Annotated in this window: 50 protein-coding genes, 2 tRNA genes and 1 riboswitch (1 of these 53 only partly in view); of the genes, 22 read left to right on the forward strand and 30 right to left on the reverse strand. The window is 32.9% G+C overall.

Translation table 11 applies throughout. The annotated features are described in order from the left end of the window. Nucleotides 1-510: 510 nt before the first annotated feature. The 6 genes from BC961_RS01560 to BC961_RS01585 form a co-directional block, all read right to left on the reverse strand. Nucleotides 511-1,374 (reverse strand): sigma-70 family RNA polymerase sigma factor, encoded by an 864-nt coding sequence (locus BC961_RS01560; RefSeq protein ID WP_007137700.1) that lies wholly within the window; start codon nucleotides 1,372-1,374, stop codon nucleotides 511-513. Between the two features lie 325 nt (nucleotides 1,375-1,699). After that, a complete protein-coding gene (locus BC961_RS01565) occupies nucleotides 1,700-2,542 on the reverse strand; it encodes a BRO-N domain-containing protein (protein ID WP_121924097.1) in 843 nt (280 codons plus the stop codon). Between the two features lie 127 nt (nucleotides 2,543-2,669). Further along, on the reverse strand, nucleotides 2,670-4,811 hold the full coding sequence (locus BC961_RS01570; RefSeq protein ID WP_121924098.1) for a polyribonucleotide nucleotidyltransferase: 2,142 nt from the start codon (nucleotides 4,809-4,811) through the stop codon (nucleotides 2,670-2,672). A 238-nt stretch (nucleotides 4,812-5,049) separates the two neighbouring features. Beyond that, nucleotides 5,050-5,316 carry a 30S ribosomal protein S15 gene (gene rpsO / locus BC961_RS01575; protein WP_121924099.1) on the reverse strand — a complete coding sequence of 89 codons (267 nt, stop codon included), beginning with the start codon at nucleotides 5,314-5,316 and terminating at the stop codon, nucleotides 5,050-5,052. A gap of 115 nt (nucleotides 5,317-5,431) precedes the next feature. Beyond that, nucleotides 5,432-6,391 (reverse strand): energy transducer TonB, encoded by a 960-nt coding sequence (locus BC961_RS01580; RefSeq protein WP_121924100.1) that lies wholly within the window; start codon nucleotides 6,389-6,391, stop codon nucleotides 5,432-5,434. Between the two features lie 28 nt (nucleotides 6,392-6,419). Continuing rightward, nucleotides 6,420-6,875 (reverse strand): GAF domain-containing protein, encoded by a 456-nt coding sequence (locus tag BC961_RS01585; RefSeq protein ID WP_121924101.1) that lies wholly within the window; start codon nucleotides 6,873-6,875, stop codon nucleotides 6,420-6,422. 74 nt (nucleotides 6,876-6,949) lie between these two features. Between BC961_RS01585 and xrtF the strand changes: the two genes are divergently transcribed. The 8 genes from xrtF (at nucleotide 6,950) to BC961_RS01625 (ending at nucleotide 14,110) form a co-directional block, all read left to right on the forward strand. Then, nucleotides 6,950-7,498, forward strand: a complete 549-nt coding sequence (gene xrtF, locus BC961_RS01590) for an exosortase family protein XrtF (RefSeq protein ID WP_121924102.1) — start codon at nucleotides 6,950-6,952, stop codon at nucleotides 7,496-7,498. Then, entirely contained in the window at nucleotides 7,476-7,916 is a 441-nt protein-coding gene (locus tag BC961_RS01595) for an exosortase F system-associated membrane protein (RefSeq protein ID WP_121924103.1), read from the forward strand. Before xrtF ends, BC961_RS01595 begins: the two co-directional genes overlap by 23 nt. Before the next feature lie 60 nt (nucleotides 7,917-7,976). Then, nucleotides 7,977-8,807, forward strand: coding sequence for an ATP cone domain-containing protein (locus tag BC961_RS01600; RefSeq protein ID WP_121924104.1), 831 nt, complete (start codon nucleotides 7,977-7,979; stop codon nucleotides 8,805-8,807). A gap of 40 nt (nucleotides 8,808-8,847) precedes the next feature. Further along, nucleotides 8,848-10,203, forward strand: a complete 1,356-nt coding sequence (locus tag BC961_RS01605) for an MBL fold metallo-hydrolase RNA specificity domain-containing protein (protein WP_211331299.1) — start codon at nucleotides 8,848-8,850, stop codon at nucleotides 10,201-10,203. A gap of 53 nt (nucleotides 10,204-10,256) precedes the next feature. Continuing rightward, the gene (locus BC961_RS01610) at nucleotides 10,257-10,658 is read left to right on the forward strand and encodes an HYC_CC_PP family protein (RefSeq protein ID WP_121924106.1); all 402 of its coding nucleotides are present in this window, start codon (nucleotides 10,257-10,259) and stop codon (nucleotides 10,656-10,658) included. A 74-nt stretch (nucleotides 10,659-10,732) separates the two neighbouring features. Beyond that, nucleotides 10,733-12,742: a TonB-dependent receptor plug domain-containing protein gene (locus BC961_RS01615; RefSeq protein ID WP_121924107.1), complete on the forward strand. Its 2,010-nt coding sequence runs from the start codon at nucleotides 10,733-10,735 to the stop codon at nucleotides 12,740-12,742. A 43-nt stretch (nucleotides 12,743-12,785) separates the two neighbouring features. Further along, nucleotides 12,786-13,127 (forward strand): heavy-metal-associated domain-containing protein, encoded by a 342-nt coding sequence (locus BC961_RS01620; protein ID WP_121924108.1) that lies wholly within the window; start codon nucleotides 12,786-12,788, stop codon nucleotides 13,125-13,127. Between the two features lie 293 nt (nucleotides 13,128-13,420). Further along, nucleotides 13,421-14,110 carry a DedA family protein gene (locus BC961_RS01625; RefSeq protein ID WP_121924109.1) on the forward strand — a complete coding sequence of 230 codons (690 nt, stop codon included), beginning with the start codon at nucleotides 13,421-13,423 and terminating at the stop codon, nucleotides 14,108-14,110. Between the two features lie 996 nt (nucleotides 14,111-15,106). On the opposite strand, the gene groL is transcribed toward BC961_RS01625, so the two are convergent. The 8 genes from groL to miaB all read right to left on the reverse strand — a co-directional run bounded on the left by groL (nucleotide 15,107) and on the right by miaB (nucleotide 22,458). Beyond that, the gene (gene groL, locus BC961_RS01635) at nucleotides 15,107-16,735 is read right to left on the reverse strand and encodes a chaperonin GroEL (RefSeq protein ID WP_121924502.1); all 1,629 of its coding nucleotides are present in this window, start codon (nucleotides 16,733-16,735) and stop codon (nucleotides 15,107-15,109) included. Between the two features lie 126 nt (nucleotides 16,736-16,861). Continuing rightward, on the reverse strand, nucleotides 16,862-17,137 hold the full coding sequence (locus BC961_RS01640) for a co-chaperone GroES (protein WP_007137725.1): 276 nt from the start codon (nucleotides 17,135-17,137) through the stop codon (nucleotides 16,862-16,864). Nucleotides 17,138-17,275: 138 nt separating this feature from the next. After that, nucleotides 17,276-17,605 carry a preprotein translocase subunit SecG gene (gene secG, locus BC961_RS01645; RefSeq protein WP_121924111.1) on the reverse strand — a complete coding sequence of 110 codons (330 nt, stop codon included), beginning with the start codon at nucleotides 17,603-17,605 and terminating at the stop codon, nucleotides 17,276-17,278. A gap of 3 nt (nucleotides 17,606-17,608) precedes the next feature. Then, on the reverse strand, nucleotides 17,609-18,460 hold the full coding sequence (locus tag BC961_RS01650; RefSeq protein ID WP_121924112.1) for a tetratricopeptide repeat protein: 852 nt from the start codon (nucleotides 18,458-18,460) through the stop codon (nucleotides 17,609-17,611). A 113-nt stretch (nucleotides 18,461-18,573) separates the two neighbouring features. Continuing rightward, nucleotides 18,574-19,077: an LptE family protein gene (locus BC961_RS01655; RefSeq protein ID WP_121924113.1), complete on the reverse strand. Its 504-nt coding sequence runs from the start codon at nucleotides 19,075-19,077 to the stop codon at nucleotides 18,574-18,576. Nucleotides 19,078-19,191: 114 nt separating this feature from the next. Continuing rightward, nucleotides 19,192-20,448 carry a sigma-54 interaction domain-containing protein gene (locus BC961_RS01660; protein WP_121924114.1) on the reverse strand — a complete coding sequence of 419 codons (1,257 nt, stop codon included), beginning with the start codon at nucleotides 20,446-20,448 and terminating at the stop codon, nucleotides 19,192-19,194. Between the two features lie 42 nt (nucleotides 20,449-20,490). Then, nucleotides 20,491-20,865, reverse strand: a complete 375-nt coding sequence (locus BC961_RS01665; RefSeq protein ID WP_121924115.1) for a GxxExxY protein — start codon at nucleotides 20,863-20,865, stop codon at nucleotides 20,491-20,493. A gap of 138 nt (nucleotides 20,866-21,003) precedes the next feature. After that, nucleotides 21,004-22,458 (reverse strand): tRNA (N6-isopentenyl adenosine(37)-C2)-methylthiotransferase MiaB, encoded by a 1,455-nt coding sequence (gene miaB / locus BC961_RS01670; protein ID WP_121924116.1) that lies wholly within the window; start codon nucleotides 22,456-22,458, stop codon nucleotides 21,004-21,006. 548 nt (nucleotides 22,459-23,006) lie between these two features. Between miaB and topA the strand changes: the two genes are divergently transcribed. The 7 genes from topA to BC961_RS01705 all read left to right on the forward strand — a co-directional run bounded on the left by topA (nucleotide 23,007) and on the right by BC961_RS01705 (nucleotide 32,662). Next, nucleotides 23,007-25,538, forward strand: coding sequence for a type I DNA topoisomerase (topA, locus tag BC961_RS01675; protein ID WP_121924117.1), 2,532 nt, complete (start codon nucleotides 23,007-23,009; stop codon nucleotides 25,536-25,538). A gap of 73 nt (nucleotides 25,539-25,611) precedes the next feature. Then, nucleotides 25,612-26,763, forward strand: a complete 1,152-nt coding sequence (locus BC961_RS01680) for a formimidoylglutamase (protein WP_121924118.1) — start codon at nucleotides 25,612-25,614, stop codon at nucleotides 26,761-26,763. 127 nt (nucleotides 26,764-26,890) lie between these two features. Next, a complete protein-coding gene (gene porK, locus BC961_RS01685) occupies nucleotides 26,891-28,291 on the forward strand; it encodes a T9SS ring complex lipoprotein PorK/GldK (RefSeq protein WP_121924119.1) in 1,401 nt (466 codons plus the stop codon). A gap of 38 nt (nucleotides 28,292-28,329) precedes the next feature. Further along, on the forward strand, nucleotides 28,330-28,977 hold the full coding sequence (porL, locus tag BC961_RS01690) for a type IX secretion system motor protein PorL/GldL (RefSeq protein ID WP_121924120.1): 648 nt from the start codon (nucleotides 28,330-28,332) through the stop codon (nucleotides 28,975-28,977). 46 nt (nucleotides 28,978-29,023) lie between these two features. Further along, complete coding sequence (gene porM / locus BC961_RS01695; protein ID WP_121924121.1) at nucleotides 29,024-30,565, forward strand: type IX secretion system motor protein PorM/GldM; 1,542 nt, start codon at nucleotides 29,024-29,026, stop codon at nucleotides 30,563-30,565. Nucleotides 30,566-30,611: 46 nt separating this feature from the next. Further along, on the forward strand, nucleotides 30,612-31,502 hold the full coding sequence (porN, locus tag BC961_RS01700) for a type IX secretion system ring subunit PorN/GldN (protein ID WP_121924503.1): 891 nt from the start codon (nucleotides 30,612-30,614) through the stop codon (nucleotides 31,500-31,502). Between the two features lie 104 nt (nucleotides 31,503-31,606). Further along, nucleotides 31,607-32,662 carry an NAD(P)/FAD-dependent oxidoreductase gene (locus BC961_RS01705; RefSeq protein ID WP_121924122.1) on the forward strand — a complete coding sequence of 352 codons (1,056 nt, stop codon included), beginning with the start codon at nucleotides 31,607-31,609 and terminating at the stop codon, nucleotides 32,660-32,662. A 2-nt stretch (nucleotides 32,663-32,664) separates the two neighbouring features. Here BC961_RS01705 and BC961_RS01710 read toward each other — a convergent pair whose 3' ends face one another. Beyond that, nucleotides 32,665-33,048 carry a DUF983 domain-containing protein gene (locus BC961_RS01710; protein WP_121924123.1) on the reverse strand — a complete coding sequence of 128 codons (384 nt, stop codon included), beginning with the start codon at nucleotides 33,046-33,048 and terminating at the stop codon, nucleotides 32,665-32,667. A gap of 72 nt (nucleotides 33,049-33,120) precedes the next feature. On the opposite strand from BC961_RS01710, the gene BC961_RS01715 reads away from it, so the two are divergent. Beyond that, complete coding sequence (locus BC961_RS01715; RefSeq protein ID WP_121924124.1) at nucleotides 33,121-35,028, forward strand: ABC-F family ATP-binding cassette domain-containing protein; 1,908 nt, start codon at nucleotides 33,121-33,123, stop codon at nucleotides 35,026-35,028. 32 nt (nucleotides 35,029-35,060) lie between these two features. Here BC961_RS01715 and BC961_RS01720 read toward each other — a convergent pair whose 3' ends face one another. After that, entirely contained in the window at nucleotides 35,061-36,029 is a 969-nt protein-coding gene (locus BC961_RS01720) for an App1 family protein (protein WP_121924125.1), read from the reverse strand. A gap of 64 nt (nucleotides 36,030-36,093) precedes the next feature. Between BC961_RS01720 and BC961_RS01725 the strand changes: the two genes are divergently transcribed. Further along, nucleotides 36,094-36,963: a diacylglycerol/lipid kinase family protein gene (locus BC961_RS01725; RefSeq protein ID WP_121924126.1), complete on the forward strand. Its 870-nt coding sequence runs from the start codon at nucleotides 36,094-36,096 to the stop codon at nucleotides 36,961-36,963. A 10-nt stretch (nucleotides 36,964-36,973) separates the two neighbouring features. Here BC961_RS01725 and BC961_RS01730 read toward each other — a convergent pair whose 3' ends face one another. Continuing rightward, nucleotides 36,974-38,122, reverse strand: a complete 1,149-nt coding sequence (locus tag BC961_RS01730; protein WP_121924504.1) for a GNAT family protein — start codon at nucleotides 38,120-38,122, stop codon at nucleotides 36,974-36,976. Nucleotides 38,123-38,218: 96 nt separating this feature from the next. Here BC961_RS01730 and BC961_RS01735 point away from each other — a divergent pair, with 96 nt between their 5' ends. After that, a complete protein-coding gene (locus tag BC961_RS01735) occupies nucleotides 38,219-38,494 on the forward strand; it encodes a 4a-hydroxytetrahydrobiopterin dehydratase (RefSeq protein WP_121924127.1) in 276 nt (91 codons plus the stop codon). A gap of 340 nt (nucleotides 38,495-38,834) precedes the next feature. Then, the gene (locus BC961_RS01740; protein WP_121924128.1) at nucleotides 38,835-39,689 is read left to right on the forward strand and encodes a leucine-rich repeat domain-containing protein; all 855 of its coding nucleotides are present in this window, start codon (nucleotides 38,835-38,837) and stop codon (nucleotides 39,687-39,689) included. A gap of 706 nt (nucleotides 39,690-40,395) precedes the next feature. On the opposite strand, the gene BC961_RS01745 is transcribed toward BC961_RS01740, so the two are convergent. The 6 genes from BC961_RS01745 to BC961_RS01770 all read right to left on the reverse strand — a co-directional run bounded on the left by BC961_RS01745 (nucleotide 40,396) and on the right by BC961_RS01770 (nucleotide 46,315). Further along, on the reverse strand, nucleotides 40,396-41,511 hold the full coding sequence (locus BC961_RS01745) for a PKD-like domain-containing protein (RefSeq protein ID WP_121924129.1): 1,116 nt from the start codon (nucleotides 41,509-41,511) through the stop codon (nucleotides 40,396-40,398). A 34-nt stretch (nucleotides 41,512-41,545) separates the two neighbouring features. Then, nucleotides 41,546-42,691: a YncE family protein gene (locus BC961_RS01750; protein ID WP_121924130.1), complete on the reverse strand. Its 1,146-nt coding sequence runs from the start codon at nucleotides 42,689-42,691 to the stop codon at nucleotides 41,546-41,548. Nucleotides 42,692-42,718: 27 nt separating this feature from the next. Beyond that, nucleotides 42,719-44,770, reverse strand: coding sequence for a TonB-dependent receptor (locus BC961_RS01755; RefSeq protein ID WP_121924131.1), 2,052 nt, complete (start codon nucleotides 44,768-44,770; stop codon nucleotides 42,719-42,721). Between the two features lie 94 nt (nucleotides 44,771-44,864). Beyond that, a riboswitch (cobalamin riboswitch) is annotated at nucleotides 44,865-45,092 on the reverse strand. Between the two features lie 184 nt (nucleotides 45,093-45,276). After that, nucleotides 45,277-45,972 carry a pseudouridine synthase gene (locus tag BC961_RS01760; protein WP_121924132.1) on the reverse strand — a complete coding sequence of 232 codons (696 nt, stop codon included), beginning with the start codon at nucleotides 45,970-45,972 and terminating at the stop codon, nucleotides 45,277-45,279. 163 nt (nucleotides 45,973-46,135) lie between these two features. Then, nucleotides 46,136-46,208: transfer RNA gene (locus tag BC961_RS01765), tRNA-Met, on the reverse strand. 34 nt (nucleotides 46,209-46,242) lie between these two features. Next, a tRNA-Met gene (locus BC961_RS01770) sits at nucleotides 46,243-46,315 on the reverse strand. 116 nt (nucleotides 46,316-46,431) lie between these two features. Between BC961_RS01770 and era the strand changes: the two genes are divergently transcribed. Next, nucleotides 46,432-47,313, forward strand: coding sequence for a GTPase Era (gene era / locus BC961_RS01775; protein WP_121924133.1), 882 nt, complete (start codon nucleotides 46,432-46,434; stop codon nucleotides 47,311-47,313). 248 nt (nucleotides 47,314-47,561) lie between these two features. Here the strand turns inward: era and BC961_RS01780 are convergent, their stop codons facing one another. Further along, nucleotides 47,562-48,059 (reverse strand): hypothetical protein, encoded by a 498-nt coding sequence (locus tag BC961_RS01780; protein WP_121924134.1) that lies wholly within the window; start codon nucleotides 48,057-48,059, stop codon nucleotides 47,562-47,564. Nucleotides 48,060-48,153: 94 nt separating this feature from the next. Here BC961_RS01780 and der point away from each other — a divergent pair, with 94 nt between their 5' ends. Together der and BC961_RS01790 are read left to right on the forward strand one after the other, a co-directional pair. Then, nucleotides 48,154-49,464, forward strand: a complete 1,311-nt coding sequence (gene der / locus BC961_RS01785; protein WP_121924135.1) for a ribosome biogenesis GTPase Der — start codon at nucleotides 48,154-48,156, stop codon at nucleotides 49,462-49,464. 90 nt (nucleotides 49,465-49,554) lie between these two features. Beyond that, nucleotides 49,555-52,341, forward strand: coding sequence for an outer membrane beta-barrel protein (locus tag BC961_RS01790; RefSeq protein WP_121924136.1), 2,787 nt, complete (start codon nucleotides 49,555-49,557; stop codon nucleotides 52,339-52,341). Between the two features lie 89 nt (nucleotides 52,342-52,430). On the opposite strand, the gene BC961_RS01795 is transcribed toward BC961_RS01790, so the two are convergent. The 6 genes from BC961_RS01795 to BC961_RS01825 all read right to left on the reverse strand — a co-directional run. Then, complete coding sequence (locus BC961_RS01795; RefSeq protein WP_121924137.1) at nucleotides 52,431-53,432, reverse strand: hypothetical protein; 1,002 nt, start codon at nucleotides 53,430-53,432, stop codon at nucleotides 52,431-52,433. A gap of 172 nt (nucleotides 53,433-53,604) precedes the next feature. Then, a complete protein-coding gene (locus tag BC961_RS01800; RefSeq protein WP_121924505.1) occupies nucleotides 53,605-54,720 on the reverse strand; it encodes a formylglycine-generating enzyme family protein in 1,116 nt (371 codons plus the stop codon). Nucleotides 54,721-55,376: 656 nt separating this feature from the next. Then, complete coding sequence (locus BC961_RS01810) at nucleotides 55,377-56,186, reverse strand: TPM domain-containing protein (RefSeq protein ID WP_121924506.1); 810 nt, start codon at nucleotides 56,184-56,186, stop codon at nucleotides 55,377-55,379. Continuing rightward, entirely contained in the window at nucleotides 56,186-56,623 is a 438-nt protein-coding gene (locus BC961_RS01815) for a TPM domain-containing protein (RefSeq protein WP_121924139.1), read from the reverse strand. The genes BC961_RS01810 and BC961_RS01815 overlap by 1 nt, the downstream gene beginning before the upstream one ends. A 94-nt stretch (nucleotides 56,624-56,717) precedes the next feature. After that, a complete protein-coding gene (locus BC961_RS01820) occupies nucleotides 56,718-57,305 on the reverse strand; it encodes a LemA family protein (RefSeq protein ID WP_121924140.1) in 588 nt (195 codons plus the stop codon). Between the two features lie 80 nt (nucleotides 57,306-57,385). After that, nucleotides 57,386-57,671 carry the 3' portion of a MerR family transcriptional regulator gene (locus BC961_RS01825; RefSeq protein WP_121924141.1) on the reverse strand. Its footprint extends 47 nt past the window's final position, so only the last 286 of its 333 coding nucleotides appear in the window; the start codon falls outside the window, past its right edge; the stop codon is at nucleotides 57,386-57,388.

A 57,671-nucleotide genomic window follows, 5' to 3' on the forward strand; every position in this document is an offset into this window, starting at 1 on the left:
TTATTAAGTTGTAGTTTCTGCAAAATTAGTTTATTTAAAACGATTGCGAAAGTTTTTTTGTAAAGACAAAAATTTCCTTTATTATAAAAGCTCAATGTTAGTAAGTAATGGCTGATAGGTGCGAAAATTGTTTGTTTTTATCCCAATCAATTAGTATTCGAGGGTTTACCCGAAAGGCCAAGAAATCGTTACAAAAGAGAGCAACAAATGAAGATTCTTCCTTCGTCAGAATGACAAAGTTGGAGAGCTATGATTGCCATAATTACATGGTTTGCGATCCATATTATATTTTCTTGAATCAACTTGATTTTAATAGCAATGTGTTCATAATTCCACCTTCGGGGGCTAGGGGGATAAAAAAGCAAAACTCCGGTAATCAGCCGGAGTTTCAATCATCAATCAAAAAACGAACAGTCAATCAAACTGTTGTTCACTGTAAAAATCATAACATTTAAAATTCCAAATCCCATTAATTAGAATTTGGAATTTAAAAATTTTGATTTTATATTTTTATCCTAAATAAGTTTTAAGAATTTTACTTCTTGAAGTATGTTTCAATCTGCGAATTGCTTTTTCTTTAATTTGACGAACACGCTCACGAGTCAGGTCAAAAGTTTCTCCAATTTCCTCTAAAGTCATTGGGTGTTGATCACCTAAACCAAAGTATAAACGAACAACATCAGCTTCTCTTGGAGTTAATGTCTCTAATGAACGCTCAATTTCAGTACGTAAAGATTCGTGGATTAATTCTCTATCTGGATTTGGAGACTCACCTGAACGTAAAACGTCATAAAGGTTAGAATCTTCTCCTTCTACAAGAGGTGCATCCATTGATAAATGACGGCCAGAGTTTTTCATTGACTCTTTTACGTCATTTACAGTCATGTCAAGTTCTTTTGCAATTTCCTCAGCAGACGGTGGACGTTCATTAGATTGCTCTAACAAAGCGTACATCTTGTTGATTTTATTGATAGAACCAATTTTGTTCAAAGGCAAACGAACGATACGAGATTGCTCAGCAAGAGCTTGTAAAATCGATTGACGAATCCACCAAACTGCATACGAAATGAATTTGAAACCACGTGTTTCATCAAAACGTTGTGCTGCTTTAATCAATCCTAAGTTTCCTTCGTTAATTAAATCAGGAAGAGTTAATCCTTGATTTTGGTATTGTTTAGCCACCGAAACAACGAAACGTAAATTAGCTTTTGTCAATTTTTCTAGGGCTTTTTGATCCCCAGCCTTAATTTTTTGAGCTAATTCTACTTCCTCGTCAGCTGTAATAAGATCAACTTTTCCAATTTCTTGTAAATATTTGTCTAATGATGCAGTTTCACGATTCGTTACCTGCTTGGTGATTTTAAGTTGTCTCATGTTTTTGTGTCCTCAATTTTTAAGTGTACAAATAGTTATACGTACAGAGTTGCAAAAAAGTTACAATAATTTGAAAAGAATTTTTTAATTTTTAATTGTAGTGAGTTTAAGTATGGGCATTACCTGCGGCCCGGGCTATGCGCACTCGCTTTATTGTTTCGCTGCGCTTCACAATAAGAGCTCAAACAATTGCTTCTATCCCTAATGCAAAATAGAGATGTGATCATGTTTTTTTTTATTCGAAGTCTTGCCGGTATTTTTTAAATCTTTTAAATGTGAGAATGCTTCTTGTTACCGACAGTTTTATTTCAAAAATACCATCTTGCTATTGTTCTTTTTCCTCAATTAAATTATGGTCTAAAAGTTTTTTTGCTGATAAAGCACTCACTACTTTTTTGCCTGTTCTAGATTCTAATTCTTTTAAAGCTACTTTAGCGACATTACCGCCTTGTTGGGCTACTTTTTTGCTTTCGCCAAAAGTTTCTGGATTTACTGCTTGGGAAATATCTTTGGTTGAAGCTTCGGCTAGCATGTTTAAGATCAATTCAGTGTTGGTCATATTATCACGAAGATTCTCTTTTTTCAAACCTTTAAGGATTTTATATTCTTTGGTTGTTTTATCTGACCAAGCTTTGGTAATAATATCAGTTAGAATGGCAAATTGAGCTCCTTCTTTTAATCCTTTACTTTTCCATTCATCAGTTAATTCTTTTCGAATTTCAATACTCTTTAAGCGTTGATTAATCCAGTTTTCAGAATAACCTAATTGTAGATAATACTCTAAAGCACGATCTATTGAAAGTTCCGGGTCTTGCATTTCGTCTAATCTTTCGCTGCCGACTTTTGCTAACCAAAGCTTAAATGGCTCTGCTTTAGGAGATGGAATGGACTGTACTAGTCTTAATAGATTTGTAGTATCAATACAATCAGTTGCATATTTTTTCCCATCTTTCGCTGCAAATTTCAGTTGTACGATATTTTCGTACAACTGACTTCCTTCTTTAGTAAGTTTCTTTTTTAAATCTGTCCAGTATCTTTTTGGGATAGTACTTTCGGTCAATATTTCTACAACATCCACAATAGAAAAATACCATTTTTCATCCTCTTCATTCCATATTGAACGTATTTGTTTCTCTTCAAATAATTTCAAGGCAGTTTCTTTTGTCATGTTGTTGCAATTTTGAATAGTAAATATAATAAATTATCATGCAGTTTTATACATAAACGAAAACCCCAATTCAATTAAATGAATTGGGGTTTTCTATAAATAAACCTTTAGTAAACTTAAGATCTGATTACTCTTTTTTCTCCTCACGTGGAGGTCTAGGCATAAGCGCTTTTCTTGACACTTTTTCTTTTCTAGTTTTTGGATCCATACCTAAGTATTTCACTTGAAACTCATCGCCCATTTTAACAACATCAGAAACGTTTTCTGTGCGTTCCCATGCAAGCTCAGATACGTGAAGTAATACTTCATTTCCTGGAGCTTCAAGGTATTCAACTACTGCACCAAAATCAAGCATCTTTATAACTTTTACGTCATAAGCTACATTCATTTGTGGTTTAAAAGTGATAGATTTAATTTTAGCTAATACTGCTTCAATTCCAGCAGGATCAGTTCCTAAGATTTCAATAACACCTTCTTCAGTAGTAGGATCTTCATTGATAACGATAGTTGTTCCAGTAGTTTTTTGTAATTCTTGAATCACTTTTCCTCCAGGTCCAATTAACGCTCCAATAAAAGCATTAGGTATTCTTCTTGTTATGATTTTTGGAGCATATGCTTTAACATCTGCTTTTGGAGCTGCTAAAGTTTCGATTAATTTTCCAAGAATATGCAAACGACCATCTCTAGCTTGAGCTAAAGCAGCTTCCATAATTTCGTATTTTAAACCGTCAATTTTAATGTCCATTTGACAAGCTGTAATTCCTTCAGAAGTTCCAGTTACTTTAAAGTCCATGTCTCCTAAGTGATCTTCATCACCAAGAATGTCAGACAATACAGCATAACGATCTCCGTCAGTTATTAATCCCATTGCAATTCCAGAAACCGGACGTATCATTTGGATACCTGCATCCATTAATGATAATGTTCCAGCACAAACAGTTGCCATTGAAGAAGAACCATTAGATTCTAATACTTCAGAAACAACACGAATTGTATAAGGACAATCAGCAGGAATCATGTTTTTTAACGCTCTTTGCGCTAAATTTCCGTGACCAACTTCTCTTCTTGAAGTTCCTCTTAGTGGGCGAGCTTCTCCTGTTGAAAATGGTGGAAAGTTATAATGCAAGTAGAATTTTTCTTCTCCTTGTTGAGATGGTGAATCAAGTTGGTTTGCTTCTCTAGAAGTTCCTAAAGTTGCTGTTGCCAATGCTTGAGTTTCTCCACGAGTAAACAAAGCTGAACCGTGAACAGATGGTAAATAATCTACTTCACACCAGATATCTCTAATCTCAGTAGTTTTTCTTCCGTCTAAACGAGTTCCTAAATCTAAAGTTACATTACGAACTGCTTCTTTGTTAGTTTTATAAAAGTATTTAGAAACTAAATCGCCATCAACTGCTAACTCTTCTTCTGTAAATAATGCTTTTACTTCTTCTTTCACTTCTGCAAATGCAGCAGTACGTTCTTGTTTAGAAGATCCTTTGCTTGCAATAGCGTAAATTTTATCGTAAGATGCTGCTTTTACTTTAGCGTAAACTGCTTCATCTTCTCTTTCTCCTTCGTAAGTACGAACTTCTTTTTTACCAAAAGCAGCTTGCAAACGCAATTGTGCTGAAATTTGGTTTTTGATGTGTTCGTGTGCAAATTTAATTGCTTCTAACATTTCAGCTTCTGAAATTTCTTTCATTTCTCCTTCTACCATTGCGATAGAATCCATAGAAGCTCCAATCATCATATCGATGTCAGATAATTCTAATTGAGCACGACTTGGATTGATGATGAATTTTCCATCAACTCTTCCAACTCTAGCTTCAGAAATTAATGTTTCAAAAGGAATGTCAGACAATGCAAGTGCTGCTGATGCTGCTAGTCCTGCTAATGCATCTGGCATAACATCGTCGTCATGAGACATTAACTGAATCATAACTTGTACTTCAGCGTGGTAATCACTTGGGAAAAGCGGACGTAAAACACGGTCAACTAATCTCATTGTTAATACTTCGCTATCGCTAGGTCTTGCTTCTCTTTTGAAAAAACCACCTGGAAAACGACCAGCTGCAGCAAATTTTTCACGATAATCTACCGTTAAAGGTAAAAAATCAATTCCTGGACTTGCTTTTCTTGAAGAAACTACTGTTCCTAGAATAACTGTTTTTCCAATTCTAATTACTACAGATCCATCAGCTTGTTTTGCTAAACGACCTGTCTCGATTGTGATGTTTCTTCCATCACCTAAATCGATACTTTCTACAAATAATTGTGGAATCATAAATTTTAATTATTAGTTAAACATGGGTTTTAGTTGTGTTGTAGTTGTTGTTTTGCGTAGTTAATGCCTAAAACCCAATGAAAAACCAAACTTTTTTTTATTTGTCACTTCTGTAAAGATAATGACTTTGCGGATGAGTCTCAAATATAATCCCTTTTGTGTCAGGACTTAAATTGCATTATTCGACTCTAAATTGTAAAATAAAAAAGAGGCACTTACGCACCTCTTTTTTTATTGATTATTTTCTGATATTCAATACTTTGATAATTTCACGATATCTGTTGATTTCAGTCTTTTTCAAGTAATCTAACAAAGATCTTCTTTTACCTACTAGCAATACTAACGAACGCTCTGTATTATAATCGTGACGATTTTTTTTCAAGTGCTCAGTTAAGTGGCTAATTCTGTAAGTAAACAAAGCTATTTGAGCTTCTGATTTTCCAGTGTTTGTTTTTTCTCCGTGTTTAGCGAAGATCTCTTCTTTAATCTCTTTAGTTAAATACATTCCAATATTTGTTTAATGATTTTTATGTATGTCATACAGCTATTGTAAGACGGATGCAAAAGTAATACAAAATTTTGAATTGACAATTACAATTAAAGAGTTTTACTTGGTCTTTCTAATATGATCCTGCAATCGTAATAGGAATGGTGTAGGAGACTCTTACTGGTAAGCCTCTCATTTTTCCTACTGTCCATCCTTCATAGTCTGTTATTACTCGTATTGCTTCTTTATCTAATTCATCATTTATTCCTCTAATTATTTTTGAGTCAGTTACGCTCCCGTCTTTTTCTATAATAAATTTTACGATGATTTTTTCGGAAATTTTATTTATTTGAAATTCTCTAGGTACAGTAAAATTTTTGCTCACAAAACTGTAAAAATGATTAAGGCCTTTGTCGGGTTTAGGCTTTTCTATTAGTGTAGTGTAATTTCGTTCTATGTTATTGGAATCGGTTGATGTTCCTGAAACAAGCTTTCCTTTAGTGTAAAATTCGATAATTTTAATACCCTGTTTTAAGCTAGATCCTGTCCATTTCCCTTCTCTTAAGCCATTCTTAATTAATCCTATTAAAAAAGTTCCCTCTAAGTCAAACCCTCGATATTCACCATTACCATCAACGACTTTTTGCTGACGTTCTTTATTCCAAAATTCAATTACTTTATAATTAACAGCAAGGTTTCCTTCGTTTTCTAGATATTCAATTTCTAAACGAAGGGCTCCATCATCAAAATAATTAAATTCTTTCCCTATTTTTTTTTTGTCCTTATAGTTTGAAATAGATTTCTTTTTTCCGTTTTCGTAATAAGTAATAAATGCACCGTCCATTTCCATATAATCTCTATTTTTAGACAGAACTTTCATTTTGATGTTTCCAGATTTGTAGTAATCATTTATTTCATAATGATCGCTGTCAGAGGAGTAGTTTCTTATAATTCTATACGAAGTATGATGATCCTCTACTGTTTCGTTTCCAGATGAATCGAGGAAGATTTTTTTACTAACAATTTTAGGTACTTGCGAGAATGCTAAACTTGTACTGAATATTAGTATAAATATATAAAGCTTTTTTTTCATATTCAGTTATCCAAAGGACTATAACAAGTTAATAAAGTTCTGCTATCTCTTGATTAACAAATTCTAAGAAACGTTCATCCTCTTCTGTAAAAGGATTAATAACATGACTATCAATATCTATTTGCCCTATATTTTCACCATTTACAAATAATGGAACCACAATTTCAGACTTTACCGTAAAACTGCACGCTATATAATTGTCTTGAGCAGCCACATCCGGCACAACAAAATTATTGTTAGAAACTGCAACTTGTCCACATATTCCTTTTCCAAAAGGTATTACAGTGTGATCTGTTTCTGCTCCTACATATGGTCCTAGATGCAATGTTTTTGTCTCGTGATTAGCAAAATAGAATCCCACCCAGTTATAATAGGAGATAGAATCACTTAATAGTTGGCAAATGTTTAAAAGCTTTTCGTCACGTGAAAGACTAGTGTTTAAAGTTATTTCGGTTACTTTTGGTTGTAATTCTTGAAATGTCATCGTTTTGTTTTTATTTTGTAAAAGTATTTAAAGTAATTTCAAATAATAAATAAATTCGTTTAAAATAACAGCCTTTGAAAAAATATTTTATTCAATATAAACCTTTTTTAATTTTTCTCTTTAGCTTTTTTTTGACTTACATCATTCTCACTGCTGTTTATCAAAAGTATCTAAATAGTTTTGACGAAAATCAAACAGATTCTATTACTAGTATTGTCGGAAAAAATACGGAGCAAGTGTTATTGCTTTTTGTAGCTGATTCGTCAGTAGAGCAAAGCATTGGAAATCCGTATATGAAGTTATTTTTTAAACAAAAGTATGTCGCTAGAATAGTAGAGGGTTGTAATGCCGTAAGTGTTATAATTTTATTTATCTCTTTTGTGATTGCTTTTTCAGGAAAAATAATTCAAACTGCGCTTTTCGTTTTTGGCGGAAGCCTTCTTATTTATATTTTGAATGTAATTCGAATAGCCGCATTAAGTGCTCTCATTTTTTATTATCCTGAACATAAATCGGTGCTGCATGAAGTGCTTTTTCCGTTGTACATTTACGGTGTAGTTTTTATTCTGTGGCTTATTTGGGTCCGTAACTTTTCTAAATATGCTTCAAAAAATAATAAATAATAAATTCAGAATTCTACAACTCCTGGCTCTGGTTTTTTTATTAGTGCTTGTTCGCGCTTTTGAAAACGAATTGTTTTACGATCCCCTTTTAAATTTTTTCAAGAAAGATTTTACAAATTTAGATTTACCACAATTTGATTTCGCCTTATTAATGGTAAACGTATTGTTTCGATATGCGCTTAACACCGTTTTCTCACTTGGTGTCATTTACATTCTATTCAAAGATATTTCGATGATAAAGTTTGCGCTCTTTCTTTATGCTTTTTTCTTTGTCATTTTTGCGATTGGTTTTTTTTACATTGTATACTTTAGTGCTGAAAACCACAATTGGATTTTGTTCTATATTCGAAGGTTTCTCATTCAGCCTATTTTTCTACTAGTGTTTATTGCAGGATTTTATTATCAAAAACAGAGATAAGCAGCTTTTAAATTGTATCTTTATTCCGAATAATTTGCTTATTATCAAATTTATAAAAGTATGAAGATAGTTAAACATTCAGGCCTCATTGTCGAGTTCAATCCATCAAAACTTAAAAAATCGCTATTAAAATCTGGCGCAAATTCAAAAGTAGTGGACGGTATCATGAAACAAATTGAAGGCGAGATTTATGAAGGAATTTCTACAAAGCAAATTTATAAAATGGCTTTTGCCTTGCTTAAAAAAACAGCTAATTCGCATGCAGCACGTTACAATCTTAGAGAAGCAATACGATTATTAGGTCCGGCCGGTTTTTTTTTCGAAAAGTATACAGCGCGACTTTTTGCCTCTGAAAATTATAAAACTTTGACTAACATGACTTTGTTTGGTAAATGTGTTTCGCATGAAATAGATGTCGTTGTTAAAAAAAGCGACATCATTTCTATGGTAGAATGTAAATTCCATATGGGAAGGGAAGCTGCTTCTGATGTAAAAGTTCCTATGTACATCTTATCTCGATTTAACGACTTGAAAGATAGACATCACTCGATTTTTACAGAAAGAGATATGATTTCAAAATGCTGGATTGTTACTAATAATCGATTTACTAAAGATGCTATAGATTTTGGTAAATGTTCAGGATTGAATTTATTAAGTTGGGACTATCCTCCTAATGATAATTTAAAAACTAAGAACGATTCTAATGCTCTTTATCCTATCACGTGCTTGACTACATTGACGCTCGCTGAAAAAGATAAGCTTCTTGTGTTAGACATTATTTTAGTGCGAGAAATAGTTGCTAATTCTCAATATTTGGATAAAATAGGTTTAAGCCCTAACCGAATTAAAAACGTTTTACGTGAAGCTTCAGAGTTATGTCGATACATTTAAAAAAAAGTAAATACTAATTTGTTTTAATAAAGTCAATACTATGAAAGTTACATTTATAGGTGGTGCAGGAACTGTAACCGGTTCAAAAACGTTAATAGAAAGTAAAGGAGTTCGTATTTTAATCGATTGTGGACTATTTCAAGGAATAAAACCATTGCGAGAAATGAATTGGGATCCGTTACCTATTTTACCATCTACAATAGATTTTGTCTTATTAACACATGGTCACTTAGATCATTGTGGCTGGCTGCCAAGGTTAGTCCATCAAGGTTTTAAGGGGAAAATTTATTGTACCAGTCCTACTAAAGATATAACCAAACTTATTCTTCTTGACAGTGCTAAAATTCAAGAGGAAGAGGCTGAGAAAGCTAATAAAGGAAAGTATTCTAAACACGAAATTGCTGAAGCTCTATATACCGTAGACCAAGCAGAGAAAGTATTTCCTCTTTTTAAAGTAGCGAAATTGAATGAGCCAATTCCTTTAGACGCAGAAATTGAAGCAACATTTACTACTGCAGGACATATTCTAGGTGCATGTACGATTGCTGTAACGCTCGAAAATAAAACACTAGTTTTTTCAGGAGATGTAGGTCGAGATGATGACGTTCTTATGTTTGCGCCAACTAAGCCAAAAAAAGCCGATTATGTTTTTCTCGAAAGTACGTATGGTAATAGACTTCACCCATATTCAGATACTAAATTAGAATTAGAAAAGTATATTAATAACGCAATCGATGAAGGTGGAACTGTTATTATTCCAAGTTTTGCAGTAGAGCGTGCGCAAACAATTATGTTTTTACTTTGGCAACTAAAACAAGAAAATAGAATTCCTAATGTTCCTTACATTATAGATACTCCTATGGGAATTAGTGCCTTAGAAATTTTTAGAGATAATCCAACTTGGCATAAATTATCTCCTGTCGAATGTGATAAAGTGAGTAAAATGTTTTTATTAGTTTCTGATTACAAGGAAACAAATGAAATAATTTTAGACAACCGACCAAAGGTTGTTATTGCTGCGAGCGGTATGATTACTGGAGGTAGAGTTTTAAGCTACTTAACTCATTACATCGTAATTCCAGAAACAACTATAATTATGGTTGGTTACCAAGCAGAAGGAACTCGTGGAAGAAAGTTACTAGATGGAGCAGAGGAAATCAAAATTTACGGTCAGTATTATCCTGTAAAAGCTAATATTGTAGAAATTGGAGGATTATCAGCACATGGAGATCAAAAGGATTTACTGAATTGGTTATCTGAATTAGAAAATAAGCCAACTAAAGTTTTTCTTGTTCATGGCGAAAATCAACCTGCAGATGAATTGCGTATAAAAATTCAAGAAAAATACGGTTATGTTTGTAAAATACCTTTAATAGGCCAGGAATTTGAATTGTAATTTTTAACAATGATTTTAGATTTGGAATTCACATAAATGATTAATTTTGCAAAATGACGTTTAAAAATTGCACTAGTTTATTTTTAGCTTTCTTACTATTGGTTTCCAATGTAGGACTAGCTTTTAATGTGCATTATTGTGGTGGAGAAATTGAATCTATTTCGGTAAAAACCGCCATTCTTCATAAAGCTAAAAAATCGTGCTGTGTAGAGAAAGCTATTGAAGACGAAAGTTGCTGCAAGGACAAAGTAGTAAATTTTCAAAAAAAGTCTGATAATACCATTCTAAAAGTCTTTTCATTTGACGCTCCTTTTACTATTCTATTCAAGGAATCACAGCTTGTTGGTTTTGCTTTTGTAGAAGATAGTAAAATTGCTAAAGTTACCCCTTACTTCTTTGAGGCTAATGCACCACCACTTTTTAAGTTGTATAGCCAATATATTTTTTACGCCTGATTTTAATGTTTTTAAAAGCTAAATCACCTATTGTGGTTTACATCTACTTTTTATAAACATTAAATAATTTTAAAATGAATAAAATAGCAATGCTTTTCATTGCGATTTTTGTGTCTATTCCTGCGTTCTCTCAAGAAAACTTGAAAGAGGTAAAAATCACAAAAAAGCGAAAAGGAATTCAAAAATCATTTACCGTAACAGGCAATACTACAATTATAACAAGTAAGGAATTGCTGAAAGCAGCTTGTTGTAACCTAGCTGAAAGCTTCGAAACAAATCCGTCTATTGATGTCAACTTCACAGATGCTTTGACGGGAACTAAACAAATCAAAATGCTTGGACTTACAAGTCCTTATTTGATGATAACGGAAGAAAATGTTCCCGCAGTTCGTGGAGCATCTCAGGCCTATGGATTGTCATTTACGCCCGGAACGTGGGTGGAAAGTATCCAAATAACAAAAGGTGCTGGAAGTGTGGTTAATGGTTATGAAAGTATTTCTGGCCAAATCAATACTGAATTAATTAAACCGATCAATGACATTCCTTTTTTCTTGAATGCTTACGGTTCTACTGATTCTCGTTTTGAATTAAATACTCATTTCAATACTAAAATTTCTGACAAATGGAGTAGTAGCTTATTCCTTCATGGGAATACCAGAGTTGCAAAAACAGACATGAACGATGATGGATTTTTAGATAATCCTCTAGCGAAACAAGTTAACGTTCTTAATAGATATCAATATTACGATGAGGAGAAAGGATTGGTAAGCTTTATCAATTTCAAGTATATGAATGATAAAAAACAAACCGGACAATTAGATTTCGATAAGAACAGAGATAGAGGGACAACTAATTTCTGGGGTTCTGAAATTAATACGGAACGATTTGATATTTCAACAAAGGTTGGTTATGTTTTTAAGGATCTGCCGTATCAAAGCATTGGATTTCAGAATGCATTTAATATTCATGATCAAAACTCTTACTTTGGATTAAATCAATACAATATAAAGCAAAGTAGTTATTATTCGAATTTACTTTTCAATTCGATAATTAGCAACACAATGAACAAATTTGCTACGGGTTTGAATTTCACGTATGACAAATACCAAGAATTTGTAAATGTAAATGACTACAGTAGAACAGATAATTCTTTTGGAGCTTTTTTCGAATACACCTATGATAATGATGATGATTTTAGTTTAATTCTAGGAGGGAGAATTGATAATCACAATCGTTTAGGAACATTTGTAACCCCAAGACTTCATGCGCGTTATAATCCTTGGGAGAAAGCCGTTTTACGATTTTCAGCCGGAAGAGGAAAACGTTCTGCTAATATTTTTGCTGAAAACCAACCTTTATTTGCAAGCTCTAGAGTATTTGAAATTTTAGATTCGAATGGAAAAATTTACGGGTTGAATCCTGAAATTGCGTGGAACTATGGACTGAGTTTTGCTCAAAAATTCTCACTCTTTGGAAAAAATGCAGATGTTGGTTTTGATTTTTATAGAACAGATTTTCAAAATCAAGCTGTAGTCGATTTAATGCAAAGTCCACAGCGAGCTATATTTTACAATTTGAAAGGAAAATCAATTGCTAATACGATGCAGCTTGAATTTAATTATGAATTAGCAAAACACTTTAATTTGCGTTCTGCTTATAAATTCTATGATGTGACAACTGATTATCTTTCTGGCAATTTCCAAAATCCATTGCAGGCAAAACATCGATTTTTTGGTAATTTAGAATATGAAACGCATATTGGCGATAAAGGAAAACAGTGGAAATTTGATTACACTTTCAATTGGATTGGTCAACAGCAATTGCCTAACACAATGTCAAACCCGATAAATGATCGTCTTCCAGAATTTTCGCCTTCATTTTCGTTGATGAATGCTCAAATTACTAGAACATTTTCGTCAACTTTCGAAATGTATGTTGGTGGAGAAAATATTGGAAACTACAGACAAAAAAAGTCAATTCTAGGTAGTGACAATCCTTTTGGCAACACTTTTGATGCATCAATAGTTTACGCTCCTGTTTTTGGACAAATGTACTATGCAGGATTGCGATTTAAAATAAAGTAAGAAGAAAAGTTCAATTATAAACAAGTAATAAAAGTAAATAAAGATGAAAAATTTAATAGTAGTATTGTTAGTGCTCTTAGCTGGATTTTCAGCTCAAGCACAAGAAAAGAAGAATAAAAATGCTAAATACGTTACCGAGGTAAATGGTAATTGCGAAGATTGCCAAAAACGAATTCAAAAAGCTGCTTATACAGTTCCTGGCGTAAAATCAGCATCATGGAATATTGAAACGCACGAGCTGAGTTTGATAATTAACGAACAAAAAACGACGGCTCTAGCTGTTAAAAAAGCAATTGCAAATATTGGTCATGATACTGATGAAGTTAAGGCATCCAATGAGGTTTATGAAAACCTGCATGAGTGCTGTAAGTACCTAAGAGATTAATTTTAAATCATAAAATAGTAGTAGAACCTACTTACATTTCCATTTGGTTATGAAGTAGGTTTAACTACTATTTTTCTTTGATTTTTTTTAAAAGTTAAGGAGAATTTAAAATTTATCGATTAGCACTCTTTAAATATATTTAAAAGTTCGATTGTTTAATATTTGTCTAGACAAGTATGAGTATTCTTAACTTTATAGCGTTAATTAAATTTTAAAATAGAGTATTAAATTGTTGATGAGGTAAATAATTCTTACTTTCACACGCGAATAAATTTTGCTTAAAAAACCTTAGAATGAACGATTTTGATTGGAAGAATTTAATAGACCCACTTTTTTATATTCATTTTGATGTTAATGGAATTAAATTGGGCATTTATATAGTTTTATTTATTGTATTTGCTGAAACTGGTCTTTTTGCAGGTTTCTTTCTGCCAGGAGATAGTTTGTTATTCTTAGCTGGAATTTACAGTCGTGAATTAATTGAGAATATTTTAATAATTGAAAATGATTTTCTTAATGTATTACTTCTTGCTACACTTGTAGCTTTATCTGGTATTTTAGGAAACATTGTTGGTTATTGGTTTGGTTCAAAAAGTGGTTACTATTTATACAACAAGGAAGATAGTTTTTGGTTTAAGAAAAAATACTTGGTTCAATCAAAAGATTTCTTTGAAAAATATGGTGGTAAAGCGATAATTTTCGCTCGTTTTCTTCCAATATTTAGAACTTTTGCACCTATAGTTGCAGGGATTGTTTCTATGGATAAAAACAAATTTATGTTTTACAATATATTAAGTTCTTTTATCTGGTCATTCACTTTAATTTTTGCTGGACATTATTTGTATGGCTTTTTACTTGAGAACTACGAGATTGATTTAAAAAAGCATATTGAGTTAATTGTTTTGATCTTAGTTGCCATAACAATTTTACCAGTGATTTATAAGTTTAGTAAAAAATCTAAAACGCAAGATCTAGAAAATTAAAAATTATAAAATATTGAAAAACCGTCTTAAATTTATTGAGGCGGTTTTTTTTTGTGGCTTATTTTTAATTTTCAAAGGGTGATAAAAATAACGTTTTTTTTACTTTAAGTCAGGTTAATGTTAAACGGTATAAAAGAGCTATATCTTATTATAAATGTGGCTTTTTATTATTAATCTGCTTTGATTTGTGGTCACGAATTGAAAATTCACGGAAATATGCAAGGAGATATTTCTTGTAAATCCGCGCCATAGTTAATTTTTTATTTAGCTTCTAAATATGATAAGTGATGATAATCTAAACAGACCTATCATCAAAAGTAAGTGACCAATATTTTTTCACGACCATAAAATCGCTAAATAACCGCGAAGGTATTTTAGAAAATCTAATTATTAATCCTATAGTAATCAATAGAATGGAAAAATAGAACTGACTATGTTAATACCAAATTTATATTTATTTAAAAATTAAACGAAACGCCTCTAAAAAAGTTCCTATTGCAAAAATCGCTACAATAATCGTCACACAATAAAGAGAAATTCTGTTTCCCCATATTTTCCATTTTGTATAGTCTGTATCTCCATATTTTTCTTTAAATATTTCCACATTATGAGAACTTAATATGTGAAATAAATATATAAATCCTACAAATAAAAAACCTTTAAATAATAAGAACATTATATATTTCATAATTTAGATACTTGTTAATGAGTACATTGGATAGAAAAGACTTTTGATAACATGATTATTTATATTAACCCGATCGCTCAGATATTTTCACAGTGTGGCTGATGGCAAAGAATTACCCTGGTACCTTTGGAATGTGCCCGCTCCAATTATCAACCTAAACAAATTTAATATAATTAATTTTAGTTGATACTCTAGTCTAACAACATTTCTTAGAGGACTAAAAAAATAATTTATCGTTGAAGAAAATGCATAAAAAAACCGTTCTAATATAATATTAGAACGGTTTTGTATGAAAATCAAAAATGATATTACATCATTCCTGGCATACCTCCACCCATTGGGTTTCCGCCACCATTATCTTCTTTGATGTCAATTAATGCACATTCTGTAGTCAAGATCATTCCCGCAACCGAAGCAGCGTTTTCTAAAGCTACACGAGTAACTTTTTTAGGATCAATAATTCCTGCTAAAAGCATATCTACATATTCATCAGTTTTAGCATTGTATCCAAAATCTCCAGTTCCTTCAGCTACTTTTGCAACCACAACTGAACCTTCAAGACCTGCATTTTCAACAATAGTTCGCAATGGAGACTCTACTGCGCGAGATACAATTTGTATTCCTGTAGCTTCGTCAGCATTATCAGGAGTAATGCTGCTAAGTGCGTTTTTAGCTCTTAAAAGTGCAACACCACCACCAGCAACAATTCCTTCTTCAACTGCAGCACGAGTTGCGTGAAGTGCATCATCAACTCTGTCTTTTTTCTCTTTCATTTCTACTTCAGAAGCAGCACCTACATAAAGAACAGCAACTCCACCAGCTAATTTAGCTAAACGTTCTTGCAATTTTTCTTTGTCATAATCAGAAGTTGTAGCTTCCATTTGACCTTTAATTTGGTTTACACGATTTTTGATCATGTCAGCCTCACCAGCACCGCTTACAATTGTAGTATTGTCTTTATCGATAGTTACTTTTTTAGCAGTACCTAACATTTCGATAGTTGTGTTTTCTAGAGTGTATCCTCTTTCTTCAGAAATTACAGTTCCACCAGTTAAGATCGCGATATCTTCTAACATTGCTTTTCTTCTGTCTCCAAAACCAGGTGCTTTTACAGCAGCGATTTTCAAAGCTCCACGTAATTTATTTACTACCAATGTAGATAATGCTTCACCATCAACATCTTCAGCAATAATTAATAATGGTTTTCCAGATTGAGCAACTGGCTCAAGAACTGGTAACAATTCTTTTAATGAAGATACTTTTTTGTCATATAATAGGATATACGGACTTTCAAGTTCTACTTCCATTTTTTCTGAATTAGTAACAAAGTAAGGAGAAAGATATCCTCTGTCAAATTGCATACCTTCAACAACATCAACGTAAGTGTCAGTTCCTTTAGCTTCTTCTACTGTAATTACACCTTCTTTTCCAACTTTCGCGAAAGCAGTAGCGATTAATTCACCAATTACTTCGTCATTATTAGCAGAAATAGAAGCGATTTGTTTGATTTTTTCAGAATCGCTTCCTACTACTTTAGCTTGTTTAGCTAAGTCAGAAACAATAGCCTCAACAGCTTTGTCAATTCCGCGTTTCAAATCCATTGGATTTGCTCCAGCAGCAACGTTTTTTAAACCTTCTTTTACAATTGCTTGCGCTAAAACTGTAGCAGTTGTAGTTCCATCTCCAGCTAAATCATTAGTTTTTGAAGCTACTTCTTTAACCATTTGAGCACCCATGTTTTCCAATGGATCTTTCAATTCGATTTCTTTTGCAACAGTAACACCATCTTTAGTAACATTCGGTCCACCAAAAGATTTTCCAATAATTACATTACGACCTTTTGGTCCAAGAGTTACTTTTACTGCATTTGCTAATGCGTCAACACCACGTTTTAATCCGTCACGTGCTTCAATATCAAATTTTATATCTTTTGCCATTTTAGTATTGCTTTTTTTTTCTACCATAGCTTTCTCCAAATGACGGAGGATACTCGAGGTATATATGTGTTAGTAATGTTTTATTTATTCCAATCTCATCCCCTTCGGGGAGGTAGGGAGGGGATTTTAGATTATAGCAAGAATATCATCCTCACGCATAATCAAATAATCTTTTCCTTCTAATTTCAATTCAGTTCCAGCGTATTTTCCGTAAAGCACAGAATCTCCAATTTTTACTGTCATTGTATGTTCTTTTGTACCATTTCCAACTGCAACAACAGTTCCTTTTTGTGGTTTCTCTTTAGCTGTATCTGGAATAAAAATCCCTGACGCAGTTTTTGTTTCAGCCGCAACCGGTTCGATAAGAACTCTGTCTGAAAGTGGTTTGATGTTTAAAGCCATGATTTTATGATTTATTTTATTGTTTTATAACTGTTAATGAGGTTTCAGAAATTGTGCCACCCTGCTAAAACTGACACAATTACTTAAAAAAAATGCCAGCTTTGACAAGCTGGCATTTTAAAATTTTGAATTATATTTTTATTTTGCTGCGTTTGGTACAGCAGGAGTATTTTGTACAGGAGCTACTGGTGCAGTAGAAGTTGTATTGTCAATAATTTTAGAATCATTATCACTTAACGATCCAGTAAAACTTAAAGCTGAAAAAAGGATTAGAGCAATTAAAATCGTTGCTAATGTCCAAGTACTTTTATCTAAAAAGTCAGTTGTTTTTTGTACCCCGCCCATCATTTGAGAACCACCTAATGTAGAAGATAATCCGCCACCTTTAGGGTTTTGAACCATTATAACTACGATTAATAGAAAACAAACTATAGTTATTAAAACTAAAAAAATTGAAAATGTGCTCATTGTTTAATTATTGTTATGTTGTAAAATCTTAATATCCGTTATGCGGTCTGCAAAGAAACTACTTTTTTCTGGATATTTCAAAATTAATATTTCATATGCTTGAATCGCTTTTTGATATTTTTTTTGTTCCAAATAAACGCGCGCTAATGTCTCTGTCATAAGATATGAATTGTCCTCAGCATTTAAGTCAAAATTAACTGTAGAAGGAACTCCGTGCTTTACTGGCGAAATTTTAGGGCTGGTTTCAATAAATTTATCAATCAGTTCTGATTTCTTTCTTTTGTCAGCATCTATAATAGGAGCAGGTGGAGTAAATTGTGTTTCCTTTTCTCTTTCTATAGGTTGTGCGCGCGACAATTGCAACCACTCTTGGAATGAATGTTGTTCATTTTTCGAAAAATCTAATGGTTGTCCTATTTCGAGTTTCTCTTCTACTGCTTTAGAACTTTCATCTGTATTAGATGGTGAGGCTTCTTTTATAGAAGTTAATATTGACTGTTCAAGTTTATTGATTTTTAAATCTACTTTTTGTTCTGGAATTACTATTTCGCTATCTATAACTATGATATCCATTATCTCTAGCACTTTTCTTTCATACAAACTTTTGTCGATAGAAGTAAAGGTGTCCGATGTGATGAAATCAAATAGAATAGATCGATCAGTAGTGTGAGCCGCTGTTGCCTTTAGAGCAGAATTATATTTGAAGCTACTTTGACTGTATAATCCTTTTAATTGAATAGCTCTTGCACTTTGAAAATATGGAAATTCATCCAATACCTTTTGTAAAGCATCAGTTTGCTTCTCATGAATTACGTCCGGTTTATTAATTAAATATATATAATCAGTAACATTCATTTTTTGAGTATTCAAAGTTCGATAATCTGTAATCAATATTGTACTTCAGAGAGTCCTTTAAACTATCTAATTCCTTAAAAATGAAAGGAAGCAATTGCTAACTGAAGAATAATTTACCATTTAGCTAATGATTCATTAAAAATATCTTGAGTAATTCTTTCAAAGATATCTTTTAAAGCCGAGTTTAAAGTTGCTCCTGCTAATTGCTGTTCCCCTGGATAATCATAATAGAAAGAGAATGATTTTTCAAAATCGTCTGTTTCTTTATTCTTATTGATGAAACGTACATTAATTCTTATAGTGAGTCGGTTTTGAGCAGCTCGTTGATCTGCTGTAGCTGTCATCGGGCTTATTCGGTAATCGACTATTTCTCCTTCATAAGATAAATCAGCGCCATTTTTAACTAAGTTTAGATTTGTTTGATTTTGTATTAAATCTTGAAGTTCTAGCGTGAATCGTCTATCAATTCCGGGTTCAATTAATTCCGCATTATTTTGGAAAAAACCAACTTGGAAAGTTTTTGCATCAATTTTACCTGTTCCGGTAAAGTTATAAACGGAGCAACTATTTGTCGCTAACGCAATAAAGATTAAGATTAATAAATGTATTTTTTTCATAAAGTTTGGTAAAATCTTTCATTTTAAAACTATTAGTTCTACTTATCGATTTAATTTTAAGCAGTCTAAAATTGTACTTATTTCCAAAAGTAATCTTTTTTAATATTTCTAGTTTTATAAATCGAATTGCTTAATTTTTCTATATAAAGTTCGTTCAGAAATTCCAAGCTCATCAGCAGCGGCCTTTCTTTTTCCTTTGTTTTTTTCTAATGATTTTTTAATCATCTCAATTTCTTTTTGTTCCAGTCGTAGAGTTTCTTCTTCCTCTATCGTCTCTGCAAAAAGGTAATTGTCATCATTCTCCTGATACAAATCATCATTATGCTGAGTAGTAATTAAAGCTCCTCTTGGTTCTTCTTCGAAGTCAATTTCACTATCATTTTCTTTAGAGCCATATATTTTTTTGATCAAATTCTGATTTGTTTCCTGAACTTTAGAACTTCCGTTTTGAATCAATTCCAATGTTAATTTTTTCAAATCATTCAAATCACTTTTCATATCAAAAAGTACTTTGTACAAAATCTCTCTTTCAGTACTAAAATCGCTTTCGCTCTTTTTATCTTTTATAACAGAAGGTAAATTACTTCCTTGCTCTGGTAAATAAGATTGCAATGTAGCAGCAGATATATCTCTATTGGTTTCTAATACCGAAATTTGCTCGGCTACATTTCGCAATTGACGAATATTACCTCCCCATCTAAATTTTTGCAAAAGCGGAACTGCGCTCTCGTCTAATTTTAATGGCGGCATTTTATATTTGTGTGCAAAGTCGGCTACAAATTTTCTAAACAATAAATGTATATCATCTTTTCGTTCCCTTAAAGGAGGTAATACAATGTCGACTGTGCTTAAACGATAATATAAATCCTCACGAAATTTCCCTTTTTCGATAGCATCAAACAAATTTACATTTGTCGCAGCAACGATTCGCACATTCGTTTTTTGAACTTGTGACGAACCCACTTTTATGAATTCACCATTTTCAAGAACACGAAGCAAACGCACTTGAGTTGTAAGCGGCAATTCACCGACTTCATCTAAAAAAATCGTTCCTCCATCAGCCACTTCAAAATAGCCTTCACGTGTATTAGTTGCACCTGTAAAAGCTCCTTTTTCATGTCCAAAAAGTTCACTATCAATAGTTCCTTCAGGGATGGCACCGCAGTTTACTGCAATGTACTTGCCATGCTTTCTATGCGAAAGAGAATGGATAATTCTAGGAATATTTTCTTTTCCCACACCACTTTCTCCTGCAACCAATACCGTAATATCAGTAGGAGCAACCTGAATGGCTTTTTCTATCACACGATTAAGCTTTGGGTCATTCCCAATAATCTCAAATCGTTGTTTTATGTTTTGAACTGTTTCCATAAATTTTAGCCACGAATTATTATGAATCGCACTGATTTTGTTTTACAAAATGTATCTTTTATATTGTAATGATTTTGTTTGAAAATTTATTAATAAGCCAAGTTCAGATTTAGATAACTTCATGTAATTTAAAACTTGAGCAATGTGTTCATTTGAAAATTCTTTAACTGATTTGATTTCAATAATTAAATCTTGATTAATTAAAAAATCTGCATAGAACTTGTGTTTCAGAATATTACCTTTATATTCGATTAAGAATTCTTTTTCCCTCTCAAAAGGGATTTTATTTTCTTTCAACTCTAGCTCTAAAGCGTCTTTATAAATTACTTCGAGTAGACCAGGACCGAGATTTCGATGGACTTCCATGCAGATTCCAATAATTCTATATGTTTCTTCTTCTCTATCGCGACTTTCCATAAATCGAATTATTTCACAATGGTCATTAACTTTACTTCTTTAATTTTTTTGCCACAGATTAAAAGAATTAGAAATCATTTCTTCCTAAATTTAAATTAATAATCTATGTAAATCTTTTTAATCTGTGGCGAATTTTTTCTAAATACCGTAATTCATTTCACCTAATCCAACTGCCTCTCCCTTTAAAGTTCCGCTAGTACAACTTGTAATTTTTACATTAATAAAGTCACCAATTTTATAATTCTCCTTCGGGAAAACTACCGTAATACTTTGCGAATTCCTTCCAGAAAACTCTTCGGTTGACTTTTTTGATACTTTCTCAACCAATACTTCAACCGTTTGTCCTATAAATTCTTCAGAACGGAACCAAGCGTGTTTTTGTTGTAGATCCACAATTTCTTGTAATCTACGTGCTTTCGTTTCTTCGGGCACATCGTCCTCCATTTTTCTTCCTGCCAATGTTCCAGGACGTTCCGAATACGAATACATATAACCAAAATTATATTTCACGTATTCCATCAAACTCAAAGTGTCTTGGTGATCTTGCTCCGTTTCTGTTGGAAAACCAGAAATCATATCTTGTGAAATGGAACAACTAGGAATAATGCTTCTTATTTTATCAATCAAAGTCATATATTCTTCGCGAGTGTGTAAACGATTCATTTCCTTCAAAATTCGGTTGCTTCCGGATTGAACTGGTAAGTGAATGTGTTTACAGATATTAGGATGCTTTGCGATAACATGCAAAATACTTTCGTGCATATCTTGTGGATTCGAAGTTGAAAATCGGATTCTCATTTTAGGAAAACCCACAGCAACCATTTCAAGCAATTGATCAAAATCTACTGCTGTAGCTTTTTGCATTTCAGATGCGTTTACAAAGTCCTTTTTCAATCCGCCGCCAAACCATAAATAACTATCTACGTTTTGACCTAAAAGCGTAATTTCCTTAAATCCTTTATCCCACAAATCTTGAATTTCTTTCATTATACTTTGCGGTTCGCGGCTGCGTTCACGACCACGAGTAAAAGGCACCACGCAAAATGTACACATATTATCACAACCACGTGTGATGGAAACCAAAGCTGTGATTCCGTTGCTCATCAATCGAACAGGAGAAATATCGCCGTACGTTTCGTCTTTTGACAAGATCACGTTTATTGCGTCTCTTCCTTCTTCAACTTCACTCAATAAGTTTGGTAAATCTTTGTAGGCATCAGGACCTACAACAAGATCTACTATTTTTTCTTCATCTAAGAACTTTTCTTTCAAACGCTCAGCCATGCACCCTAGAACTCCAACTTTCATTTTTGGGTTAATACGTTTTACAGCATTGTATTTTTCAAGTCTTTTACGAATAGTTTGCTCTGCTTTATCTCTTATGGAGCAGGTGTTTACTAACACTAAATCAGCTTCCTCAAGTTTTTGCGTAGTATTATAACCATTACTCGATAATATGGAAGCTACAATCTCACTGTCCGAAAAATTCATCGCACAGCCGTAACTTTCTATAAACAGTTTTTTAGTATTCTCAGGTTTATGTTCTAAGACAAGACTTTCGCCTTGTTTGCTTTCTTCAATAATCTTTTCCATCCGCTAATTTAAAGTGCAAATATAAGCGAATTCAAATAAATATGACAAGATGTCAGACTAAGAATTAACAAAACTTAAGGGAATTGATTCGGTGCCGCTGTAAAGGATCTATAATCATAAAATGCTAATCAAAAATGTAAAATTATTTGTTGCTATTTTAAGCTTTATGTTTCAATCTTGACCTTTTGCGGCTCACTAAAGATATAGGTTTCCAAAGTTGCAGATATAACTTCTTTGATTTGCTTTTCTAAAACAGCAAATTTTCACTTTTTTAGTTCTGGACTTTTCACTTCAAATGAAGTTCACTGAACTCTTATAAAAATAAAACGTAGTGAAGTAATCTGGGCTATAAAAGTTGTATCGGTATAGAATTAGAATTTCATAAGTATTTTTCGTAAACCTATAATTATAGGTTTAACTATTTCAAAAAAAACTTTGAATTTAATACATCTCAAACCATCAATTCAACGCTTATTTTGACTTTTAAAATTTTAAAAACTCAAAATTTAAAAAAATCATATACTTTTGCGGACACAAACAAACGGGATATGGCAAAGAATTTAGTAATAGTAGAGTCACCAGCAAAGGCAAAAACAATCGAGAAATTTTTAGGAAGTGATTTTCAAGTGGAGTCCAGTTATGGACATATTGCCGACTTGCCTTCAAAGGAAATTGGGGTGGATGTGGAAAATGGTTTCAAACCTAAATACGAAGTTTCTGCTGATAAAAAGGCTTTGGTTACTAAATTAAAAGGACTAGCTAAAAAAGCCGATATGGTTTGGCTAGCAAGTGATGAGGATCGCGAGGGTGAAGCTATTTCTTGGCATTTAGCCGAAGAACTAAAATTAGATAAATCAAAAACAAAACGAATTGTATTTCACGAAATTACAAAAAACGCTATTCTTAAAGCGATTGATAATCCACGTGAAATAGATTATAACTTAGTAAACGCACAGCAAGCACGAAGAGTACTTGACAGATTAGTTGGTTACGAATTGTCTCCAGTTTTATGGAGAAAAATTAAAGGCGGACTTTCTGCAGGACGTGTGCAATCCGTTTCTGTTCGCTTGATTGTAGAGCGCGAAAGAGAAATTCAGAATTTTAATGCTGTAGCAACTTATTCTGTTGTTGCTGAATTTACTAATGAAGCTGGAAAGTCATTTAAAGCAAAATTGCCAAAGAATTTTAGCACAAAAAAAGAGGCTGAAGATTTTTTAAGTAAAAATATTGGCTCTACATATAAGGTATCGGATCTAGAAACGAAACCTACTAAGAAATCTCCAACAGGACCTTTTACAACTTCGACTTTGCAACAAGAAGCAGCTCGTAAATTGTATCTTCCGGTTGGAATTACGATGCAATTAGCACAACGTTTATACGAAGCCGGACTTATTACGTATATGAGAACGGATAGTGTAAATCTTTCTAAAGATGCAATGGAAGCTGCTCAAGCTGAAATTATTAAATCTTATGGTAAGGAATTTTCTAAGCCAAGAACTTTTGTTAATAAAAGTAAAGGTGCTCAGGAAGCGCACGAGGCAATTCGTCCTACGGATATGTCACGTCATACTGTAAATATCGATAGAGATCAAGCACGTTTGTACGACTTGATTTGGAAAAGAACATTGGCTTCGCAAATGAGTGACGCACAATTAGAACGTACAAACGTCAAAATTGAAGCAAATAATCATGGCGAAATATTCTCAGCTTCTGGTGAGGTTTTACTTTTTGAAGGTTTCTTAAAGGTATATCTTGAAGGAAACGATGATGACGATGAAGAGCAAGAAGGAATGTTGCCAGCGATGAAAGTTAATGAAAAGTTGCAAAATAATTATATTACGGCTACCGAGCGTTATTCTCGTGCAGCAGCAAGATATACTGAAGCTTCTTTAGTGAAGAAGTTAGAGGAATTAGGTATTGGTCGTCCTTCTACTTATGCGCCAACAATTTCTACGATTATCAATAGAAATTATGTCGAGAAAGGAAATCTTGACGGTCAAGAACGTAATTACACCCAACTTACTTTGCAATCAGGAAAAGTAGGAGAGAAGTTGTTGAAAGAAAATACAGGTTCTGATAAAGGAAAATTAGTTCCTACAGATATTGGAACAATCGTTACTGATTTCTTGGTAAAGAATTTCGGAAATATATTAGATTACAATTTCACTGCTAAGGTCGAACAAGATTTTGATGAAATTGCTGAAGGAAATGTAGACTGGGCAGTGATGATGAAAGAGTTTTATGATCAGTTTCATCCAAATGTAAAAGATGTTGAAGCAAATGCTGAAAGAGAAAGTGGCGAAAGAATTCTTGGAACTGATCCAAAAACAGGTAAGCCTGTTTCAGTACGTTTAGGGAAGTTTGGACCTATGGCTCAAATTGGAGCAGCAGATGACGAAGAGAAAAAATTCGCTAGTTTGATGAACGACCAAAATATTGGAAACATCACTCTAGAAGAAACTTTAAATTTATTTCTGTTACCAAAGAATCTTGGAAACTATAAAGACGAAGAAGTTGAGGTTAGTAATGGTCGTTACGGTCCTTACATTCGTCATGGAGCAGCTTTTGTTTCTTTGCCTAAAGGGGAAAATCCTTTAGATGTAGATTTTGATCGAGCAAAAGAGTTAATTGATGAAAAAGCACTTGCTGACGCACCAATTGCTATCTATAAAGGAGAAGGAGTTCAAAAGGGCGTGGGTCGTTTTGGCGCGTTTATCAAATGGGACGGTTTGTTTATAAATGTAAGTAAAAAGTACGATTTTGATAATTTATCGCAGTCAGATATCGAAGCGCTGATCGAAGATAAATTGCAGAAAAATATTGACAAGGTTTTACACAACTGGGAAGAAGAAGGAATTTTAGTTGAAAAAGCACGTTGGGGACGCTCTGTAATTACTAAAGGTAAGATCAAAATTGAACTTAGCAAAGAAGTTGACGCTGCAAAATTAACACTTGAAGAAGTTCAAGAAATGATTGCTAAGAAAACACCTGCTAAAAAAGTGGCTGCTAAAAAAGCGCCAGCAAAGAAAGCAGTTGCCAAGAAGCCAGCAGCAAAGAAGGCTGTTGCAAAGAAGAAATAGTTAATCATCGCTCAAAACATCTTGTCATATTAAGCTAGTCCAAGGTTTGGTGACTGGATAAAAAAATAATTAAATGGAATTTGATTTTCTACAACCTATTGACGACGAAATCCTAGAATATATCAGTGGATTGACTTCTCAGCAATTAGGAAGCAAAATTGTTCTACACACCGATGAACAATTTCCTGATTTAAACAAAATTAAGATTGCAATTGTGGGTGTTTTCGATAATAGAGGAGATAAAAACGCAATCTCGGATATCGATTTAATTCCTATTCGAAAAGAATTGTACGGTCTGTTTCCTGGAAACTGGGACGCGTCTATCGCTGATTTAGGAGATATTTTAGCTGGTGATTCTATCCAAGATACTTATTTTGCAGTTAAAAAAGTTATTGCAAGTTTAATCAAGAAAAAAATTATTCCAATCGTAATTGGCGGTTCTCAAGATCTAACTTATGCTATTTATAGAGGTTATGATGAATTAGAACAGATGGTAAACTTAGTTTCTATTGATAATAAATTTGATTTTGGTAAAGAAAATGAAGATGTTTCTGCAACTTCTTATTTGACGCAAATAATTATTGACGAACCTAACAATCTTTTTAACTACTGTAACATCGGTTATCAAACCTATTTTAATTCGCAAGAAGAAATAGATTTAATTGAGAAGTTATATTTTGATGCTTATAGATTAGGCGAAGTTTCAAATAATATTTCCATTTCAGAGCCTGTTTTTAGGGACGCAGATGTCGTTAGCATTGATTTAAACTCCATTAAATCCTCTGATTCTGGTAATTTTGTTTCATTTCAACCTAATGGATTTAACGGTAAAGAAATATGTTCTTTAGCTCGTTATGCTGGAATTAGTGATAAAGTTTCCTCTTTTGGAATATTCAATCATAATAATTTAGCACAAGAATCAGTCATTATTGCACAGATAATTTGGTACTTTATTGAAGGATATCATTACCGCTCCAATGAATATCCTTTTGGAAGTAAAGAGAATTATTTGAAATACATTGTACCTCTAGAAGAGGAGGAACTTGTTTTTTATAAAAGCGACAAAACGGATCGCTGGTGGATAGAAATTCCATTTATTTCAAATGTTAATAATAAACTAAAAAGAAATACGTTATTACCATGTTCTTACGATGAGTATTTATTGGCGTGCAATCAAGAATTACCTGAAAGATGGTGGAAAGCACAAAGAAAAAACATCGTTTAGAGCAGTTTTTTGCTTATTTATTACTCTTTTATAAAAAATATTTTGTTTACTTCAAAAAAATTGTTTTTTTAAAAAAAAATAAATAGGTTTACAGCCTTAAAAATAATGAATAGATAACCAAATTTACATGAAGAAGTTCATAGCTTTTGCGACAATTTTAACCCTTATAATTGGCTGTGGTAAATCAAGCGATAAAGGAGAATTAGTTGGTATTAATGGAGGAAAATGGCATCCTGAGAAGCCATACGGAATGGCATTAATTCCAGGTGGTGCTTTTATAATGGGTAAATCAGATGCTGATTTAGCTAACGTAGAAGATGCTCCAACTAAAACTGTTACTGTTCGTGCATTTTACATGGATGAGACAGAAATCACTAATAGTGAGTACCGTAAATTTGTGGAATGGGTTAAAGATTCAACGATAAGAGTTCGTTTAGCGATTCTTGCTGACATGAATGGAATGACACCGGGTACAGGAAAAGGTAAAAATGCAGCCGGTATTGGTGATTTTGCTTTTGATGATTCTGATCCTACTAAAATGACTCCGTACGACAAATACATGTATGACAACTACTATAGTATTGGAACCGCAGATGATGAATACGCTGGTAGAAGGTTGAACAAAAAGATAAAATTAATCAAGGATACTAAGTTATATCCTGATGAATATTATACGGAAGTGATGGATTCTATGTATATTCCTATTGAAGAATCATACAATGGTTTGCGTACAATTGACGTAAATAAATTGAAGTTTAGATATTCTTGGATGGATATTCAAGCTGCTGCTAAAGCAAAAGTAGGAAAGAGAAAAGATTTTATTAAAACAGAAGAAGTGAAGATTTATCCTGATACAACAGTTTGGATTAAAGATTTCTCTTACTCTTATAATGAGCCAATGCACAACGATTATTTCTGGCACCAAGCATATGGTGATTATCCAGTTGTAGGTGTAAAATGGACTCAAGCAAAAGCTTTTTGTTCATGGAGAACCTTGTACAAAAACTCATATATCAAATCAAAGAAAAAAGGACGTGATTTAGTAAATAGCTTCAGACTTCCTACAGAAGCAGAATGGGAATATGCAGCTAGAGGCGGATTAGAGTCTGCGACTTATCCATGGGGTGGTCCTTATACTAAAAATGATAGAGGTTGCTTTCTTGCCAACTTCAAACCAAACAGAGGAGATTACGCAGCTGATGAGGCTTTATACACTGTAGAAGCTAAATCGTATGACCCTAATGGATACAATTTGTATAATATGGCAGGAAATGTTTCGGAGTGGACGGATTCTTCTTATGATTCAAATGCTTACGAATATGTTTCTTCAATGAATCCAAATGTTCAGGATGCTTCCAATAAGAGAAAAGTTCTTCGCGGTGGATCGTGGAAAGATGTTGCTTATTTCCTACAAGTAAGCACTAGGGATTATGAGTATGCAGATTCAGCAAGAAGTTATGTTGGTTTTAGAACAGTTCAGGATTATATGGGAGTTCAAACTACTGGAAACGGAAAAAAGAAGAAATAACAAACCAAATCTATTAAAATAAAAAAACACAAACTATTATGGCATTATTAAGCAAAAAAGCGATGAATTTCGCGTACGGTATGGGAGCGGCAGTTGTTATTATTGGAGCTTTATTCAAAATTACCCATATTGAATTTGGAGTCTTAACAGGAAACTTAATGCTTACGATAGGATTGGTTGTTGAAGCGGCAATTTTTGCTCTTTCTGCTTTCGAACCTGTTGATAAAGATTTGGATTGGACTTTAGTGTATCCTGAATTAGCAAATGGTCAAGCTAGACCAGCGGCTAAAAAAGTTGAAGCGGTTGCTGAAACTCAAGGAATGTTGTCTCAAAAATTAGACGCAATGTTAAAAGATGCTAAAATAGACGGTGAATTGATGGCTAGTTTAGGAAATAGTATTAAAAACTTTGAATCAGCTGCTAAAGGAATTGCTCCAACTGTTGACTCAATTGCTTCTACAAAAAAATACAGTGAAGAATTGACTTTGGCTGCAGCCCAAATGGAATCTTTAAATAGCTTGTACAAAATACAATTACAAAGCGCTTCAAGAAATGCTCAAATCAATGAAGAAGTTGCTGAAAATAATTTAAAATTAAAAGACCAAATGCAGTCTTTAACTTCTAACTTATCGTCTTTAAACAACGTGTATGGTGGAATGCTTTCTGCAATGAATAACAAAGGATAATTAGTTTCAAACTATAATTAAACAATAAACTAATTATTTAGAAAATATGGCAGGAGGAAAACTAACCCCTAGACAGAAGATGATAAACCTAATGTACTTGGTTTTTATCGCAATGTTAGCATTAAATATGTCCAAAGAAGTTTTGTCAGCTTTTGGATTAATGAATGAAAAATTTGAGAGTTCAAACTCTTCAGCTGAATTATCAAACACGCAAATGTTAGCTGGTTTAGATGCTAAAGCTGCTGAAGCAGGTGGAGAATTTACTGCAGCTTCAGCTACCGCACATAAAGTTGAAACAATTACTAAGGACTTTTACGATTATATCGCTAAAATAAAAGCAGATGTACTAGTTGGTACTGAAGTTGATCCTGAAACTGGTAAATTACCTTACGAGGCAATGGATAAAGGTGATAATATCGATAACTTATGGTTTAGTCCTGCGGGATATTCTGCTAAAGGGAACGAAGTTATAGCTACAATTGAAAAGTACAAAGCAGATATGAAGTCGGCTTTAGGTGATAATAAAAAATTGTCTGCAATTATTGCAGAAGTAGAAAGCAAGTTTGACCTTTCTAAAGTTAAAAATAAAGATGGTGTCGCTATTGATTATTTAGATTACCATTTTAAAGGTTTTCCAGCTGTAGCTTCATTAGCGAAATTGTCTGCTTGGCAAAATGATGTTAAGAAATCAGAGACTGATGTTTATAATACTTTATTAGGTAAAGCTGCTGTTGCTGCTGCATCTTATAGTAATTACGAAGCAATCGTGGTTCTAGATAAAAGTGCTTATTTTCAAGGGGAAAAAGTTACGGGTAAAGTAGTTTTAGGTCGTTATGATAAAAATACGAAGCCAACTTCTTTTTCAGGTCCTGGACAAATTGTAAACGGCCAAGCTGTTATTGCAATGACTGCTGGTAGCGTGGGTGAGCAAACAATAAATGGTCAATTTACTTTTATGGAAGATGGAAAAAATATTCCATTAAAATTTAAAGGAAACTATGTTGTTGTTCCTAAACCAAATTCTGCAACTATTTCTGCAGATAAAATGAATGTAGTGTATAGAGGTGTTGTTAATCCAATGACAATTTCTTTTGCTGGTGTTTCAAGTGATAAAGTTAGTGCTTCTGCTCCGGGATTAAGTTCTGCAGGTGGAGGTAAATATAGAATGAGTCCTGGTGGCGGAGATGAAGTTATTATCAATGTAAGTGCAACTCTAAACGACGGTTCTAAAGTATCGGATAGAAAAGCATTTAGAATCAAAGGTATTCCTGGTCCTACTGGAACAATTAGAGGCGAAATGGGTGTTGTAAAAGGACCTAAATCAAATCTTGAAATTGCAACTATTGGAGCTAAATTGGTTGATTTTGATTTTGAAGTTGGCTTAGATGTTGTTGGTTTTAATCTTAAAATTACTGGCCAACCTACTGTTGTTGTTCAAGGCGATAGATTGAATGCACAATGTAAAGCGGTACTGTCAAAAGCAGGAAGAGGAGACCAAGTTACTATTTCTGAAATTAAAACAAAACTTGTTGGAGCAGGTAGTTATTTACTGCCACGAACTGCACCAGTAATTTTTGAAATACAATAATTAGTAGATTTTTAAATCTACTTAACTATCTTATAAAGATAAAATGATGAACGTAAGAAACTTTTTTATTGCTATTATCTCCATTACGGGAAGTTTAGCTTCATTTGGGCAATCAAATTTGCTTAATGCAAAAACTCCGAGCGAAATAGGGATTAAATCTGCTGCACAACTTGATGCTGATAATGATAAGCCATTAGCTTATGGTTATGTGGAAGATCGAGATGTGTTGATGGGTAAAACAGTTTGGGAGATTATTGACTTAAGTGAAAGAATAAATTTTGCTTTATATTTTCCAATCGATGCTGCAAATATTGGTCCTGATAGAAGGTCGTTGTATGACGTTTTAACTAAAGCAATGAAGAACGGTGAAATTACTGAAGTTTATACTGATAGTTACTTTAACACTAAAAAATCATTACAAGATATCGAAGGTTCTCTATCACGTATCGATACTACTGATGCAGGAAGAGAGCAAATTAATGCAGGGAAAAGAGTTTCTGAAGAGTACGTTTTAAGACAAGATTTGACTGCTGCAGATGTTACTCAGTACAAGATAAAAGGATATTGGTATTTTGACAAACGTCAAAGTGAATTAAAATATAGATTATTAGGTATTTGTCCTGTGACTCCAGACGTTTATTCTATGAATAGTGAGGAGAAAGATTATATCGAATTGTTCTGGGTATTTTTCCCAGCCGCAAGAGATGTTTTACATACTGCAAAAGCATTTAATGATAAGAACTCTGCGATGCCAATTTCATTTGACCAAATCCTTAATTCTAGACGTTTTAACAGTGTTATTTACAAAGAAGAAAATGTATACGGAGATAGAAGTATTGATGAATACATGAAAGACAATGCTCAAAATCAGCTATTAGAATCTGAAAGAGTAAAAGATAAAATTAGAAACTTTGAATCTGATATGTGGAATTACTAATGTAGTTTCAGAAATTATAAATTAAAGCTCTTACTGTTGCAGTAAGAGCTTTTTTATTTTAATAAACTTACCTTTGTCTCTCTCTCTAAAATATAGTGGTAAAAATGATTGATTATTTAATTGTTGGTTGCGGTTTAGCAGGAATTTCTTTTGCAGAGATGGCTTTAGAAAATGGAAAATCAATTTTGGTTTTTGATAATGACTCGCAAAATTCTTCAAAAATAGCAGGTGGATTATATAATCCAGTCATCTTAAAACGGTTTAGTGAGGTTTGGAAAGCGCAGGAGCAATTAGTCCTAATGAATGATTTTTATCCTCGGATAGAGAAAAAAATTAATTGCACAGTTGATTTTAAAACTCCAATCCTTAGAAAGTTTTTCTCAGTGGAAGAACAAAATAATTGGTTTGCTGCTTCTGATAAAATTGCTTTAGCACCTTTTTTATCTACCGATATAATCACAAAAAAGTATAAAGGTATTGATTCTCCTTTTGGATATGGAGAAGTGCTACAAACCGGATATGTGGATACTGCATTACTTTTAAAAAAGTATAAAGAATACTTGAAGGAAAACAATTGGTTACAGCAAGAAAGTTTTAATTACGATTTATTACATTTTGAAGAAGGTTGCGCTTCTTATAAAGACATCAAAGCTAAACATATTATTTTCGCAGAAGGTTTTGGTATGCATTCAAATCCATATTTTAATGAATTGCCTCTAGATGGTACTAAGGGCGAACTTTTCATTATAAAAGCGCCACAGCTATCTTTAGATATCATTGTCAACACTAGCGTGTTTATTCTCCCTTTAGGCAATGATTTGTTTAAAGTTGGAGCTACTTATAATTGGCAAGACAAAACTGACTTACCCACAGACGAAGGCAAAGCGGAATTAATAGATAGAATAAAAGAGATTATCACTTGCGACTTCGAAGTTATTTCGCACTTTGCAGGCGTTCGACCTACTGTTAAAGATAGAAGACCTTTGATAGGAACGCATTCAAAATTTAATGCAATGCATCTTTTAAATGGCTTAGGAACAAGAGGAGTGATGCTAGGTCCAGCGATGGCCAAAGCATTATTTGATTTTATTGAATATCAAACACCATTAGATATTTCGGTTGATATAAATCGCTTTTTAAATAAGAAGACTAAAAAATAATCTTATTTCTTATTTGTTTTTGGATCATAAGATACAAACATGTTAATGTAGATGTTTCTTGCCCAACGTAAAACAATTGGAAAAGATAAAATCATTGAAGCAACAATTGCGATAAACGCGACTTTCAGGCTTGAGCCAAAGATTAAAAAAGAAATAATAAAAGCTGCGATTCCGATACCAACATTTAAACCATAACTAACATACATCGCGCCGTAAAAAAATGAAGGCTCGATCTGGTATCTTAAACCACAATGACTGCAATTTTCATGCATTTTTAATATTTTACCCAAATGAAGTACGTTTTGATCTAAATACATACTCTCATTCTGACATTTAGGACAAGTTCCTGTTAAAATACTATTTAATTTGGATCCTTTTTTTAACATTTGCAAAAAATTTAATTTTTCCTTTTTGGAGTTACAAATTTACGGATTCAAAAAGGAATAAAATCACAATACATGCTTAATATACACAATTTATCTGTTTCTTTTGGTGGTACTTATTTATTTGAGGAAGTTACCTTCCGATTGGGTGCCGGAGACAGAGTTGGTCTTGTTGGAAAAAATGGAGCAGGGAAATCTACAATGCTTAAAATATTAGCAGGAGATTTTAAACCTGATTCAGGTCAGATCGCGACTGAAAAGGAAGTTCGTATGGGATTTCTTCGTCAAGATATCGATTTTGAGCAAGGTAGAACTGTTTTGGAAGAAGCATACGAAGCTTTTACAGATATAAAAATTGTTGAAAATAAATTAGCAGAAATTAATCACTTGTTAGTTACTCGTACCGATTATGAGAGCGACGAATACAGTCAAATTATTGAAGATTTATCTGATTACACACACCGTTTTGAACTATTAGGTGGATACAATTATGTGGGTGATACGGAAAAAATCCTTTTAGGTTTAGGATTTAAAAGAGAAGTTTTTGATAATCAAACAGAAACTTTTTCTGGAGGTTGGAGAATGCGTATTGAATTAGCCAAGTTATTACTGCAAGCGAATGATGTTTTATTACTGGATGAGCCTACGAATCACTTGGATATTGAGAGTATAATTTGGTTAGAAAGCTTCTTAAGAAACTATGCCGGAGTTGTTGTCATCGTATCGCACGATAAGATGTTCCTAGATAACGTTACAAATAGAACAATCGAAATTTCTCTTGGTAAAGCGTATGATTTTAACAAGCCTTACTCTGAGTATCTAGAATTGCGCCATGAAATTCGTGAAAAGCAATTAGCAACACAAAAGAATCAAGCTAAAAAGATTGAAGAAACTGAAAGATTAATTGAGAAGTTCCGCGCTAAAGCTTCCAAAGCATCTATGGCACAGTCTTTAATTAAGAAATTAGACAAAGTAGAGCGAATTGAAGTTGATGAAGACGATAATTCTGTTATGAATATTACTTTTCCAGTTTCTAAGGAACCAGGAAGAGTTGTAATCGAAGCAGAAAATGTAACAAAAAGTTACGGCGATAAAACGATACTAAAAGATATTAATCTTTTAGTGGAACGTGGAAGTAAAATTGCTTTTGTTGGCCAAAATGGTCAAGGAAAATCGACTTTTATAAAAGCGATAGTTGACGAATTTGAATATAAAGGAAATATTAAACTAGGACATAATGTACAGCTAGGTTATTTTGCACAAAATCAAGCAGAGTATCTTGATGGTGAAATAACATTGCTACAAACAATGGAAGATGCAGCTGCAGATACGAATCGTATGAAAGTTCGCGATATGTTGGGTTCATTCTTGTTTAGAGGTGATGATGTTGAAAAAAAGGTGAAAGTGCTTTCTGGAGGTGAAAGAAACCGTCTAGCGCTGTGCAAACTACTTTTGCAGCCTATTAATGTATTGTTGATGGATGAGCCTACGAATCACCTAGATATTAAGTCTAAGAATGTTTTGAAAGCGGCGTTACAAAAATTTGGTGGAACATTACTTCTAGTTTCGCATGATAGAGATTTCTTGCAAGGAATGTCAAATTTAGTATACGAATTTAAAGATCAAAAAATAAAGGAATATTTAGGAGATATTAATTACTTCTTAGAACAACGCAATATGGAAAATATGCGCGAAGTAGAGAAGAAAGATGCTCAAAAAGCAGCTTCTCCAAAGGAAAGTAATAAGGCTTCATATGAAGAGCAGAAAAAAGGTAAAACACTGCAAAATAAATTGAGTAAAGTAGAAAGTCAAATCAAACAATTAGAAAGAGACATTCAACAAGATGATAAAATGCTAGCTTCAAACTATGATAAACATATTGAGGATGCTAAATTCTTCACCGCTTACAATAAGAAAAAAGCAGAATTAGATAAATTACTTCTCGACTGGGAATTAGTTCAAGAAGAAATAGAAAATGCATAGTAATTAAGAGTCCTAAAAGGGACTCTTTTTTTTTATTCTATAATTCCAATAGATTTTGAGTGTTCAATTGCCTCACTACTATCTTTAAAATAGCAAACGGAAACGTTAAGCGACTCTAAATTTTCTAAAACTGTTATAACTTTTTCTTTCCTTGTACTTCCTGTTTGTCTAATGTAAACGGCCTTCACCGTGACAGGAAATATTTTGCAAATTGCTTCGTATAGAAATGCGTCCTGCTGAGAGTCATCACCTAAAAGTATATATTGTAAATTAGGATAAAATTCTAGTAAGTGTTTTACCTTTTCAAATTTGTGATTGTGATCTCCTCTGCCAGTCCATAAAAAATCTTTTAAGCTTGTTTTAATATCTTTAAGTAATAAAACCGCTTTTGGAAGATTATGAATTTGAGTGAATTTTTTAATAAAATAGTATAAGTTCCATTCACTGCTAGAAACATAGAAAAATACATTGAGTTCATTTTTATTTTCTCTTTTTGCAGTACTTAAAGCTTGGTAGTGAGCAACAACATCGGTGTAAACTTTTCTCTTGTCTATATTTTTAAATAGAAGAATGTATAATTTTTTTAATGGACTTTTAGTGTGCGAAATTAAAAAGGTATCGTCAATATCTGAAATGATTCCTAAATTCCCTTTGTGAGGTCTAATATAACTTTCAGTTGTGCTAATTACTTCTCCATTGTGAACAATGCTCACTTCATAATCAATCCAACCATAAATGTTATTTTGATCTAATGGAACACAAAACTTAAAGTAGCCATCATTAAGTGTTTTAGTATGGATTTTAGTATTGCAATGCTCTAAGTATACATCTGCATTGCTTTGTGTTTTTATTCGAAATAATTTAATAATTGATCTAGCATTTTTAAACTTTTTTTTCTGAAAATTATATTCTTCAATAGTTGTAGGCTTGAAAACGTGACCCATGACAATTAATTCTTGTTCATTTGCGTAACCTCGATATAATTTTAAAATTGGTTTCATATATTGCATTACTTTTGAAAGAAAATGAATTTAAAGATTTTTAATCAATAAAACAGAATAAATTTTGAAAAATAATATGATCCTTGTTGTCAATCCTATTTCGGGCGGCCTAGATAAAGCTGAGCTTATTGACGCTGTTACCGAATTTGCAGCGAATGAAAACGTGAATTTGATTATTTATAATACTACTGGTGATTCAGATATTGAGAAGATAAAGGTATTAAATACCACACATAATCCAAAACGAATTCTTGTTGCAGGTGGAGACGGAACTATTAAAATGGTTGCAGAAGCCACTGAACATACAGATGTCATTATTGGCATTTTACCTGCAGGCTCCGCTAATGGTTTAGCTGTAGATTTGAATTTACCAAAAACTTTAGAAGAGAATCTGCCTATTGCTTTTCATAACCATTACATGGAAATGGATATGATTTCCATCAACGGAAAAAAGAGCATTCATCTTAGTGATTTAGGTCTCAATGCTGAAATGATAAAGAACTATGAAAACAGTACGATACGCGGTAAGCTAGGTTATGCGCTGCAAACTGTTAATACATTAATAGATTTAGATGATCCATTTGTTGTAACTATTACTGGTGATTTTCCAACATTAGAATGTGAAGCACGTATGATTGTAGTTGCTAATTCTCAAAAATATGGAACAGGCGTCTCTATAAATCCAAATGGAATAATGGACGACGGAAAGTTTGAATTAGTGGTTTTAAAAAATATGGATTTGCTGGTTTTAGGCAAAATTATTTCAGGCAATATGCCACTAGATAGCAATGATGTAGAAATTATATCTACTGATAAAGCTTTAGTAACAACAAATGTTCCTGTGAGTTTCCAGATTGATGGTGAATATTGCGGCGCTGAAAATAAATTAAATATTAAAATTCTTCCAAAGCAATTAAAAGTCGCTATACCTTAAACAGCTAAAATTATTTGAATGGATTGCGTTCCTGCCAGATACTTTCTGGTTCTAAATATTTAAATATTTTAGACATATAGGGATTCACCAGAGAATTGCTATGCGATATAAGTCCATACATTTTTACTGGTTTTGCACCTACAGAACTTTTAATTTCGAGTGCAGTTCGAGCAAAAATAATTTCATTAAAATTTTTATTTATAGAATAAGCAACCATGTCGTAAAGCATATTTAAATATAACATGTGTTCTCTCTGAATCGTATCGTCATAACCTAAAAAGTAGGTGTCCATTACTTCACCATTTTTAATTAAGGTATTAAAACCGATAAGCTTATCGCCAATAAAATAGCCGTAAAAAAGAAATTTATCATGGAATATTTCCTTGAAAACTCTAAAGTGATTTCTAGGTAAAAAGAAGGTGTTAAAAGGAGCGTTCTTAGCAACATGAAAATACAAATCATAAATTACATCTTCCCTCACAATTATCTCCTCTAAGCTCAGTTTTCGTTTTTCAATTCCACTTGCTTTTTTTCGCGCTCGTTTATATTGATCTCTATATTTCTTAGATAGAGAATCAATATAGTCTTGTTCAGTTTTCCAATGATCACTAATTGAAAAAATCATATTTGGTTGCGTAGAAAACTGATATTCGTTTTTGAATTCCGGTAAAGAGAATTTTTGAATTTCTTCTTTACTAAAATCTTTATAAGTGGTAATATGTATAGTGATTCCCTTAGATTTAAAAATCTTTTTCAATTCAACTGTCGCGGCGTGTAAGGTTTGAACTGCTTTTTTTTCATTCGTTCCTTCTAATAAAGAATACGAATTTTGCCCCGTCAACATGTTATTTCCTATAACTAAAACTTGCGAAGCGAAATTTCTAAAAACAATATTTCTAACGGTAGTTTTGATGCATTTATCTCGTTCTCCAAAAGATTCTAGTTTATTTAAATCTAGAAATTGTGATACAGCAATACCAATTAAATTTTCATTTTCGAAAAGGCCAATAAAATGACAAATCATATTGCTAGGAGAAGATTGCTCTAAAACTTGCAGATAATTTAGTGACAAAAAAATGGTTGAAGTTGCTAAATCGCTCCAATTTGATGGAAGTTCAGTAGTAGAATTATAAATTTTAAAGGAGTAAGCAGTATTCAAGTTAATCAAAGATGTTTTTTCAAAATTAAACAATAAAGTTAATATATTTTAGGTTGTCTCGAAAATAACTAACTTTATAAAAATAAAAAAAATATTATGAAAGCATTTACAGAAGAAGCGGTTAAAAAAGAATTGTCTGAATTGAAAGATTGGAAATTTGCAGATAACGGAATCGAAAGAAAGTTTAAATTTTCTGATTTTTCCAATGCTTTAGGTTTTATAGTGCAGGTAGGTTTGCTTGCAGAGAAAAATAACCACCATCCAGAATTATTTAATGTATACAATAAAGTTAATATTCGCTTAACTACTCATGATGCGGATGGCGTAACTAAAATGGATATTGATTTAGCCAAAAGTATAGATAAAATATAATTTTAATTCTAAGGTGTAAAAAGTTAGAAAGAACTTATGTTTTTTATAATTTCTGAAGACTTTGTTTCGCATTTCATTCTTTGAATATTTTAAAAAATTAATAAAAAAAATGTGTCTGAAAAGATAGCTTGCAAATAGATTTTTATGAAGTCGGATACGTATTAAGTTTGATGATTTAGATCTTTAGTTCTATTAGCAGATTGCTATTAAGCAAATTACAATTTAGCTTTGTAAGTAATTTCTTTTTTTAAAATATTAAATCGTGTAGTTCATCGACTTTATTTGTTGATTGCCGAGAATCTGGTTATTTTTATTGTGTTCTAAAGAAATAAATCAGACAATGAAAAATATAACTACTCTTTTATTAACCATCGTATTTTCGTTTTCAATGGTTGCGAATGTATCTCAAGTAGAAAAAGATGCGTTGGTAAAACTATATGAATCGACTAATGGAAAACAATGGAATTCTAAGTGGGATTTATCTACTCCAGTTTCTGAGTGGTATGGTGTGAGAGTGCAGGATGACAAAGTGATTTCACTTAATTTATCAAATAATAATTTAGTGGGTCAGATCCCAGTAGAGATTAGTAATTTAATTAATCTTAAAGTACTTGATTTACATAAAAATCAATTAGCTGGAGTTATTCCTTCCTCTATTGGACAATTAACTCAAATGAAGGTTTTAGATCTTTCTTTCAACAAATTAGCTGGAGCAATTCCTTCATCTATTTGTGAAATGATTAATTTGACTGATTTACAATTATACATGAATGCGTTGACTGGCGAAATACCAGGAGAAATAGGATCTTTGAAAAACCTTGAAATTTTATCTTTGTTCAATAATGAGTTACAAGGAAATATTCCAAATTCTCTGTACGCAATGACTGCAATGAAAACGCTTTTATTGAATAGCAACAAATTGGTTGGTACTTTAAGCCCAGATGTAAAGAAATTAGTAGCTCTTGAAAATTTTAGTTTGTTTGATAATGAGATGAATGGTTCAGTACCGTTTGAGTTAGAGAAATTAAATAACTTGAAGGAGATGAATATTTCATATAATAAATTCAGAGGTTTTGTCTCTAAAGATTTAGCTATATTAGATACTTTGAATATGACAATGCTTAATGATGAAGGTATTGCAGTTTTACTAAATGTTAAAGCAGATAGAAGTACTGCTATAGCTTCTGAGGATTAATTTATAATGTAATAAAGGATAGTAGTTTTATTTCAATAATAATTAGTTGGTTTTAGAATTTCATTTTTTTAAACTTAGTTAGTAAAAACCTGTTAAGCAAATTGCTCAACAGGTTTTTTTCTTAAAAGAAGTTTTGAGCCACATACCTTTTTTTTTAACTGAGTTATTGCTGTAATAGCGTCGTAGGTAATTTTCTGTCGGCTTGATTATCGAAAATTTTTTTTCTACCGAAAATAAATTTTCATGAATTAGCCCTATTTTTTTCGTTTTTATAATTTATTAAAAATAGCTGAACTCCTCTTGCTCTTAGAACTGTGCAATTCCTCGTCTCATGTACATTTATCGTTTAGACTTTAATACATATAATTATTAGTTTAAAAATCTAATTATTTACAATATGACTTTTTTCAAATTCCATACTGCTTTAGATAATTTAGAGAGAGTATGATACATCGTAAGTAGTGGAAAGAATTACATTATTAAATATCCTATTTTCTATTCTAATTTTAGAAAGCAGTACTACTAAAAAATACAAATATGATTTAGAACTAATAGCTATAAGCGGGAGTGATAAAGTTTCTGCATTTAAGGTTTTGTTTCCTTGACTTAATATAACGCCTAAATTATTAATCCAGCTCTAAATACAAAACAGCTAAAACCAAAAAAAGCTCCAGATTTCGCTGAAGCTTTTCTATAAAGTGTTCTGTTATTTTTTTAAATTTAGGTCTGTAAATCCTGAGACTTCAGTAGAAACTTCTCCAGTTGAGCTATTTTCAGCGCGATTAGAGCTATATACTTTTACAAAATCAATTCCGTTTAATTTAATAGTTTTGCCGTCTTTATCTGTAGCCCAGCTAATATCTATTTGCGCTTTTACATCAGCATTAGACCAATTGTCTGCATAGCCCCATTCGTAAGCAGGCGTTACCCAAAATGATTTTTTTTCTAAATTTGATTTTAGAAATGTACCTTTAAAAGTAATGGTTGCACCTTTCCATAATGGGAAATAGCTTTGCTTATTATATTGATTTTTAGAAATAAAACCTTCTTGTTTCTGGTTATCAGTCCATTTTATGTAATTCGGTTCACTTCCATTTACTGGTTCGCTTGCTGGTTTGTAATAGGTAATTTCGTAATTTTTAATTGTAGTTTGTTTACTGTGTTCTGAACCTGCAATTTCGTACCACTCATCGTCTGCTTTTCCATTTCCATTGGAATCGTAGGAAACCATAATTATTCCTGGTTCAGCATTGTTTTCGAAAGCGTTGCCAAGAACAATGAAATCATTTCCTTCTTTATTGATGATGGTGTGGTCGAAACCAAAAATTACATAACCACCAAAACCACCAAGGCTTATCATATTGTTAGTTGTTAATTTTGTTTCAGCTGCAAAACGCATAGTTTCGTCTGTGTCATCTGCAGTTGCGGATGGTAATTTATTAGTAAATTGTCCAGGAGCTGGTAAATAATCAAAAACGCGTGAGATTCGATTTAAATAAGATTTTTCATTAACAGTTATTGCGAATGTTTTAGTTTTCTCTCCTCCTTCATTTTTTGCTTTAAATGCAATTGCATAAGTTCCTGCTTCTGCAAATACGTGAAGCAGATTTGAGGTGCTTGAAATTTCTTTTCCATCTAACGTCCAACTATATGTTGCATCATTTCCATTTTTTATTTCTGGTTGGATTCTTAGCCATTGCATTTTGTCAATTGTAAAACCACCAGTTGGTTCTGCAATTACAATTTCTGGCGATGCTATTTCATCGTTGGAACAAGCAGTTAATGCTAAAATTAAAGATAAAGCAATTAGAATTTTTTTCATTTTCTGAATTTTAAAGGATTATTAATTGTTGTTATTATTTGAATTTTTGTTTAAAAGCGATGTGTGCGGGAATGTCACCAGTGGTAACTGTAAATTTTGGAATTCCATCTTTGTCAACACAGTATAATTTCCCTGGCGATACATAGTCTCCAGCGTCAGTTATATATATGTTGAAAGAAATGGGATCAACTGCAATTCCGTAAGGTGTTGTTATTTGGTCGCTGATAGATTTTGGTATAAATGACTTTGGTAAGAGAGTCTCTGTTTTAGTGTCTATAAGAGAGTAGGTAATTACGTTTTCGAAAGTAGAGTAATTAAATGCAGAACCTATTACATAAGCTTGGTTGCCGGCAATACATAAATTAGCGCAAGCAATATCAAAAGTTTTTTTGACCAAATCTGTTTTCGAATCTATTATAAATAATTTAGAAGGAATTGAATAATAGTCGCCTCGTGAACTAACATAAATATCACCATCAGCATCCACTTTTAATCGATGTAAGTTTACTGCAACATCAATATCTTTAGTCTTGGTAAATGTTTTTAAATCGATCACAGAAACAGTTCTTTCATAATTAGGTGGACTATATCCTCCGGAATTAGCGACATATAATTTCTGTCCCACTACGGCTAGTTGTTCAGGCTGTCTGCCTACTTTTACGCTTCTTGTAATGCTTAGTGAAGTCGTATCAATTTCTGCGACAAAACCATTTGGTGAGCTAGAGCCTAAAGCTATCTCGCCATCATAAGAGCTTACGTATATTTTGCCATTACCAAAAGTTACATAGCGACCGTTTTTTACATCTATAACTTTAAGGCGCTTAGTTGTTTTGACATCCATAACTTCAATTTTATTAGAGTTATTAATTACGGCGTATATTTTTCCTCCGTAAACGGTTATGTCATTTCCTACGTCTCCTAATCCTAAAGTGGCTTCTGGATTAGCTTGACTGTAAATATTACGTTTGTAGGACCCTGATTTATAATCGTAATAATCTAAAGATGCTTTATTCGAACTCATGTTACCTTCGTTAAGAAGATAAAAACCATCTACCGAAGTTGGCGTTTGGGATGGAAGTTCAACTATTTCTTCTTTAATAATTGGGTCATCGGTTTGACACGATGTAAAACAGCAAGCACTAACAAGTAACAGAATCCAAAATTTATTTGTTGTTTTCATATTTTAATTTTTTTTGATTTATAATTTTTAAAAATTAATAGCGATGTTTAAACGGTAGTTTCTTCCTGGCATCGGAAAATTTAATACTACATCATAATATTGATTTAATAAATTGTTTACTTCAACACCTATTTTCACGGACTTCTTTAAAATTGCGGCATCCCAAATGATAGCCATATCACTAGTGTACCAAGGTTGTATGTAGTTTATGGGAATGTTAGCTTTTTGACTGTAGCGCTCACCGGTATAAATAAAACTGTAATTCAATTGCCATTTTTTCCAGTTGATACCAGAAGTTAAAGTGCCACTATTTTCAGGCACGTAAGGAATCTGGTCTCCATAAGTAGTTCCTTTCGGAGTAATGTCAACTGCAATTTGGTAGGTATATGAAATTCCTAGATCTAAAGATATTTCTGCTGGAAGTTTTACAACCAAGTTAACACTGCTATCAAATCCTTTAATTTCAACCTCGCCTAAATTCATCATTGTCCATCTAAATAAGTTTGACGAAGGCATTGCGATAATTTTATCTTTTACTCGGTTATAGTATATATCTGCTTGGAAAGAAGCGGTTTGTAAAGTCTTTTTAGGTTCCAATAAAAAAGTTGTTCCAAAGTTGTATTGAGTCGTGAACTCTGGTTTCAATGAACTATTCCCAATGAAAGTATAGTATAAATCATTGAAAGTGGGCATTCTAAAAGATTCTTTGTAGAAAGCACGAAGTCTGAAATTTTTACTCTGCAATGGTTGATAAGAGGCTGCGATTACTGGGCAAAACACTTTCTGATTTTTTCCTCGTTGAAAATATTTAGCTTTTTCTTGAACGTAAGTTCCTAAAAGATTCGCTTGGATATCAAAACGATTCCAGTGCATCTCACTCGACAAAGCACCAAGATACGAGTAGCGAGTGGGGTAGGGGAAACGATATAAATTAGCATCTAAAGTGTTGATTGAAAAATCAGCTGCTAGAGATATTTTCCACCATCCATTAACCTTATATAAATTTACGATGGAAGCGTAAAATTCATTTTGATAATATTTGTTGTCTAAAGTGCCTTCTAATGTTTTGTAATCAGGATCAATATATCTGCTAAAGTCTTTACTGTATTTGACATTTGCTAGTAAATCAAATTGATCCGCGAACGATTTTTGGTACGATCCATGAATGAAAAAATTACTATCCCACTGCCTTTGAATGTGGTCGTAATTATTAGCTAAAATTGCGCCTGGCAAACCGCGCTCTGAATCATAAAAATAGGCTTTTAATGATGCTTTTGCAGTTTCGCTAATCTTAGAGTTGAATGATATTTCACTTCTAAATGCTGCGACATCTCCGTTTTGCCTAACTGCTGTTGTGTCATAACCCGCTTTTTTTTGGTACCTATATTTATAATGACCATCGGCTTTAGTCCATTCTATGCTTGTGGTAAAGGAAGTTTTCTCAGATATTTTTTGTTCAATAAGTAGGGAAGGATTGAATAGTCCAAAAGATCCTGTTTTTAATGCAGTTCGAATATTAGTATTTTTACCCCTCTTAAATTCAGGTGTTCTCGATCGAAGGTAGAGCGTGTTAGAAGCAAAAAAACCTCGTGCGGGTTGAAAGATGGAGGATTTTTGTCCATTGTATAATTCTATTGCTTCGATATTGGCAAGGGAGTATTTACCTAAATCGACTTGTCCGTTTTGAGCATTGCCTACCGTCATTCCGTCATAAAAAACTGCGGTATGAGCGCTTCCTAAACTGCGTACATTAATTGTTTTTAATCCCCCAATACCGCCGTAGTCCTTAAGTTGAACTCCTGAAAAATAGCGAATGGCGTCAGCAACTGAGAGGCTATTTAATTTTTCTAATTGTTTGCCTGAAAGTACTTGAACTGGCATTGGAGATTCAATTTTGAATTCCCTTTTACTAGAATACAGTAAGACCTCACGCAAATGAAGGGGTTTTAAAGAATCGAATTCTTTTTTTACTACAGGTTGGTTCACTTGTGCGCATGCAACATCTGAAAATAAGACGCATGCAAACAACAGTAACCCACCACGTAATAAACAGCGATAACTGAGTTTACATAAGTGCATAACAGAATTTCTATTTTATTAAAAAATAGTTTTACTTGAATAAATTAAAATCAAATATGATTTTTTGTGTTTGAAAGCTCTGGTCCACGAAAGCTTCAATTAATGTGCAGCGGCAGGTCTCCTGACTTATTCCCATTTTGAACCGCCTTCCCATTTGATTGTTAATTCAAACAGTGGCAAAAGTTAAGACTTCATATAAATTGAAATCTGTCAAAATGTTGCATGGAACTTACAGTAACGGGCTTGTCCAGGATTTACACCTGATTCCCTCTTAGTTAACTATACCGAAAAGTATAGGTAAACCATTGCGGTGGCAAAAGTAGATAAACTTTTCTTACTAATCAGCTTATTTTTGGTATTTAATAAATAATCATTGCTGGATTATGACTTTGTTTTTTGGGGAATATCTAAAGATGTGAAATAGATCGAAGAGCTTAATAAATTAAAAAAAGTCTCATTTCCCAAGATGCATGCAGGATTGAAATAACTATCTAAAAAATATTATCCTAACTATATTTACTCAAATCTAAATGTAGAATAGCACCAATTTGGCTAAACTCTTCATTAATCTTTGCATTCAGGACTATCTGTTCATTTCTTACAGGATGATTAAAAATTAACTGATGGGCGTGAAGCATCATTCCTTTTAACTCATAATTCTCTAACCACAATTTATTTTGTTTATTACAACCATGCGGCCGACTTCCTAAAATAGGATGAAAAATATGTTTAAAATGTTTTCTCAATTGGTGCATACGGCCAGTTTCGGGAATTGCTTCTACTAAGCAATAGCGTGAGGTTGGTTTATTGTTAAATTCTAATGCAATTTCTGAAATTTGTAAACGATAAAAGTAGGTCACTGCATTTTGTGTGATGTCATCATCATTAGTTAAATCATAATCAATGGTTAGTTCTTCAGGTGACCAACCGCGTAAAATTGCTAAGTATTTTTTTTCTACTTCGCGTGTGGCAAAACGATCATTCATGATTTTTAAAATCTCTTTATCTAAAGCAAATAACAAGACGCCAGATGTTTTGCGGTCTAACCGATGAATAGGATAAACGTATTGTCCTATTTGATTTCGCAATTCTTGAATAGCATAGACTTTGGCATCGCGTGCATAAAATGATTTATGAACTAGTAATCCACTTGGTTTATTGATGGCTATAATATATTCGTCTTGATAAAGAATTTCTAACATTTGGCAAAAGTAACTTAAATTAAAAAAAGCCTCACATTTCTGTGAAGCTTTTCTACTAGTTCATTGTAGCGAGGACTCGAACCTGTGTGCGCCGTGGCGGATATGAGCCTTTCTTGATTTTTTTAAATGAAAAAAGCTTCACATTTCTGTGAAGCTTTTCTAGTAGCGGGAACAGGACTCGAACCTGTGACCTTCGGGTTATGAGCCCGACGAGCTGCCTACTGCTCTATCCCGCGATGTGCGTTTGTAATCTCAATAAGGCTACCTTAGTAGCGGGAACAGGACTCGAACCTGTGACCTTCGGGTTATGAGCCCGACGAGCTGCCTACTGCTCTATCCCGCGATTTGTGAGTGCAAATGTACAACTAAATTTAAGAAACCCAAACATAAATTTAATAAAATGTTTTATTTTATCTATTGACTTGATATAACTACCTTTGCAAAATAAATAAATTGAAAATGTCACATAAAGCAGGTTTTGTAAATATCATAGGGAATCCAAACGTTGGAAAGTCCACTTTAATGAATGCTTTCGTAGGTGAAAGGTTGTCCATAATTACCTCTAAAGCGCAAACGACTCGTCATAGAATTCTTGGAATTGTAAATGGCGAAGATTTTCAATTGATTTTATCTGATACTCCTGGAATCATCAAACCTGCTTACGAAATGCAAGCATCGATGATGAATTTTGTTAAATCTGCTTTTGAAGATGCTGATATCCTGATCTATATGGTCGAAATTGGTGAGCAAGATTTGAAAGATGAAGCTTTTTTTAATAAAATCATTCACGCTACAATTCCTGTGTTGTTACTATTAAATAAAATAGATAATTCTAATCAAGAACAATTAGAAGAACAAGTTGCTTTCTGGACTGCTAAAGTTCCGAATGCTGAAATTTTTCCAATATCGGCGTTGCAAAACTTTAATGTTCCTGAAGTTTTTGGAAGAATAATTGAATTGTTACCAGAATCTCCAGCGTATTATCCAAAAGATCAATTGACTGATAAGCCAGAAAGATTTTTTGTAAATGAAACGATTCGTGAGAAAATATTGTTGAATTACAGCAAAGAAATTCCTTATGCTGTCGAAATTGTTACGGAGGAATTTTTTGAAGATGAAAATATTATCAGAATTCGTTCTTTGATTATGGTTGAGAGAGACACTCAAAAAGGAATTATAATAGGTCATAAAGGAGCCGCTTTGAAAAAAGTAGGAACAGAAGCTCGTGCTGATTTAGAAAAATTCTTTGGAAAACAAATACATATTGAACTATATGTAAAGGTTAATAAGAATTGGAGAAGCAACGTTAATATGTTGAAGCGATTTGGTTATAACCAGTAAAATAGTTGCCAGTTTTTTAGTGTTCAGTTAGAATAAAAACTAACTACAAAATATATTGAAATCAGTATTAGAGTTTTTCTCTGATATTGATTTTTTTTTTAGCCCAGATCAAAATGGAAACCCCACAGTGAATAAAGCGTATTGTTGCTGTGGTTGTAGAGCGACCGTAGAAAGCTCCTGCAAGTGCATTGCAACAAAGGCTTTATGAACGAGGAGTTGAAATGGAGAGCCGGATTAGCTTCTAATAATTATGACTCAATAATTTCTAAAAATACTTTTTCAAGCTCATGCGTTTGATCGTTTCCGTTACTTCTTATTTGCTTTGCAATGAAATAAAGTAGAAACCAAGATATTACCATAAGTGCAAGTACGACTAAATCGAAGGTATAGCTTTTATTTAAAACTGAATTGGAGTAGGCGATACCGCTAAAAATTAAAAAAATACCTGCAATTATAAAGTGTAGAAACATGAAGAAGGTCCATAAAGTGGCATCTGGTCCAAAGAGTCCTCTAATATGTGTTTCGTTTTCGCTTTTGGCTTCTAACTCTAAATGTAAATGTGGAGAGTAGTACTTTTTTTTATCTCCTTTTATGTTAATCCAAATATGAGTTCCTCTAGTTTTTATAAAGTAATCTTGCGGATTTGACTTTGCATAATCTGCGAATTTCTGACTTAAAACAGTTGTGTTTATCATTACGTCCTTATAAAAGCGTAATCGCAGTCGCAGTTCATTATTGGCATCCATATTAGTATAGTTAGTTAGGTTGCGCTAATATATCAAAAAAATTGATAGTCAATATATTTAACACTACCTTTGCAAAATATTTGAATAAATACTTATGAATAACATTGTTGCGATAGTAGGAAGACCTAATGTGGGGAAATCAACCCTTTTCAATAGGCTGATACAAAGAAGAGAAGCTATTGTAGATTCAGTTTCTGGAGTTACCAGAGATAGAAACTACGGTAAAAGCGAGTGGAACGGAAAAGAGTTTTCTGTAATTGACACTGGAGGTTATGTGCGTGGTTCTGATGATATTTTTGAAGGCGAAATCCGTAAGCAAGTAGAACTTGCAATTGATGAAGCTGACGTTATTATATTTGTAGTTGATGTTGAGGAAGGGATTACTCCAATGGATGATGCTGTTGCAAAACTGCTTCGTAAAGTAACAAAACCGGTTTTACTTGCGGTAAATAAGGTGGATAACGCAATGCGTGAAAAAGATGCAGTAGAGTTTTATAACCTTGGTTTAGGAGAATATTACACTTTTGCTAGTATTTCAGGAAGTGGAACAGGAGATTTATTAGATGCATTAATTGATGCTTTTCCAATAAAACCAGAGCCAACTCAAGAAGAAGTGGTGTTACCGCGTTTTGCTGTTGTAGGTCGACCTAACGCTGGAAAATCTAGTTTTATTAATTCCTTGATAGGTAAAGATAGATATATTGTTACTGATATTGCAGGTACAACTCGTGATTCTATTGATACTAAATTTGACCGTTTTGGTTTCGAATTTAACTTAGTGGATACTGCGGGAATCCGTCGTAAAGCTAAAGTGAAGGAAGATTTAGAATTTTATTCGGTGATGCGTTCTGTTCGTGCTATTGAACATGCTGATATTTGTATCTTGATTATTGATGCTACTCGTGGATTTGAAGGCCAAGATCAAAGTATTTTTTGGTTGGCTGAAAAGAATAGAAAAGGAGTTGTAATCTTAGTAAACAAATGGGATTTAGTTGAAAAGGAAACTATGTCTACTCGTGATTATGAGGATAAAATTAGAGAAGAATTAATGCCGTTTACAGATGTGCCTATTCTTTTTGTTTCTGCTTTAACAAAACAACGTTTATTAAAAGCACTTGAAGCGACCGTTAAAGTTTATGAAAATAGACAACAACGTATTGCAACTTCAAAATTTAATGAATTTATGTTGAAGGTTATTGAAGCATATCCACCGCCTGCAACTAAGGGAAAATATGTGAAAATTAAGTATTGTATGCAGTTGCCAACGCCAACTCCTCAGTTTGTGTTTTTTGCTAACATGCCTCAGTACGTTAAGGAGCCTTATAAACGCTATCTTGAAAATAAAATTAGAGAGAACTGGGACTTTTCAGGAGTACCAATTGACATCTATATTAGAGAAAAATAAAATGTTAAAGTTGACGTAAGGAATTACGATGTCTTAAAAAAAATAACTTAATTCGCTGCTAGTTTGTAATAACTAACAGCGAATTTTTTTATGGAAAAAAAGTACTTACTTATTCTGTCGTTCTTTTTATGTATTTCAGCATTTGCGCAGAGCAATATTAGTCTAAAAGGTAAAGTATTAGATAAAAATACCCAAGTCCCAATTGAAGCAGCAACTGTTTTCTTGACTTCAGTAAAAGATTCAACTGTAATAGACTACACAATATCAGATAAAAATGGTTTCTTTAGAATTGACACGAAGTCAATTACAAAACCTTTCTTTCTAAAAATTTCTTATATGGGTTATCAAACTTTCAAGAAAGAAATTCAAAGCATTGCTGAAAGTAAAGATTTTGGAATACTACAATTACTTGAAAATCCTAACAACTTGAACGAAGTTGTAGTGAAAAGTGAAGCACCACCTATTCGAATTAAAAAAGATACTTTAGAATTCAGCGCTTCTTCATTTAAAGTTCGCCCCGACTCAAATGTTGAGACTTTATTAAAGCAACTACCTGGAGTAGAGGTAGGAACTGACGGGAAAATCACCGTAAATGGAAAAGAAGTGAATCAAGTACTTGTCAATGGTAAACCGTTTTTTGATAAGGATGGAAAAATAGCATTACAGAGTCTACCTTCGGATATTATAAATAAAGTCCAAATTACGGATACAAAAACTAAAAAAGAAGAGTTAAATAAGCAAGCTTCAACCTCTAATAATGCGAGTATAAATTTAACTATTGACGAAAAGAAAAATAAAGGCTTATTTGGTAAATTCATGGGTGGCTTCGGTTCAGACGATCGATATGAAAGCAGTGCCTTAATTAATTATTTTCAAAATAAGCGTAAAATAAGCGTTCTAGCTTCGTCCAATAATATCAACTCCACTGGTTTCTCTATGGATGAGATTTTTGACAATATGGGCGGAGGAAGAAATAGTTCTATGTCTTATAACTCTGACGGCGGATCGTTTACTATTAATGGGAATCGATTTGGTAGTGGAAAAGGGATCACTCGTTCTAATATGTTAGGAGTTAATTATGCGGATGAATTAGTAAAGGATTTAGAATCAAGCGGAAGTTATTTTTTCTCTAGTTCGAATGCTGATAATGTCAATAGGACAAAGATGATTACATTTTTACCTACTGGTGCTATTAATAGAGAGTCTGAAGCAACTACTAACGGAGAAAACTTTGGACATAATTTAAGTTTTCAACTAGAATACAAAATAGATTCTACTGCTTCGATATTTGTTGGTCCAAAATTTACAAAGTCAAATTCGACTTATAACACTAACTCTTTCGAGAAATCGATGAATGATAGCGGCCAACTTGTAAATGAAAGCACCGCTCAAGTATTTGATGATAGTGATAGAGGAAGTTTTAGTAACTCAATAAATTTCAATAAGAGATTTAAGCGAAAAGGACGTTTTTTAAGTTTATCATTCGATAATGAGAATTCTAAAGAGACAGTTAGTTCTTTAAATAAAACAAACACTGTTTTTTATCAAGGTTCGAATGCTCCTATAATTAGAGATCAAATAAGAAAAAATAGAAATTTAGTAGACAAATACTCTGCTGAGGTTGAATACTCTGAGCCAGTTACAGATTCTTTAAATATTACTTTCGGTCTTAATTACAACAGTGAACTCAAATCAGACGATAGAAATACGTACGACTTTGATTTAGGATCTCAGTCCTATTCTATAGCGAATGCTGAGCTGACAAATTATATGACATCTGATAAAAAAACCTTTCGACCTCAAACAGGATTTTCATTAGATAATAAAAAATTAAACTTTAGTGCTACCGTAGGACCATCAATCGTGCAATTTGCAAACAATTCGTTCTATTTAGGAACGCCAACAAATTTAACTAAAGATTACGTACTGCCTTATGCAACTGCAAGGTTAAGCTATCGATTAAATAAATCAAAATCGATCTATTTAAATTATAGCTATGATTATGATTTTCCAAACGCCAATCAAGTTTTGCCAGTGGAAGATTTATCTAATCCTTTAAGCACTGTTATAGGAAATGTAGATTTAAAACCAAGTAGTAATCAGTGGGGGTATTTTAGTTTTCGCAATTATGATTATGCAACCCGCTCGGGTTATTCTGTTTATTTTGGAGGGAATTTGTATGGTGATCAAGTGGTGTCAGCTGTAACTTATGACAGCAGTATTAAAAATAGTACAACCTTTGAAAATGTTTCTGGAACGTACTCCTCTTGGTTTGGGTCGTCTTGGAATAAAACAATAAAAAGAGAAGCTCATAATTTTAAATACGGCTTAGGTTTTAGCGCTAATTATGGATTGTCTAAAGGCTTTATAAATGATGAAATGTTTGAAGCTAAAACGCTGCGATTGAATCCAAAAGCTAATTTCACTTACGAATATGGCGAACTGCTAACAATAAACCCGACATATAACTTTACGTATAACGATTCGAAATATAAAAATTATAAAACTGATGGTGCATCAAGTTTTATTCACCGTTTTAATATTCAAACTACGAATTATTGGCCTAAAAACTGGGTTTTTGGAAACGATTTTGGTTATACTTATAATTCTAACATTGCTGATGGTTTTAAGAAGGACTTCTATTTGTGGAATACTAGTTTAGCGTATAGCTTTTTTGACAAAAAAATGACTGCTAAAGTTAAGGTTTATGATATTTTAAATCAAAATCAGAGCGCAACAAGAACCATATCGCCAACAAACATTCGCGACGAAGAAAATACAGTACTTAAAAGATATGTTATGTTTTCACTGACTTATAAGCTTAACAAATTTGGAGGAAAAGAAAAACCATCTGGAAATAGAATGATTTTTCATTAATAATGGTATTTTCTAACAGTATACTAAAATTATAGAAAATAAAAAGTCCTGATATACTCAGGACTTTTTTTTGCTATAATTTTTTGTAATTATTTACAATTGATCTTAATTTTAATAGAATAATTAGGATCTATTGGCTCATTAGTTTGTGCTAAACGTTGAGAGCCTGTGTTTGCTGGACAGGCAATATCATTAGTAGCGTCGTAAATTATTTTTTGACCGGATGCTATTAATTCTTTAGGGACATAAATTTGAACAGTCGTTTTCGAATATCCTGAAGGGAAATAACGAATGTAATATCCATCTGGGTGTAGCGTCCAAATACCACTAGGAAAATCCGTTCTTGCTGGAGCCATACCAGCTAATATTGCGTACTTCTCCATGTCAGCAAAAGTATAATTTCCTGAGGCAACGAGTTGACGTATTTTATTTTCTGCCTCAAGGATATTTTGTATACCACTAGGAATTTTAGATTTTGCTTTGTTCATTAAGCTTGCTGGTAAAACTCCTAGCATGCCGCCTTCCAATTGAGTCAATTCAAGAGTGCTTAATAATGCAATTGCAGTAAATTTCACTTTACCGCTATAATCTGCAAATCGTGTTCTTGCAATGATTGTCCATAATAACATTTGAATATCATTCTGACTAATTTCAGGATGGTTTTCTGCATTTTTTAGAATTGTAGTTACTATTTCTTTTTTTTGGCCTAATGTTGGAGCATACATATAACCGTCTCCTTTAGAAGGCTGAAAAGTTCCAGCTTGTAGACAATAACTTTTATTTGTCATTTCGTAAAAACCATCACATAGAATAAAACCTCCCGTGCTAGCTTTCGGCAGCAAATATAGAGGCTGTAGGTTTTTTAAAACAAATTGATCAGGAAATTTAGAGCCTAACTTATTTACATCATCAAAGGAAGTTGTTATTGCTGCTGGCTTTTTAAGCACTTCATCTAAGCCAAGTTTTTTAGCTCCGAGTGACGCTCCTACTTCTAATGCTTTTTCTTTCCAACCGCTAAACTGTGAATAAACACTAGTGCTTAAAGACATTGATAATAGAATAAAGACCGCGCTAAAATATAAGTTTTTCATTTGGAGTAGTTAAATTACTACACAAATGTAATTGTAAATTTTATAATAACAGTAGCCATTGTATTATTAAATACTTAAATTATAGCAACTAAATATTATTTTAAATCAATATTTAGTTGCTATAATTTTATTTTAAAGATAAAAACATAATATTAAAAGTCAAGTTTTAAGTTTATTTGATATCCGCCACACATCTAAAACCTGTATGGTTTAAACCAGTGTCTGGTGATGACTTCATTTTTGAGGTAACGCGATACCCTTTACAATACGAAGCGTTGCAAAGGAATGAACCTCCTCTAACGACTCTCTTCGGAATGGTGGGTTCCATTGGGTCAAAACTTGTCGTAGGCCCTTGCGGATTGCTGGTTAGTTTACCTTGCATATCTTTATAATAATCCGGTTTATAAAAATCACTGCACCATTCCCATACATTCCCTGCCATATCATATAACCCATATTTATTTGCAGCAAAAGATTTTACTGGCGCCGCACCAATAAATTTATCTTGATTGGTATTCAAATATGGAAATTTACCTTGCCAAATATTTGCTTTCGGTTTTCCCTTTTCAGGATCTTCATTTCCCCACGAATATTTTTGATCGACTAATCCACCTCTGCAAGCAAATTCCCATTCAGCTTCCGTCGGTAATCTTTTTCCGGCCCACTTTGCATAAGCATTTGCATCGTCCCATGATACATGAACTACGGGATAGTTTTCTCTTCCTTTTATAGTGCTATTAGGTCCTTCTGGATGTTTCCAACTCGCATCAGTTGTCCATTTCCACCATTTTGAGGCATCATTTAAATCTACGGCTGAGTTAGTTGGTGTAAATACCAAAGAAGCGGCTACTAACACGCTTTCATCGGGGCGAGGAGTGTTAGGTGGTAGCTGTTTTTTTATTTCCTCCCAATCTGGTTTTATTTCAGCAGTAGTCACATAGCCAGTAGCCTCTACAAATTTCTTGAATTGGGCATTTGTGACTTCAGTTGCGTCCATCCAAAAACCGTTTAATTTTATTTTGTGCTGTGGATATTCATCTTGCCTGCCTTCATCGTCAGAAGCACCCATCAAAAATTCGCCTTCAGGTATTTGAACCATACCTTCATACGATATTTCTTTTGAAATTATTGTTGAATCATCTGCACTGGCAGTAGCATAACGGGAAGGTAAGGATGAGGCACAGCTCATGGTTTCATCACTGCTTACAGCGTTATTATTCGCCTCTTTTTTACCACATCCTTGAAGTGATAGTAAAACCAATCCAAAAATAATTATGTTGCGATTCATTTCTAGTTTTTTGTTGAACATATCTCAATCTATGATTATTTATTGATCAATAGCCATGTTAACAAAAATAGGTAATCAAGAGTACTTAAGCCATATATTTTTCGAAATTATATTGCCAATTTATTTTCTAAATTTCTTAATTAACGTGTAGAACTTAGATTCTACTAGTGATACTATTTAATTAAGAGTATACCTGATTTAATATAATTTTATTTAAAGTGTATTAAATCTTAAAAAATGAAATTCTATTCATTTAAAGTATTTCTTGGATGGTCTTCGTACCAATTTTTAAAAGTTTTTGTGGTTGAATAATTATCTGTTAGAACCGTATAAACCATATAAAGGACCAACAGTTGTCCAACGATGAAAAGTATGATTGCCGTTGATATCGCCAAATTAGTTTGGCATAAGCCAGCGAATACGAGAACAAATACAGTAGTGAACCACACGAGTATAATAGCGAAATTTTTCATAATTTTTCTATTAAAGGTACTTCAGGTTTATGTAAATTTTAGTTAATTCACTCACAATCAATACTTAATTTTAATCTTCAAACAAAATTTAAATTAAGATTGAAGAAAGTATTCAGTTCTTACAAAACAAAAAAGCTGCAAATTTGCAGCTTTTTATATATTATTTTGATTAGAAAATTACAATTACCAACCTCCGCTAGATCCACCGCCAGAGAAACCTCCGCCGCCAAATCCTCCGCCAAATCCACCGCCGCCTCCGCCAAAACCGCCTCCCGAAGAGCCACCAAAGCCTCCTCCACCGTTTCTGCCAAGACTGCTTAAAATTATTACGTCTAGAAGGCTAGTGCCTCCTCCGCTATTTCCTGAATTTCCGCCACCGCCACCTTTATTTCTAGAAACAAGAACTAAGATTACGATGATAATAATTATAAAAGGCAGAATTGGGAAGTCACTATCTTGTTGTTTCTTTTTTCGCTCGCCTTTATATTTACCTTTGAATACATCGATTATCGCATCGGAACCTTTATCAAGTCCATTGTAAAAACTTCCTGCTCTAAATTCTGGAAGAATAATATTTCTGATTATTTCACCGCCTATACCTGCAGTCAATCGATCTTCTAATCCATAACCAGGATTAATTGCGATTTTCTTTTCGGCTTTAGCCAATAAAATAACGACACCATTATCATCTTTTTCAGTTCCGCCAATTCCCCAAGTTTGTCCCCATCGTGTAGCAACCTGGCTAACATCTTCACCTTTTAAACTTTCAATAGTAATAACTACTATTTGAGTTGTAGTAGAATCAGAATATCTAATAAGTTTTTCTTCTAACTGCGCTTTTTCAGATGCGCTTAAAACATTAGCATAGTCATAAACAGAAGTTTGAAAACTAGGTTTTTCTGGAATTGTAAATTGCGCAAAGCTTAGTTGTGTAATTAATAAACAAACAAATAACTTTAATAGTAGTTGAGCACTCTTTTTATGTCGTAGCATCATCCTTTTGATATTTCATTTGATAATTCGTTAACATCTCCATCTAAATGAGGGAAATAATGCTGTAATTGTTCACCTGCGTTAACTATTCCCGCAATAAGACCTTGTTTGAAATCTCCATTTTTAAAATGAGAAACTATCGCATCACGAGTTGAATTCCAAAAGTCATCTTTAACAACATTGTTAATTCCTTCATCTCCGCATATTACAAAATTCCGATCTTTTACAGCTACGTAGATCAAAACTCCATTTTTAAGTTCAGTTTGATCCATTTTAAGTTGTTGAAAAACCTCCAGTGCACGATCATAAGCGTCTAAAGAAGTTGTTTTTTCTATATGTACTCTAATCTCGCCAGATGTATTTTGTTCAGCCATACAAATCGCTGCAACAATTTCTTGTTCTTCCTCGCTAGTTAAAAAATCTTCTACTTTTGACATTGTAAATATTTTTGAATGAAGATTAGCGATTTCTGATTTCAGAATTAATTGTTCTGTTGTCAAAAATCGCTAATAAAATATGTGTTAATTCGTATTAGAATTGTACTTCTACTGGCTTATCAGCACCTTCAACAGCATTGAAATAAGCTTTCTCTTTGAATCCGAACATTCCGGCAAATAAACTATTTGGGAAAGTTTTTATATGAGAATTATAAGGTTTAACTGATTCATTAAAGCGAGTTCTTGCTGTCAATATTTGATTCTCAGTACTAGCTAACTCATCTTGTAATTTCAAGAAATTAGCATTTGCTTTTAAATCAGGATACTGCTCTACAGTTACTAATAAGCGCGATAATGAGCTGCTCACTCCGCTTTGTGCTTTATTGAACTCTGCTAATTGTTCTGGTGTAATATTAGCCGGATCAATCGTTACTTGCGTTGCTTTAGCTCTTGCTTCAATTACAGCTGTCAAAGTACCTTTTTCAAATTCAGCAGCTCCTTTTACAGTATTTACTAAATTTCCAATAAGGTCATTTCTTCTTTGGTAAGCAGTTTGAACGTCACCCCAAGATTGTTCTACGGTTTGGTTTAGCACTACCGCTGTGTTGTTAATTCCTTTAACCCAGCTGTAAATTCCAAAAATTACTACTGCTCCAATAATCCAAGGCAAAAATCTTTTCATGTTTGTTTAATTTTAAGTTTAGTGTTTATTTATTGTGTTTAAAATCTGAAATCCAAAATCACTTTTCAGCAACTTGAAGTCTAAAGTTCGTTTTTAATATTAGTTAATTGTGTTCGTATTGTTTCTAACTTGCGAATAATCTCAAATTTGTCAAGTGTTTTCTTTTGGCCTTCTTTTAAATGCGTTTTTGCACCTTCAAGCGTAAAACCTCTTTCTTTTACCAAATGATAAATTAATTGCAAATTAGTAATGTCCTCAGGAGTAAACATTCTATTTCCCTTCGCATTCTTTTTTGGTTTTAGAATATCAAATTCATTATCCCAAAATCGAATCAACGATGCATTAACGTTGAAAGCTTTTGCTACT

The sequence above is a fragment of the Flavobacterium weaverense genome (assembly GCF_003688495.1).
Taxonomy (GTDB): Bacteria; Bacteroidota; Bacteroidia; order Flavobacteriales; family Flavobacteriaceae; genus Flavobacterium; species Flavobacterium weaverense.

Coding starts and splice junctions, on each gene's coding strand:
- BC961_RS01560 (WP_007137700.1), bottom strand. CDS start 1,374: ATGAGACAACTTAAAATCACCAAGCAGGTAACGAATCGTGAAACTGCA.
- BC961_RS01565 (WP_121924097.1), bottom strand. CDS start 2,542: ATGACAAAAGAAACTGCCTTGAAATTATTTGAAGAGAAACAAATACGT.
- BC961_RS01570 (WP_121924098.1), bottom strand. CDS start 4,811: ATGATTCCACAATTATTTGTAGAAAGTATCGATTTAGGTGATGGAAGA.
- rpsO (WP_121924099.1), bottom strand. CDS start 5,316: ATGTATTTAACTAAAGAGATTAAAGAAGAGATCTTCGCTAAACACGGA.
- BC961_RS01580 (WP_121924100.1), bottom strand. CDS start 6,391: ATGAAAAAAAAGCTTTATATATTTATACTAATATTCAGTACAAGTTTA.
- BC961_RS01585 (WP_121924101.1), bottom strand. CDS start 6,875: ATGACATTTCAAGAATTACAACCAAAAGTAACCGAAATAACTTTAAAC.
- BC961_RS01595 (WP_121924103.1), top strand. CDS start 7,476: ATGCTTCAAAAAATAATAAATAATAAATTCAGAATTCTACAACTCCTG.
- BC961_RS01600 (WP_121924104.1), top strand. CDS start 7,977: ATGAAGATAGTTAAACATTCAGGCCTCATTGTCGAGTTCAATCCATCA.
- BC961_RS01605 (WP_211331299.1), top strand. CDS start 8,848: ATGAAAGTTACATTTATAGGTGGTGCAGGAACTGTAACCGGTTCAAAA.
- BC961_RS01610 (WP_121924106.1), top strand. CDS start 10,257: ATGACGTTTAAAAATTGCACTAGTTTATTTTTAGCTTTCTTACTATTG.
- BC961_RS01615 (WP_121924107.1), top strand. CDS start 10,733: ATGAATAAAATAGCAATGCTTTTCATTGCGATTTTTGTGTCTATTCCT.
- BC961_RS01620 (WP_121924108.1), top strand. CDS start 12,786: ATGAAAAATTTAATAGTAGTATTGTTAGTGCTCTTAGCTGGATTTTCA.
- BC961_RS01625 (WP_121924109.1), top strand. CDS start 13,421: ATGAACGATTTTGATTGGAAGAATTTAATAGACCCACTTTTTTATATT.
- groL (WP_121924502.1), bottom strand. CDS start 16,735: ATGGCAAAAGATATAAAATTTGATATTGAAGCACGTGACGGATTAAAA.
- BC961_RS01640 (WP_007137725.1), bottom strand. CDS start 17,137: ATGGCTTTAAACATCAAACCACTTTCAGACAGAGTTCTTATCGAACCG.
- secG (WP_121924111.1), bottom strand. CDS start 17,605: ATGAGCACATTTTCAATTTTTTTAGTTTTAATAACTATAGTTTGTTTT.
- BC961_RS01650 (WP_121924112.1), bottom strand. CDS start 18,460: ATGAATGTTACTGATTATATATATTTAATTAATAAACCGGACGTAATT.
- BC961_RS01655 (WP_121924113.1), bottom strand. CDS start 19,077: ATGAAAAAAATACATTTATTAATCTTAATCTTTATTGCGTTAGCGACA.
- BC961_RS01660 (WP_121924114.1), bottom strand. CDS start 20,448: ATGGAAACAGTTCAAAACATAAAACAACGATTTGAGATTATTGGGAAT.
- BC961_RS01665 (WP_121924115.1), bottom strand. CDS start 20,865: ATGGAAAGTCGCGATAGAGAAGAAGAAACATATAGAATTATTGGAATC.
- miaB (WP_121924116.1), bottom strand. CDS start 22,458: ATGGAAAAGATTATTGAAGAAAGCAAACAAGGCGAAAGTCTTGTCTTA.
- topA (WP_121924117.1), top strand. CDS start 23,007: ATGGCAAAGAATTTAGTAATAGTAGAGTCACCAGCAAAGGCAAAAACA.
- BC961_RS01680 (WP_121924118.1), top strand. CDS start 25,612: ATGGAATTTGATTTTCTACAACCTATTGACGACGAAATCCTAGAATAT.
- porK (WP_121924119.1), top strand. CDS start 26,891: ATGAAGAAGTTCATAGCTTTTGCGACAATTTTAACCCTTATAATTGGC.
- porL (WP_121924120.1), top strand. CDS start 28,330: ATGGCATTATTAAGCAAAAAAGCGATGAATTTCGCGTACGGTATGGGA.
- porM (WP_121924121.1), top strand. CDS start 29,024: ATGGCAGGAGGAAAACTAACCCCTAGACAGAAGATGATAAACCTAATG.
- porN (WP_121924503.1), top strand. CDS start 30,612: ATGAACGTAAGAAACTTTTTTATTGCTATTATCTCCATTACGGGAAGT.
- BC961_RS01705 (WP_121924122.1), top strand. CDS start 31,607: ATGATTGATTATTTAATTGTTGGTTGCGGTTTAGCAGGAATTTCTTTT.
- BC961_RS01710 (WP_121924123.1), bottom strand. CDS start 33,048: ATGTTAAAAAAAGGATCCAAATTAAATAGTATTTTAACAGGAACTTGT.
- BC961_RS01715 (WP_121924124.1), top strand. CDS start 33,121: ATGCTTAATATACACAATTTATCTGTTTCTTTTGGTGGTACTTATTTA.
- BC961_RS01720 (WP_121924125.1), bottom strand. CDS start 36,029: ATGAAACCAATTTTAAAATTATATCGAGGTTACGCAAATGAACAAGAA.
- BC961_RS01735 (WP_121924127.1), top strand. CDS start 38,219: ATGAAAGCATTTACAGAAGAAGCGGTTAAAAAAGAATTGTCTGAATTG.
- BC961_RS01740 (WP_121924128.1), top strand. CDS start 38,835: ATGAAAAATATAACTACTCTTTTATTAACCATCGTATTTTCGTTTTCA.
- BC961_RS01745 (WP_121924129.1), bottom strand. CDS start 41,511: ATGAAAAAAATTCTAATTGCTTTATCTTTAATTTTAGCATTAACTGCT.
- BC961_RS01750 (WP_121924130.1), bottom strand. CDS start 42,691: ATGAAAACAACAAATAAATTTTGGATTCTGTTACTTGTTAGTGCTTGC.
- BC961_RS01755 (WP_121924131.1), bottom strand. CDS start 44,770: ATGCACTTATGTAAACTCAGTTATCGCTGTTTATTACGTGGTGGGTTA.
- BC961_RS01760 (WP_121924132.1), bottom strand. CDS start 45,972: ATGTTAGAAATTCTTTATCAAGACGAATATATTATAGCCATCAATAAA.
- era (WP_121924133.1), top strand. CDS start 46,432: ATGTCACATAAAGCAGGTTTTGTAAATATCATAGGGAATCCAAACGTT.
- BC961_RS01780 (WP_121924134.1), bottom strand. CDS start 48,059: ATGGATGCCAATAATGAACTGCGACTGCGATTACGCTTTTATAAGGAC.
- der (WP_121924135.1), top strand. CDS start 48,154: ATGAATAACATTGTTGCGATAGTAGGAAGACCTAATGTGGGGAAATCA.
- BC961_RS01790 (WP_121924136.1), top strand. CDS start 49,555: ATGGAAAAAAAGTACTTACTTATTCTGTCGTTCTTTTTATGTATTTCA.
- BC961_RS01795 (WP_121924137.1), bottom strand. CDS start 53,432: ATGAAAAACTTATATTTTAGCGCGGTCTTTATTCTATTATCAATGTCT.
- BC961_RS01800 (WP_121924505.1), bottom strand. CDS start 54,720: ATGAATCGCAACATAATTATTTTTGGATTGGTTTTACTATCACTTCAA.
- BC961_RS01810 (WP_121924506.1), bottom strand. CDS start 56,186: ATGCTACGACATAAAAAGAGTGCTCAACTACTATTAAAGTTATTTGTT.
- BC961_RS01815 (WP_121924139.1), bottom strand. CDS start 56,623: ATGTCAAAAGTAGAAGATTTTTTAACTAGCGAGGAAGAACAAGAAATT.
- BC961_RS01820 (WP_121924140.1), bottom strand. CDS start 57,305: ATGAAAAGATTTTTGCCTTGGATTATTGGAGCAGTAGTAATTTTTGGA.